The sequence below is a fragment of the Micromonospora sp. NPDC023633 genome (assembly GCF_040640035.1).
GTDB lineage: Bacteria > Actinomycetota > Actinomycetes > Mycobacteriales > Micromonosporaceae > Micromonospora.
Map to the genome: position 1 here is coordinate 6,167 of NZ_JBFABB010000018.1, position 57,073 is coordinate 63,239.

General features: G+C 72.6%; 47 protein-coding genes and 1 pseudogene (1 of these 48 only partly in view). 21 read left to right on the plus strand and 27 right to left on the minus strand.

Annotated features, from left to right (window positions below):
- The first annotated feature begins 360 nt into the window (after positions 1 to 360).
- The 3 genes from AB0G13_RS08210 (at position 361) to AB0G13_RS08220 (ending at position 2,804) form a co-directional block, all read left to right on the plus strand.
- On the plus strand, positions 361 to 2,019 hold the full coding sequence (locus AB0G13_RS08210; RefSeq protein ID WP_357870664.1) for a sodium:solute symporter family protein: 1,659 nt from the start codon (positions 361 to 363) through the stop codon (positions 2,017 to 2,019).
- Between the two features lie 16 nt (positions 2,020 to 2,035).
- Positions 2,036 to 2,344: a hypothetical protein gene (locus tag AB0G13_RS08215; RefSeq protein WP_357870667.1), complete on the plus strand. Its 309-nt coding sequence runs from the start codon at positions 2,036 to 2,038 to the stop codon at positions 2,342 to 2,344.
- Between the two features lie 88 nt (positions 2,345 to 2,432).
- Entirely contained in the window at positions 2,433 to 2,804 is a 372-nt protein-coding gene (locus AB0G13_RS08220) for a hypothetical protein (RefSeq protein ID WP_357870670.1), read from the plus strand.
- A gap of 112 nt (positions 2,805 to 2,916) precedes the next feature.
- Here AB0G13_RS08220 and AB0G13_RS08225 read toward each other — a convergent pair whose 3' ends face one another.
- Entirely contained in the window at positions 2,917 to 4,707 is a 1,791-nt protein-coding gene (locus AB0G13_RS08225) for a glycoside hydrolase family 6 protein (RefSeq protein WP_357870673.1), read from the minus strand.
- Between the two features lie 567 nt (positions 4,708 to 5,274).
- Between AB0G13_RS08225 and AB0G13_RS08230 the strand changes: the two genes are divergently transcribed.
- Together AB0G13_RS08230 and AB0G13_RS08235 are read left to right on the plus strand one after the other, a co-directional pair.
- Complete coding sequence (locus tag AB0G13_RS08230) at positions 5,275 to 6,348, plus strand: hypothetical protein (RefSeq protein ID WP_357870676.1); 1,074 nt, start codon at positions 5,275 to 5,277, stop codon at positions 6,346 to 6,348.
- A gap of 1 nt (position 6,349) precedes the next feature.
- Complete coding sequence (locus tag AB0G13_RS08235) at positions 6,350 to 7,021, plus strand: class F sortase (protein WP_357870679.1); 672 nt, start codon at positions 6,350 to 6,352, stop codon at positions 7,019 to 7,021.
- Between the two features lie 99 nt (positions 7,022 to 7,120).
- Here the strand turns inward: AB0G13_RS08235 and AB0G13_RS08240 are convergent, their stop codons facing one another.
- A complete protein-coding gene (locus AB0G13_RS08240; RefSeq protein WP_357870682.1) occupies positions 7,121 to 12,199 on the minus strand; it encodes an NAD-glutamate dehydrogenase in 5,079 nt (1,692 codons plus the stop codon).
- A gap of 287 nt (positions 12,200 to 12,486) precedes the next feature.
- On the opposite strand from AB0G13_RS08240, the gene AB0G13_RS08245 reads away from it, so the two are divergent.
- The gene (locus AB0G13_RS08245) at positions 12,487 to 14,448 is read left to right on the plus strand and encodes a penicillin-binding transpeptidase domain-containing protein (RefSeq protein ID WP_357870685.1); all 1,962 of its coding nucleotides are present in this window, start codon (positions 12,487 to 12,489) and stop codon (positions 14,446 to 14,448) included.
- A 574-nt stretch (positions 14,449 to 15,022) separates the two neighbouring features.
- On the opposite strand, the pseudogene AB0G13_RS08250 reads toward AB0G13_RS08245, so the two are convergent.
- From AB0G13_RS08250 to AB0G13_RS08275, 6 genes and pseudogenes are all read right to left on the minus strand, one after another.
- Positions 15,023 to 15,931 (minus strand): annotated as a pseudogene (locus tag AB0G13_RS08250) (arginase family protein); the annotation flags it as partial.
- An 87-nt stretch (positions 15,932 to 16,018) separates the two neighbouring features.
- Positions 16,019 to 16,936 carry a tetratricopeptide repeat protein gene (locus AB0G13_RS08255; RefSeq protein ID WP_357870688.1) on the minus strand — a complete coding sequence of 306 codons (918 nt, stop codon included), beginning with the start codon at positions 16,934 to 16,936 and terminating at the stop codon, positions 16,019 to 16,021.
- 212 nt (positions 16,937 to 17,148) lie between these two features.
- Positions 17,149 to 18,837: a methylmalonyl-CoA mutase family protein gene (locus tag AB0G13_RS08260; protein WP_357870691.1), complete on the minus strand. Its 1,689-nt coding sequence runs from the start codon at positions 18,835 to 18,837 to the stop codon at positions 17,149 to 17,151.
- Positions 18,838 to 18,945: 108 nt separating this feature from the next.
- Positions 18,946 to 19,359 (minus strand): Asp23/Gls24 family envelope stress response protein, encoded by a 414-nt coding sequence (locus tag AB0G13_RS08265; RefSeq protein WP_357870694.1) that lies wholly within the window; start codon positions 19,357 to 19,359, stop codon positions 18,946 to 18,948.
- Positions 19,360 to 19,430: 71 nt separating this feature from the next.
- Positions 19,431 to 20,435 (minus strand): methylmalonyl Co-A mutase-associated GTPase MeaB, encoded by a 1,005-nt coding sequence (gene meaB / locus AB0G13_RS08270; RefSeq protein ID WP_357870697.1) that lies wholly within the window; start codon positions 20,433 to 20,435, stop codon positions 19,431 to 19,433.
- A 33-nt stretch (positions 20,436 to 20,468) separates the two neighbouring features.
- Positions 20,469 to 21,668 carry an acetyl-CoA C-acetyltransferase gene (locus tag AB0G13_RS08275; RefSeq protein ID WP_357870700.1) on the minus strand — a complete coding sequence of 400 codons (1,200 nt, stop codon included), beginning with the start codon at positions 21,666 to 21,668 and terminating at the stop codon, positions 20,469 to 20,471.
- A 61-nt stretch (positions 21,669 to 21,729) separates the two neighbouring features.
- Between AB0G13_RS08275 and mce the strand changes: the two genes are divergently transcribed.
- The 5 genes from mce (at position 21,730) to AB0G13_RS08300 (ending at position 29,352) form a co-directional block, all read left to right on the plus strand.
- A complete protein-coding gene (gene mce / locus AB0G13_RS08280; RefSeq protein ID WP_357870703.1) occupies positions 21,730 to 22,203 on the plus strand; it encodes a methylmalonyl-CoA epimerase in 474 nt (157 codons plus the stop codon).
- A 287-nt stretch (positions 22,204 to 22,490) separates the two neighbouring features.
- Positions 22,491 to 23,846 carry a crotonyl-CoA carboxylase/reductase gene (ccrA, locus tag AB0G13_RS08285; protein ID WP_357870706.1) on the plus strand — a complete coding sequence of 452 codons (1,356 nt, stop codon included), beginning with the start codon at positions 22,491 to 22,493 and terminating at the stop codon, positions 23,844 to 23,846.
- A 288-nt stretch (positions 23,847 to 24,134) separates the two neighbouring features.
- On the plus strand, positions 24,135 to 25,397 hold the full coding sequence (locus AB0G13_RS08290; protein ID WP_357870709.1) for a cell division protein DivIVA: 1,263 nt from the start codon (positions 24,135 to 24,137) through the stop codon (positions 25,395 to 25,397).
- A 175-nt stretch (positions 25,398 to 25,572) separates the two neighbouring features.
- A complete protein-coding gene (locus AB0G13_RS08295) occupies positions 25,573 to 27,789 on the plus strand; it encodes a hypothetical protein (protein WP_357870712.1) in 2,217 nt (738 codons plus the stop codon).
- A 261-nt stretch (positions 27,790 to 28,050) separates the two neighbouring features.
- Entirely contained in the window at positions 28,051 to 29,352 is a 1,302-nt protein-coding gene (locus AB0G13_RS08300) for an AI-2E family transporter (protein ID WP_357870715.1), read from the plus strand.
- A 61-nt stretch (positions 29,353 to 29,413) separates the two neighbouring features.
- Here the strand turns inward: AB0G13_RS08300 and AB0G13_RS08305 are convergent, their stop codons facing one another.
- From AB0G13_RS08305 to AB0G13_RS08335, 7 genes are all read right to left on the minus strand, one after another.
- Positions 29,414 to 30,223 carry an alpha/beta hydrolase gene (locus tag AB0G13_RS08305; protein WP_357870718.1) on the minus strand — a complete coding sequence of 270 codons (810 nt, stop codon included), beginning with the start codon at positions 30,221 to 30,223 and terminating at the stop codon, positions 29,414 to 29,416.
- A 66-nt stretch (positions 30,224 to 30,289) separates the two neighbouring features.
- Positions 30,290 to 30,616, minus strand: coding sequence for a hypothetical protein (locus tag AB0G13_RS08310; RefSeq protein WP_357870721.1), 327 nt, complete (start codon positions 30,614 to 30,616; stop codon positions 30,290 to 30,292).
- Positions 30,617 to 30,682: 66 nt separating this feature from the next.
- Complete coding sequence (locus tag AB0G13_RS08315) at positions 30,683 to 31,735, minus strand: hypothetical protein (RefSeq protein WP_357870724.1); 1,053 nt, start codon at positions 31,733 to 31,735, stop codon at positions 30,683 to 30,685.
- Positions 31,732 to 32,226, minus strand: coding sequence for a SigE family RNA polymerase sigma factor (locus tag AB0G13_RS08320; protein ID WP_357870727.1), 495 nt, complete (start codon positions 32,224 to 32,226; stop codon positions 31,732 to 31,734). Before AB0G13_RS08320 ends, AB0G13_RS08315 begins: the two co-directional genes overlap by 4 nt.
- A 40-nt stretch (positions 32,227 to 32,266) precedes the next feature.
- A complete protein-coding gene (locus AB0G13_RS08325; protein WP_357870730.1) occupies positions 32,267 to 34,057 on the minus strand; it encodes a 3-hydroxybutyryl-CoA dehydrogenase in 1,791 nt (596 codons plus the stop codon).
- Between the two features lie 237 nt (positions 34,058 to 34,294).
- A complete protein-coding gene (locus tag AB0G13_RS08330) occupies positions 34,295 to 35,353 on the minus strand; it encodes an alpha/beta hydrolase (RefSeq protein WP_357870733.1) in 1,059 nt (352 codons plus the stop codon).
- Positions 35,354 to 35,452: 99 nt separating this feature from the next.
- Positions 35,453 to 35,905, minus strand: coding sequence for an FHA domain-containing protein (locus AB0G13_RS08335; RefSeq protein WP_357870736.1), 453 nt, complete (start codon positions 35,903 to 35,905; stop codon positions 35,453 to 35,455).
- Positions 35,906 to 36,168: 263 nt separating this feature from the next.
- On the opposite strand from AB0G13_RS08335, the gene AB0G13_RS08340 reads away from it, so the two are divergent.
- Both AB0G13_RS08340 and AB0G13_RS08345 read left to right on the plus strand, forming a co-directional pair.
- Positions 36,169 to 37,665, plus strand: a complete 1,497-nt coding sequence (locus AB0G13_RS08340; protein WP_357870739.1) for an aldehyde dehydrogenase family protein — start codon at positions 36,169 to 36,171, stop codon at positions 37,663 to 37,665.
- A gap of 68 nt (positions 37,666 to 37,733) precedes the next feature.
- Positions 37,734 to 38,411 carry a class I SAM-dependent methyltransferase gene (locus AB0G13_RS08345; RefSeq protein ID WP_357870742.1) on the plus strand — a complete coding sequence of 226 codons (678 nt, stop codon included), beginning with the start codon at positions 37,734 to 37,736 and terminating at the stop codon, positions 38,409 to 38,411.
- 58 nt (positions 38,412 to 38,469) lie between these two features.
- Here AB0G13_RS08345 and nucS read toward each other — a convergent pair whose 3' ends face one another.
- Positions 38,470 to 39,129: an endonuclease NucS gene (gene nucS, locus AB0G13_RS08350; protein WP_121399575.1), complete on the minus strand. Its 660-nt coding sequence runs from the start codon at positions 39,127 to 39,129 to the stop codon at positions 38,470 to 38,472.
- Positions 39,130 to 39,200: 71 nt separating this feature from the next.
- Between nucS and AB0G13_RS08355 the strand changes: the two genes are divergently transcribed.
- Positions 39,201 to 39,818, plus strand: coding sequence for a DUF4126 domain-containing protein (locus AB0G13_RS08355; protein ID WP_357870746.1), 618 nt, complete (start codon positions 39,201 to 39,203; stop codon positions 39,816 to 39,818).
- Positions 39,819 to 39,892: 74 nt separating this feature from the next.
- Here AB0G13_RS08355 and AB0G13_RS08360 read toward each other — a convergent pair whose 3' ends face one another.
- Positions 39,893 to 40,480, minus strand: a complete 588-nt coding sequence (locus AB0G13_RS08360; protein WP_357870749.1) for a hypothetical protein — start codon at positions 40,478 to 40,480, stop codon at positions 39,893 to 39,895.
- A 750-nt stretch (positions 40,481 to 41,230) separates the two neighbouring features.
- Between AB0G13_RS08360 and AB0G13_RS08365 the strand changes: the two genes are divergently transcribed.
- Positions 41,231 to 42,163 carry a polysaccharide deacetylase family protein gene (locus AB0G13_RS08365; protein WP_357870752.1) on the plus strand — a complete coding sequence of 311 codons (933 nt, stop codon included), beginning with the start codon at positions 41,231 to 41,233 and terminating at the stop codon, positions 42,161 to 42,163.
- Positions 42,164 to 42,223: 60 nt separating this feature from the next.
- Positions 42,224 to 42,523 carry a DUF1540 domain-containing protein gene (locus tag AB0G13_RS08370; protein WP_357870754.1) on the plus strand — a complete coding sequence of 100 codons (300 nt, stop codon included), beginning with the start codon at positions 42,224 to 42,226 and terminating at the stop codon, positions 42,521 to 42,523.
- Between the two features lie 87 nt (positions 42,524 to 42,610).
- On the opposite strand, the gene AB0G13_RS08375 is transcribed toward AB0G13_RS08370, so the two are convergent.
- Positions 42,611 to 44,617 carry a protein meaA gene (locus AB0G13_RS08375; RefSeq protein ID WP_357870757.1) on the minus strand — a complete coding sequence of 669 codons (2,007 nt, stop codon included), beginning with the start codon at positions 44,615 to 44,617 and terminating at the stop codon, positions 42,611 to 42,613.
- Positions 44,618 to 44,767: 150 nt separating this feature from the next.
- On the opposite strand from AB0G13_RS08375, the gene AB0G13_RS08380 reads away from it, so the two are divergent.
- Positions 44,768 to 45,616 (plus strand): ABC transporter ATP-binding protein, encoded by an 849-nt coding sequence (locus AB0G13_RS08380; protein ID WP_357870760.1) that lies wholly within the window; start codon positions 44,768 to 44,770, stop codon positions 45,614 to 45,616.
- Positions 45,613 to 46,458 (plus strand): ABC transporter permease, encoded by an 846-nt coding sequence (locus AB0G13_RS08385; protein ID WP_357870762.1) that lies wholly within the window; start codon positions 45,613 to 45,615, stop codon positions 46,456 to 46,458. Before AB0G13_RS08380 ends, AB0G13_RS08385 begins: the two co-directional genes overlap by 4 nt.
- Before the next feature lie 43 nt (positions 46,459 to 46,501).
- Here the strand turns inward: AB0G13_RS08385 and AB0G13_RS08390 are convergent, their stop codons facing one another.
- Positions 46,502 to 47,074, minus strand: a complete 573-nt coding sequence (locus AB0G13_RS08390) for a helix-turn-helix domain-containing protein (RefSeq protein ID WP_357870765.1) — start codon at positions 47,072 to 47,074, stop codon at positions 46,502 to 46,504.
- A gap of 118 nt (positions 47,075 to 47,192) precedes the next feature.
- On the opposite strand from AB0G13_RS08390, the gene AB0G13_RS08395 reads away from it, so the two are divergent.
- The gene (locus AB0G13_RS08395) at positions 47,193 to 47,942 is read left to right on the plus strand and encodes a hypothetical protein (RefSeq protein WP_357870768.1); all 750 of its coding nucleotides are present in this window, start codon (positions 47,193 to 47,195) and stop codon (positions 47,940 to 47,942) included.
- Positions 47,943 to 47,974: 32 nt separating this feature from the next.
- Here AB0G13_RS08395 and AB0G13_RS08400 read toward each other — a convergent pair whose 3' ends face one another.
- The gene (locus AB0G13_RS08400; RefSeq protein WP_357870771.1) at positions 47,975 to 48,823 is read right to left on the minus strand and encodes a 3-hydroxyacyl-CoA dehydrogenase family protein; all 849 of its coding nucleotides are present in this window, start codon (positions 48,821 to 48,823) and stop codon (positions 47,975 to 47,977) included.
- A gap of 142 nt (positions 48,824 to 48,965) precedes the next feature.
- Positions 48,966 to 50,408, minus strand: a complete 1,443-nt coding sequence (murA, locus tag AB0G13_RS08405; RefSeq protein ID WP_357870774.1) for a UDP-N-acetylglucosamine 1-carboxyvinyltransferase — start codon at positions 50,406 to 50,408, stop codon at positions 48,966 to 48,968.
- Between murA and AB0G13_RS08410 the strand changes: the two genes are divergently transcribed.
- Both AB0G13_RS08410 and AB0G13_RS08415 read left to right on the plus strand, forming a co-directional pair.
- On the plus strand, positions 50,407 to 50,979 hold the full coding sequence (locus tag AB0G13_RS08410; protein ID WP_101412544.1) for a cob(I)yrinic acid a,c-diamide adenosyltransferase: 573 nt from the start codon (positions 50,407 to 50,409) through the stop codon (positions 50,977 to 50,979). The two genes, murA and AB0G13_RS08410, sit on opposite strands and share 2 nt — an antisense overlap.
- A 32-nt stretch (positions 50,980 to 51,011) precedes the next feature.
- Positions 51,012 to 51,407, plus strand: coding sequence for a VOC family protein (locus AB0G13_RS08415; RefSeq protein WP_357870777.1), 396 nt, complete (start codon positions 51,012 to 51,014; stop codon positions 51,405 to 51,407).
- A 136-nt stretch (positions 51,408 to 51,543) separates the two neighbouring features.
- Here AB0G13_RS08415 and AB0G13_RS08420 read toward each other — a convergent pair whose 3' ends face one another.
- The 6 genes from AB0G13_RS08420 to atpA form a co-directional block, all read right to left on the minus strand.
- The gene (locus AB0G13_RS08420) at positions 51,544 to 51,999 is read right to left on the minus strand and encodes a DUF2550 domain-containing protein (RefSeq protein WP_357870780.1); all 456 of its coding nucleotides are present in this window, start codon (positions 51,997 to 51,999) and stop codon (positions 51,544 to 51,546) included.
- 12 nt (positions 52,000 to 52,011) lie between these two features.
- Positions 52,012 to 52,296, minus strand: a complete 285-nt coding sequence (locus AB0G13_RS08425; RefSeq protein WP_357870782.1) for a F0F1 ATP synthase subunit epsilon — start codon at positions 52,294 to 52,296, stop codon at positions 52,012 to 52,014.
- An 89-nt stretch (positions 52,297 to 52,385) separates the two neighbouring features.
- Positions 52,386 to 53,528 (minus strand): LCP family protein, encoded by a 1,143-nt coding sequence (locus AB0G13_RS08430; RefSeq protein ID WP_357870785.1) that lies wholly within the window; start codon positions 53,526 to 53,528, stop codon positions 52,386 to 52,388.
- A gap of 212 nt (positions 53,529 to 53,740) precedes the next feature.
- Positions 53,741 to 55,177: a F0F1 ATP synthase subunit beta gene (gene atpD, locus AB0G13_RS08435; RefSeq protein ID WP_088998665.1), complete on the minus strand. Its 1,437-nt coding sequence runs from the start codon at positions 55,175 to 55,177 to the stop codon at positions 53,741 to 53,743.
- Complete coding sequence (locus tag AB0G13_RS08440) at positions 55,177 to 56,106, minus strand: F0F1 ATP synthase subunit gamma (protein WP_357870787.1); 930 nt, start codon at positions 56,104 to 56,106, stop codon at positions 55,177 to 55,179. Before AB0G13_RS08440 ends, atpD begins: the two co-directional genes overlap by 1 nt.
- A 10-nt stretch (positions 56,107 to 56,116) precedes the next feature.
- A protein-coding gene (gene atpA / locus AB0G13_RS08445) for a F0F1 ATP synthase subunit alpha (RefSeq protein WP_357870790.1) crosses the window boundary here: on the minus strand, positions 56,117 to 57,073 show its 3' portion. It continues 699 nt past the right edge of the window; 957 of the gene's 1,656 nt are visible here — the last part of the coding sequence; its start codon lies off the right edge, out of view; the stop codon is at positions 56,117 to 56,119.

Consider the following 57,073-nt stretch of genomic DNA (forward strand, 5'->3'; position numbering starts at 1 on the left):
GGCCGGCCGGGGGTCCCCCCCACCCCCTGCCCGCGCGGTGCCCCCCCCCCAACACCCCGCACTCCCTGCCGGGGGGGCGGGGGGCGTCCGGGGGGGCGCCGCCGCCCCCGGGGGGGCGGCGGGGGGCGCCTGCGCATGTCCGCGCCGCTCCCCCGGCCCACGACTCCCCCGGCCCCGCGCCGCTCCCCCGCCCCGCACGCAGCGGGCGCCTCCGGCACGAAGAGCCCCTTGCGTGCCGGGCAGGCCCGGCGAACGGGATTCGCGGACGGTTTCGTCGCCGCAGGCGTGAAACAGCGCGTTCGGGGTAATTGGGCGCGCGCGCACTCATCCGGCACGGACGGTTGACGAAGGGTTACCGGGATGGACGGCGATGGCCTGCGGCTGAACATGAACGTCCTGGACTACGGCATCCTGGCGCTCTACTTCGTCACGGTGCTCGGCGTCGGCTTCGCCGCCCGGCGGGCCATCAGGACCAGCGTCGACTTCTTCCTCTCCGGCCGCTCGCTGCCCGCCTGGGTGACCGGTCTGGCCTTCGTCTCAGCCAACCTGGGGGCGCTGGAGATCATCGGCATGGCCGCCAACGGCGCCCAGTACGGCGCGATGACGCTGCACTACTACTGGATCGGCGCCGTGCCGGCGATGGTCTTCCTCGGCATCGTGATGATGCCGTTCTACTACGGCTCCAGGGTCCGCAGCGTGCCCGAGTACCTGCGGCTGCGCTTCAACCGCCCCACCCACCTGCTGAACGCGCTCAGCTTCGCGGTCGCCCAGGTGCTCATCGCCGGCGTGAACCTCTACGCCCTGGCACTGATCATGCAGGCGCTGCTCGGCTGGCCGCTCTGGGTGGCCATCGTGATCGGCGCGCTGATCGTGCTGGCGTACATCACCGTGGGCGGGCTCTCCGGGGCGATCTACAACGAGGTGCTCCAGTTCTTCGTGATCATCGCGGGCCTGCTGCCGATCACGATCCTGGGCCTGGTGAAGGTGGGCGGCGTCTCGGGCCTGATGGACGCGGTGCGCGAGTCCAAGCTGGGCGAGGCGGGGTTGCACACCTGGCAGGACACCGGCAGCACCGACAACCCGCTCGGCGCGCACTGGATCGGCATCGTCTTCGGCCTCGGCTTCGTGCTCTCCTTCGGCTACTGGACGACCAACTTCGCCGAGGTGCAGCGCGCGCTGTCGGCCAAGAACATGAGCGCCGCCCGCCGGACGCCGATCATCGCCGCGTACCCGAAGCTGCTCATCCCGGTGGTCACGGTGATTCCCGGCCTGGTCGCCCTCGTCACGGTGCAGGGGCTCGGCGCGGAGAGCGGCGACCTGGTCTACAACAACGCGATCCCGCTGCTGATGCGCGACCTGCTCCCCAACGGCGTGCTCGGGATCGCGGTGACGGGCCTGGTCGCGTCGTTCATGGCCGGCATGGCGGCGAACGTGAGCGGCTTCAACACCGTGTTCACCTACGACATCTGGCAGCAGTACGTGCGTCGGGACCGTCCCGACGACTACTACATCCGCATCGGCCGGTGGGCGACGGTCGGCGGCGTGCTCGTCGGCATCGGCACCGCGTTCATCGCCGCCGGGTTCAGCAACATCATGAACTACATCCAGGCGCTGTTCTCGCTGTTCAACGCGCCGCTGTTCGCCACCTTCATCATCGGCATGTTCTGGCGGCGGATGAGCGCGGCGGCCGGCTTCCTCTCGCTGCTCATGGGCACCCTGGCGGCGCTGGCCACCTACCTGCTCTACAAGGCGGGGGTCGTGCACTTCAACTCCGACCTGGAGGAGAGCTTCTGGGGCGCCGGCATCGCGTTCGTCACGGCCGCCGTCGTCGCCGCCATCGTCACGCCGTTCACCGGGAAGAAGCGGGACGAGGACCTGCGCGGCCTGGTCTACGGCATGGGCGCCGTCGACGTGAAGGGCGACCTGCTGACCGGAGACGCCGTCTGGTGGCGCTCCCCCGTGCTGCTCGGCCTGGTCGCGGTGGTGCTCTCCCTCCTCCTCTACGTGCCGTTCTTCTAGGAAGGGGCGCTCGGCCATGAGCATGGACAACCTCAACCCGCACGGGCACGACCGGTCGGTCGAGGCCACCGAGGAGGCCCGCCGCCGCTCGGCCGCCGCCCGGCTGTTCGACATCCGCCGGGTGATCGGTGGGCTTTTCACCGCGTACGGGGCGATCGTCACCCTGATCGGCGTCTTCGACGGCGAATCCGCCGTCCAGAAGGCGCAGGGGGTCCGGATCAACCTCTGGGCGGGCCTCGGCATGCTCGTCTTCGGCGTGCTGATGCTGCTCTGGCAGTGGCGCAATCCGGTCCAACCGCCGGAGACCTCCGACGAGGAGCGCTGAGCCGCCCCGCCGGCACGCGGCATGGGCACGGCCGGGCCGGGTACGCGAGCAGGATCAGGAGACCACCTGGCGACAGGAGGGCAGCGACATGACGGACCGTGACCGTGACCGACCGCTGGAGGAGAGCCCGGAGGTGGCCGCGGCGGTCGAGGACGACACCGGCATCCCGCAGCTGATGACCGGCGGCGGCGTCGACCGCGACACTCCGTCGTTCACCGGGCCCGGGGACGAGCCGGGTGGCGACGAGCTGATCGGCGACCCGTACGCCGCCGGCACCGGCGCGACCGGCACCGGCACGGGCGCGGCCCCGGACCACATCCGTACCGGAGCCGAGCAGCCCTGGGAGCCGGAGGACCTGGTGGCGGCCCGGGGACAGGACCTGACGCCGGAGAACGTCGAGCGGGCCCGCCGGGACCTGGCCGAGCTGGGCCGCGCGGCGATCGAGAAGACGGTGCCCTGACCGGCGTACGCGAGGGGCCCCCGGCCCGACCCGTCGGACGGTCGGGCCGGGGGCCCGGGGAACCTGCCGCTGGAGCGCCTCACCTACTGCCAGCGGCGGGTGGGCGCCGGTGTCAGGAGAGCGGCGGGTACGCGTTCTGCATGAGCTGCGTGAACTGCGCGGGGAACCAGGCGCCCGAGATCGGGGCGTCCGGCAGTGCGCCGCTCATGCTGTTGCCGTTGCGGGCGTTGCCGGTGTAGGTCGGGTCGCACATCCGGTCGAAGCCCTTGCCCTCGTTGTTCGGGATCTCCTTGCTGGAGCCGTCCGACTCGCCCGGGGGCTTGACCCAGACGTAGGCGTCGATGCCCGGCTCCGGCGCGGCCTTCGGGCGCTCGCCGAGGCCGGCCCCGGCCTGGTTGCACCAGTTGCCGGCGTGGATCCGCCGGTCCACCCGACCACCGTTGACGTACGCGTCCACGCTGGTCAGCGGGCCCGGGCCGGTGGGCCGGGCCGAGCCGCCCCAGCCGTTGCGAGAGGTGTCGATCAGCATGCCGATCTTCGAGTCGAAGCCCTTGGCGACCAGCTCGTTGCGGAACGCCTGGGCGAACGAGAGCTCGTCCACGTAGAAGTTCCAGTCGATCCACTTGGACTGCCGCACGCTGGTGCCGTTCACCGAGTCGGTGATCTTCACGTAGGGCTCGCGCAGCGCCGAGTAGTTGGCGGTGTTGACGATGAAGCCGTGGACGTTGTTCACCGTGCTGCCGGAGGCGACGGCGGCCTCCTTCAGGATCTGCGCCGTCGGGCCGAAGTTGCTGTCCCAGCCGATCCAGCCGTGGTGGGCGGCGTCGATGTAGTTGTAGACGTTGCCGATCGCGCCCAGCTTCGACAGGGCGTACCCGACGCCGTTGACGTAGGCGCCGTTGGCCTTCACCGTGTCGCACATCGCGGTGCCGCCGGGGTTGCCGGAGGTGTTGGTCACCAGGTTCGGCAGCGAGTCGATCTCGATGATGTTGACGATCCGCAGGCTGGCGTACTTCGGGTCGCCCTGGATCGCAGCGATCGGGTCGATGTACTCGGTCTTGTACCTGGGCAGCTCGTCCGCGCGCAGCTCACCGTTCGAGGCCAGCGCGGCGCAGTCCCGGCCGGGCAGGTTGTAGATGACGAACTGGATGTAGTTCGCCCCCTGCTCGAGCGCCTTGTTCAGGTGGTCGCGCACGCCCATCGCGCCGTTGGAGCTGCTGTCCGGGGTGCCGTTGATGGCGGCGATCCGGTCGATCCAGACGGCGGTCGGGTTGTTCGACACCCGGTTGCCGCCGGCCACGGACTCGGCCTTGGCCTTCCACTCCGGGTTCACGTACCCCTTGGCGTTGAGGTACGGGTTGTCCACCCGCTGCCCGGGCGGGTCGGTGGGCGGCGGGGTGGTGGGCGGCGGCGTGGTGGGCGGCGGCGTCGTGGGCGGCGGCGTCGTCGGCGGCGGGGTGGTGGGGTTGGTGCCGCCGCCGTTGCAGGTCACGCCGTTGAGCGTGAACGAGGTGGGCTTCGGGTTGCTGCCGCTCCAGGCGCCGTTGAAGCCGACGCTCACCGTGGCGCCGCTGGCCACCGCGCCGTTCCAGGACTCGCTCTGCGCGGTGACGTTCTGACCGGTCTGCGTCCAGCGGGCCGACCAGCCCTGCTGGAGCCGCTGGTTGCCGTCCGGGAAGGTGAATCCCAGCGTCCAGCCGTTGAGGGCGTCGCCGATGTTCTTGATGTTGACGGTGGCGGTGAACCCGCCCTGCCACTCGCTGGTCGTGTACGACACGTCGCACTGGGTGGCGGCGTGCGCCACGGTGACCGGCAGGGTCACCAGTCCGCCCGCGACCAGAGCGCCCGCGCCGCCGAGCGCGAGGGCCCGGCGGGGGCCGGACAGCCTTCTCCACACATTCATGCCACTGATCTCCTTGGGCGAGACCGGATCCGCGAACGGCCCGGCGATACGGCCCGATGGGCGCCCTGCGCGGACGTCCGCCGGTGCCACGGGTTCTTCGGGGGGTGCCCGACCCGGTCGGGCGTTTGGTGGTGGTCCGACCGGCGACGATGGGCCGGTCGGGAGGCGGGACGTCGTCCGGCGGACCGGTGCCCTCGACTCCTGCCTGCGCGGTGTGGCTCCCCGAACCGCGTGCAGCGATTCTTGCATGGGAGCGCTTCCATGGCAATGCCTCGATGTGGTTGCCGGGACCGGCGGGGCTGCCGGTGCTCCCGGGTCGGCCGGGACCGGACTATCCGGCCGCCGGGGCCGCGAGCCGCACCAGCCGGGCCGGCGGACCTCAGGGCGGCGGCAACCGCCCGGCCGAGCCCGGCGAGCCGCTTACCCGACGCGGCACTCCTAGCGCGCTTATCGTGCCTAAGCACCAAAACGCGAATCTTTCCCTTCATAGCTCGTGAAACGGTCTAACGTCGTCCGTAGCTCGGTTGTCGCCGAGCCCAGGACAACAGGGATGGAGTGACGCAGGTCATGGCAAAGAAGATGCTCGGGAAGGTCGTTGCGGGCGCTGCCCTCGGTGGTGCCTCCCTGCTCGTGTTCACGCCGGGGATCGCGTTCGCGGACGGCCAGCAGGGCCACGAGGGCAAGGTCTACGCCAAGCCGCACGTCGTCAAGGCGGGCGACACGGTCAAGCTGCTCGAGGTCTGCCCCGACCGGCAGGAGCACGCCTTCGTGTGGTCGAAGGTCACCGGCAAGGTCGAGCTCAAGCCGGCCGAGGGCCGGGGCGACTGGCGTGGCGGGGAGGAGGACTCCCGCGACCACGACAGGGGCCGGGACCACGAGGACAAGGGCCGCGACAACGGCAAGGACGGCAACGGCAAGGACCAGAGCCCGCGGCCGCAGCCGCCGGCCAACGGCACCAGCCAGCCGCAGCCGACCAACGGTGGCCAGCCGCCCGCCAACGGCCAGGGTGGCGGCGCCGCCGACGCCGCCGGCGCCGAGGGCGACCGCGACTGGAAGGGCTACGAGCACGGCCAGGACGCCGAGGGCGACCGCGGCGACAAGGGCCACGACAAGGGCAACCGCGAAGGCCGCGGGGACAGCAACGGCTCGGACGAGTACGACCGCGCGGACCGCAAGGACCACGCCGGATACGGCTCGGAGAGCAACGGCTCGGACGAGTACGACCGCAAGGGCCACGACAACGGCCGGGACGGCCACGACAACGGCCGGGACGGCCACGACAACGGGCGGAACGGCCGGGACGGCCACGACAACGGGCGCAACGGCCACGACAACGGCCGGTCGGACGAGGAGTCCGAGCGCAACGGCAAGGACCACTGGGAGCACAAGCGGGACTTCGTCTACTACGGCGAGGCCCAGGTGTCCGAGGACGCCCAGCCGGGCCGCTACGAGCTCAAGGGCTCGTGCGGCGAGGGCGAGCTGGTCGTGCTGCCGCGCGGTGGGGTCGACGGTGGTGACGGTGGCGTCGGCGCCGGCACCGACCGGGGCCTGGCCGCCGGTGGGGCGAGCCTGATCGGCGCGGCCGCCCTGGGCGGTCTCGTGCTGATGCGCCGGCGTCGGACCGATGAGTCCTTCGTCTGACATGACGGCGACACCGGCCGGCGGCCGTCACGGGAAACCGTGGCGCGCCGCCGGCGCGGCCGTCGTCGTCGTGGTCGCCATGGTCGGCGCCGGCCTGATCGGCGCCTCGTTCAGGTCCGCGCCCGCTCCCCGCCCCCCGCAGCCCCTGGCCGCGTCCGCCGGCACCGGGCCGGCGGTCGCCGTGCCGGACCCGGACGTCGCCGCCGGCACGGGTCTCGCCCGCTCCGCCCCCACCACGATCGCCATCCCCCGGATCGGGGTCGACGCCGCGATCATGCCGCTCGGCACCAACCCGGACGGCACCGTCCAGGTGCCCCCGCTGGAGCGGGCGCAGCTGGCCGGCTGGTACGAGCCGGGGCCGAGCCCCGGTGAGATCGGCAACGCGGTCATCGTCGGGCACGTCGACTCGGCGGCGATCGGGCCGGCGGTCTTCTTCTCCCTCGGCGCCCTGCAACCGGGCGACACCATCACCGTCACCCGGCAGGACGGGCAGCAGGCCACCTTCACCGTCGAGTCGGTCAAGGCGTACCCGAAGACGGAGTTCCCGACCGAGCAGGTCTACGGTCCCAGCGACCGGCCCGGCCTGCGCGTGGTCACCTGCGGCGGGACCTTCGACGAGGCCGCCGGCAGCTACCCGGACAACGTGGTCGTCTTCGCCTCCATGCCGGCGTGAGCCGGCAGCCGCGCGACACCGCGCGGAAGCCTCCACCGGACGACACGCCGCGGTCCGGCCGGTCGGTGTCCCGACCGGCCGGACCGCGTGCCGTACGCGTCAGGCGGCGGCGGAGGTCCGCACCAGGGTGCGGATCTGGCGCAGCAGCACCGACAGGGCGGCGAGGTCCGCCCGGGACTCGTCGAACTCCCCCATCGCCCGCTCGGCGCGGTGGATCGAGGTGGCGTTCGACTGCTCCCACTGGAGCACCCGCTCCTGGGGCGACATGGCGCCGGGGGTGGAGTCGAGAACCTCCGCGGTCAGCGCGGCCAGCGCGGCGTACAGGTCGTAGCGCAGCGCCATCCGGGCCAGCGTCTGCCAGCGGTCCTCCCGCGGCAGCAGGGAGATCTTCGACAGCAGGGAATCGACCCGGAACCGGTCGGAGAGCACGAAGTAGACCGAGGCCACCTCCCCGACGTCCCGCCCGCTGCTCGCCGCGGTCTCCACCACGTCGAGCAGGCCGAAGCTGTACATCAGCCGGGTCGCCTGCTCGGCCAGGTCGCGCGGCAGCCCCCGCTCGGTGAGCGAGTCGATGTGCGCCGCGAGGGACTCCCGCTCGCTGCCGTAGAAGCGCTCCTCCAGGTCGGGCAGGAGCCGGGCCACCCCGTCGCGCAGCCGGGCGATCTCCGCCGGCACGTCGATCGGCGAACGGCGGTTGGTCACCAGCCACCGCACCGCCCGGTCGAGCAGGCGCCGGGTGTCCAGGTAGACGCTGGTCTGCAACTCGGGGTCGACCTTGTTGTCCAGGTCCTCCACCGCGTCCCACAGCGCGCGCAGCCCGAACACCTCGCGGACCACCACGTACGCCCGGATCACGTCCGCCGCCGAGGCGGCGGTCTCCTCGACCACCCGGAAGACGAACGAGATGCCACCCCGGTTGACCGCCTCGTTGACCAGCACCGTCGTCACGATGTCCCGGCGCAGCCGGTGCTGGCCCATCCGGTCGGCGAACCGCTCGCGCATCGGCGTCGGGAAGTAGTTGACCAGGACGTCGGTCGTCCACTCCTCGTCCGCGAGCCCCTCGGCCAGGATCTCCGTCTCGAGGACGATCTTGACGTACGCGAGCAGCACCGCGAACTCCGGCGCGGTCAGCCCGGACTCGGTCCGCACCGCCAGCTCGTCGTCCGGCGGCAGCGCCTCCAGGGACCGGTCCAGCGCCCCGGAACGCTCCAGATCGGTGATCATCCGCCGGTGCACCGGCAGCAGCGAGGCGGCCTGCGCCTGCGCGTTGTTGATCGCCCGGGCCTGGTCGTAGTTGTCCCGCAGCACCAGCTCGGCGACCTCGTCGGTCATCGCCGCGAGCAGCTCGTCGCGCTCGGGCAGGGACAGCGCGCCGTCGCCGACCGCCGTGTTCAGCAGGATCTTGATGTTCACCTCGTGGTCGGAGCAGTCCACCCCGGCCGCGTTGTCGATGAAGTCCGTGTAGATCCGCCCGCCGGTCTGGGCGTACTCGATGCGGCCGAGCTGGGTCCAGCCCAGGTTGCCGCCCTCGCCGACCACCCGGCAGCGCACGTTCTTGCCGTCCACCCGGATCGCGTCGTTGGACTTGTCGCCCACCTCCGCGTTGGTCTGGCTGGAGGCCTTCACGTACGTGCCGATGCCGCCGTTCCAGAACAGGTCGACCGGCGCGGTCAGGATCGCCTTCATCAGCTCCTGCGGGGAGAGCTGCGTCACGTCGGCGTCCAGGCCCAGCCGCTCCCGCACCTGCGGCGAGATCGGCACCGACTTGGCGGTACGCGGATGCACCCCGCCGCCGGCCGAGATCAGCTTCGGGTCGTAGTCCTGCCAGGACGAGCGGGGCAGCTCGAACAGCCGCTTCCGCTCGGCGTACGAGGTGGCGGCGTCCGGGTCCGGGTCGAGGAAGATGTGCCGGTGGTCGAACGCGGCCACCAGCCGGATGTGCTCCGACAGCAGCATCCCGTTGCCGAACACGTCGCCGGACATGTCGCCGACGCCGACCACGGTGAAGTCCTGGGCCTGGGTGTCGTGACCCATCTCGCGGAAGTGCCGCTTCACCGACTCCCAGGCGCCCCGGGCGGTGATGCCCATCTTCTTGTGGTCGTAGCCGGCGGAGCCGCCGGAGGCGAACGCGTCGCCGAGCCAGAAGCGGTGCGCCGTGGAGATCTCGTTGGCGATGTCCGAGAACGTCGCCGTGCCCTTGTCCGCCGCGACCACCATGTACGGGTCGTCGCCGTCGTGCCGGACCACGTCCTCCGGCGGCACGATCTCGCCGCTGACGATGTTGTCCGTGACGTCCAGCAGCGCCGAGATGAACTCCTTGTAGCAGACGACCGCCTCGTCGCGGTCCCCCGGCTTCTGCTTGAGCACGAAGCCGCCCTTGGCCCCGACCGGCACGATCACGGCGTTCTTCACCATCTGCGCCTTGACCAGGCCGAGCACCTCGGTGCGGAAGTCCTCGCGGCGGTCGGACCAGCGCAGCCCGCCCCGGGCCACCGGCCCGAACCGCAGGTGCACGCCCTCGAAGCGCGGCGAGTACACGAAGATCTCGAACTTCGGCCGCGGCGCCGGCAGGTCCGGGATCGCCTGCGGGTCCAGCTTGAGCGCCACGTACGCCTTCGGCCGCCCGTCGCTGCGCTTCTGGTAGAAGCTGGTGCGCAGGGTGGCCTGGATCATCGTCAGGTAGGCGCGCAGGATCCGGTCCTGGTCGAGGCTGGCGACGTCGTCCAGCGCGGCCCGGATGTCGCCCACCAGCTCGGCGCTGCGCTGCTGCCGCTGCTCGTGGCCGTCGGCGCCGGGCGCGAACCGCACCTCGAAGAGCTCCACCAGCAGGGCGGCGATCCTCGGGTACGCGATGAAGGTCTGTTCCATGTACTCCTGGGAGAAGACCGTGCCGGCCTGGCGCAGGTACTTCGCGTACGCGCGCAGCACCACCACCTGCCGCCAGGTGAGACCGGCGCGCAGCACCAGCTCGTTGAAGCCGTCCACCTCGGCCTCGCCCCGCCACGCCGCCGCGAAGGCGTTCTCGACGTGCGGGCGCACCTCGGCCAGCTCCTGGTGCCCCTCGGGCAGCCGCAGCCCGAAGTCGTAGAGGTAGACCCGACCGTCGATCCGGTCCACCTCGTGCGGGTGCTCGTCGACCACCCTGACGCCGAGCGAGTGCAGCACCGGCAGCACGGCGGAGAGCATCATCGGCTCGCCGTAGCGGTAGACCTTGAAGCGGACGTCCATCGCCTCGTCGACGTCCGGCCCCCGCCCGCCGGCCCGCGGCGCGAGCTGCTTGCGGAACAGGTGCATCTCCAGCTGGCCGGGCTCCTCCAGCAGCTCCAGCTTCGCCAGGTCCTTCATCGCCTCGTACGGCGTGTGGCCGTCCTTGTAGCCCTCCGGGAAGGCGTCGGCGTAGCGGGTGAACAGGTGCTTGGCCTGCTCGTCGCCGAGCTTGCGCTCCAGCACCAGCCGGTAGTCGTCGTCCCAGAGCCGGGTGGCGTCGGCCAGCTCCTCGGCGAGCAGGTCGGCGTCGATGTCGCCCGGGGTCCTGGTCGGGTCCGTCCGGACGATGAAGTGCACGCGGGCGAGCATCGACTCGGTGACCCGGGTGGTGTAGTCGACCCCGACGCCGTTCAGCTCGCGCAGCAGGATGTCCTGCATCCGCAGCCGGTTCTGCGTGGTGAACCGGTCCCGGGGCAGGTAGATCAGGCAGGAGATGAACCGCCCGTACGCGTCCCGGCGCAGGAACACCCGCAGCTGCCGGCGACCGGCCATCCGCAGCACGCCGATCACCGCGTGGTAGAGGTCCTCGGTCTTGATCTGGAACAGCTCGTCGCGCGGGTACGTCTCCAGGATCTGGAGCAGGTCCTTGCCGGAGTGGCTGCGCTGGCTCAGGCCGGAGCGGTCCAGCACCTCGGCCACCTTGCGGCGGACCACCGGCAGCTCCTGCACGCTGGTCCGGTACGCGGCCGTGGAGAACAGGCCCAGGAAGCGCCGCTCGCCGATGACCTCGCCGGCCTCGTTGAAGATCTTGAAGCCGATGTAGTCGAGGTAGGCGGAGCGGTGCACCGTGGCCCGCGAGTTCGCCTTGGTGATGATCAGCAGGCGCTTCTCGGTGACCTTGTCGTGCGCCTCGGGCGTCATCGACGACAGCGGCCGGGCCTCCGGGGAGTCCTGGCGCAGGATGCCCAGCCCGGTGCCGAGCACCGCCTCCAGGGCCTGGCCGCTGCGGCGCTCCCCGCCGTCGGCCGCCGGCTCGTCGGTGTCGACCAGCCGGTACTCCCGGTAGCCCAGGAACGTGAAGTGGTCGTGGGCGAGCCAGCGGAGCAGCTCCACCGAGTCCGTGATGTCCTTCTCCGGCACCGGCGGCCGGTTGTCCGACGTCCGCGCGGAGGCCAGCTCGTCGGCGAGGGCGAGGGCCCGCTGGCGCATCTTCGGCCAGTCCTCCACCGCCTCCCGCACGTCGGTGAGCACCCGCTGCAGCTCCCGGCGCAGCCGGTCCCGCTCGGCGGCGTCGCGCACCGGGTCGATCTCGATGTGCATCCAGCTCTCGACCAGGTCGCCGGCGATGGCGTCGTCGGGCTCGACGTCGGCGGAGACCTCCACCAGCCGGCCCAGCGGCTCGCGGCGGACCACCACCAGCGGGTGGACCAGCAGGTGCACGTCCAGGTGGTGCGAGTTGAGCAGGGCGGTCACCGAGTCGACCAGGAACGGCATGTCGTCGGTGACGATCTCGATGACGGTGTGGTGCTGATCGGCGTCGGGCTCGTGGATGCGCAGCTTCAACTCGCCCGGTACCCGCTGCTCGGCGAGGTCGCGGTGCGCGCGGGCCGCCTCCAGCATCTCCTCGGCGGTGAAGCCGATCAGCTCCTCGTCCGGCGCGAACCGCCAGAAGCGGCTGACCAGGGTCGCCGCGTCGTGGTCGTCGCCGGCGAGCGCGACCGCCTGGGCGACCAGGCGCTCCACGTTGGGAACCGGCTCGTCGAGTTCGTTGTCCTCCACGTCGTCGGCCAGCGCGTCGGCGGGCAGGCCCAGGTCGTAGAGGGTGTCGATGCTCGAACCGGTCATCCCGGTCACTCCTGTGTCGAGCCGGCCGAAGCCGTCCCCGTCGGTCGCCGAATCGAAGCTGTCGTCCCGGCTGGTGTCAGCCTGCCGGAGGTCGGGTCCCGGTTTGATCGCCGGACGCCGGTCCATCGGTGCCACTCCCCTCGACCCACCGCGTTGTGGGTCACTCTGCCGCCCAGCCTAGGCCCTGCCGGTCCGCCCCTTGCGCGGCGGACCACAGTGCGGACGTCCGGTTCCGGACTTCGTCCTTTCACCCGTTGCGGATACGAGGTTGGCCGGTTCGGGAGTACCCCACCTCCAGTCGTTCATCACCCGGCGCCGGGCTCTCTTTCCGCACGTCCCGGTGCGGGGGGACGGTGCGAACGGCGCCGCCGTACTAGCGTGCAGGGCAGTTCCGAGATCGGAGACCTGCTCCCATGCGTCTGTCCTACCCCCGCCGCCCCCGCCGCAACCGGCTCCGTCCGCCGCTGGCGCTGCTCGCCGCGACCGCCCTCGCGGCCGGCGCCCTCACCGCGTGCTCGGGCGGTGACGGGCCGGAGCGCACCGTCGACGCGTTCCTCGCCGGTTGGCGCTCGGGCGACCTCCAGGCCGTCGGCTTCGTCGACCCGACCGGCGCCAAGGTGGCGGCGGCCGACGTCGCCCGCGAGCTCAAGGAGCTCTCCGGCGAGCTGGCGGCCACGCCGCCCACGCTCACCCGCCGGGGCGAGGCGAAGGTGACCAAGGACGTCGCGACCGCGGTGGTCAAGGTCGACTGGGCCCTGCCGGGCCAGACCCGCTGGGCGTACGAGCGTCCGGTGCGGCTCAGCCGCGGCGGCGACGACTGGCGGTTGATCTGGGAGCCGCAGCTGGTGCAGGAGCAGCTCACCCGGGGCGACCGGCTGGGGCTGCGCCGCGACGCCGCCACCCGGGCCGCGGTGCTCGACGGCGCCGGCCAGCCGATCGTGGCGCCCCGGCCGGTGGTGCGGGTCGGGCTCCAACCGAGCGAGGTCACCGACCTCCCGGCCCTGACCCGGAAGTTGGACGCGGCCTTCCGGGCCATCCGGCCGGCGATCACCCCGCCGGTGGACCTCTCCGGCCTGCGCAAGCGGCTCGCCGACGCGGATCCGGGGGCGTTCGTCGAGGTGGTGACCCTGCGGGAGGAGGCGTACCGGCAGATCAAGTCCCGCGTCTACGACCTGCCGGGCACGAAGTTCCGCAGCGACAGGCTCGACCTGGCACCCACCCGGGAGTTCGCCCGGGCGGTACTCGGCTCCGTCGACGCGGCCCAGGCCGACGACCTCGCCCGGCACCCCGACCGCTACGAGGCGGGCGACCTCGTCGGCCATGGGGGCCTCCAGGGCCGCCACGACGAGCGGCTGCGCGGCGCGCCGGGGCTGACCGTGATCACCGAGCGCCCCGGCCCGGACGGCACGCTGGTGCCCACCGGCACCGAGGTGTTCCGCAGCGAGCCGCGGGCCGGGCAGCCGCTGAGGACCACGCTCGACGTGGCCACCCAGAACGCGGCCGACACCGCCCTGCGCGGTGAGAAGCGCCGGGCGGCGCTGGTGGCGGTACGGATCAGCGACGGCGCGGTACTCGCCGCGGCCAACGGTCCGGGCGCGGCCGGGGAGAACCTGGCCTTCACCGCCCAGGTCCCGCCGGGCTCCACCTTCAAGATGGTCAGCGCGCTCGGCCTGCTCGACCGGGGCGCGGTCACGCCGGACGCGACGGTGGACTGCCCGAAGACGTTCGTCGTGGACGGCCGACCGTTCAAGAACTCCGACAACTTCGTGCTGGGGCCGGTGCCGTTCCGCACCGACTTCGCCAAGTCCTGCAACACCGCGTTCGCCGCGCTGGCGCCGAAGCTCGGCCCCGACGGGCTGGCCGCGACCGGCCGCTCCCTCGGGCTGGAGGGGCAGTGGGACGTCGGCCTCGACGCCTTCACCGGCAAGGTCTCGGCGAACGGCGGCGCGACCGAGCAGGCCGCCGCCGCCATCGGCCAGGGCACCACGGTGGTCAGCCCGCTGGCCATGGCGTCGGCCACGGCGGCAGTCGCCCGGGGTCGCTTCGAGCAGCCGAAGCTGGTGCTCGACCCGGCCCCGGCCCAGCCCGCCGCGCCCGGCCCGGAGCTCAAGCCGGAGTCGGTCGAGGCGGTACGGGCGATGATGCGCGAGGTGGTCACGGCCGGCACCGGCAGCGCGCTGCGCGACGTGCCGGGCGGCCCGGTGCACGGCAAGACGGGCACCGCCGAATACGACGACAACCCGGCGCACACGCACGCCTGGTTCGTCGGCTGGCAGGGCGACGTCGCGTTCGCGGTCTTCGTCGAGAAGGGCGGAGCCAGCACCGCCACCGCCGTCCCGGCCGCCGAGCGCTTCCTCCGCGCCCTCTCCCGCTGACCAGACCACCGGCCTGGGCGAGTCGGCCAGGTCGACGGGCGCTTTCGGAGCGCGGGACGCCCGGCGGCCGTCAGGCGATGCCGGCGGCGGACGGCGCGGTGCCGTCCTCGGGCGCGGGCAGCGGGTCGTCCGGGTCGAGGCCCGCGAGCGGCGCGCGGCGCAGCAGGCCCGGGCCGGCGGAGGCGGGCGGCCCGACGGGTTCCGGCGCGGCCGGGAGGTCGGAAGCGGCAGCCACCGGAGTGCCGAACCCGACCGCCCCGACCGGCCCCACCGACCCGGCGACGCCGAGCGACCCGACCACCCCGAGCGGAGCCGGCGGAACCTCCTCGGCGTCACCCGGGCCACGGTCGTCGCCGCCACGCTCCGGAACGGGGACGAAGGCCGGGTCGGCGGCGGGCGGGGACACGATCGGGACCTCTGGCCGACCGTTGCTCCGCCGTGCCGAGGGGACCGACGAGGGGCCGACCGTGGCGGCAGACGAAGGGCCGACCGAGCGGACGGACGCCGACGGGCCGGCCGAGCGGACGGACGCAGACGGCCCCGGGAGCAGCCGGGGCGGCGTCGCCGTCGGCGCGGAGACCGGGCGCAGCCCGGCCACCACGGTGTTGACGATCTCGGCCGCGTACGCGCCGTCCGGGTCGTAGTCGGGGTCGAAGACGGTCAGCTCGACGCCGAGGCAGTGCGGGGTGTCGACCAGCCCGGCGAGCAGGATCTCCAGCTCGGCGAAGGCGATCCCGCCCGGGTCGGGCGCGTCGACGGCCGGCATCACGGCCGGGTCCAGCACGTCCACGTCGATGTGCACCCAGTAGCCGGCGCAGTCGGCGAGCTGGTCGTGCGCCCACTGCGCCGTACGCGCGGCGCCCTCGGCACGCAGCGCCGGCACCGGCCGGGTGGTGATCCCGGCGGCCTGGAGGTCCAGGCGGTACTCGTCCTGCGCCCGGATGCCGAGCACCACCACGTCGATGTCCCGGAAGTACGGCCGGCGTCCCTCGATGGCGGCCAGGTCGGCCTGCCCCCGCCCGGTGACCAGCGCGAGGTCCTCACCGGCCGCCGCACCCACGTAGGAGGCGTTGCCGGGGTGCCGGAAGTCGGAGTGGCCGTCGACGAAGACCAGCCCGATGCGCCCGCCGACCGCCTCACCGAGCCGGTGCATGGCCAGCGCCGAGCCGAGCAGGATGGAGCAGTCGCCGCCGAGCACCAGCGGGAACTCGCTCCGGTCGATGATGGCGCCGATCCGCTCCGCGAGCGCCACCGAGTAGTCGGCGATCTCCCGCGCGTGGCAGACCCCGTCACCCGGCCGCCAGTCGCCGGGGTCGTAGCGGGGCGCGGTGAGGCAGCCTGCGTCCCGGGCCCGCAGCCGGGCGAGCAGCCCCTGGTCGCGCAGCGCGCCCGGGGCCTTCCCGCAGCCGGGGACCGAGGTGGACGTGGGTGGGCGCAGGCCGAGGTTGCTGGGCGCGTCGAGGACGGCGATCCGGCGCATCATGGGCTCCCGTCCTCGAGGTGTCGGGCGGGCCGGCCGGAACGCCGGCCCGCGCTGGCGTGCTACGTGCTCACAAACAGGGCGTGGTGCTCAGAACAGGGCGCTGGCGAGGGCCCGGCGCGCCGAGGCGACCGCGGGGTCCTCCGGCCCGGCGACCGTGAAGAGGCTGACCAGGTGCTGGCGTACCTTCTCCCGCTCCTCACCGGCGGTGCGGCGGACCAGGCCCACCAGGCGGGCGTACGCCGCCTCGGCCTGACCGCTGAGCACCTCGATGTCGGCGGCCAGGAGCTGGGCCTCGACGTCGTCGGGGTTCGCCTGGGCGGCGGCGATCGCCGCGCCCGGGTCGGCCCCGGCCACCCGGCGGGCGAGCCCGACCTGGGCGAGACCCGCCTCCGCCGCGGCGTCCGCGGGCGACTCGGCGAGGATCTTGCGGTACGCCCGCTCGGCCGCGTCGAGGTCGCCGCTCATCAGGGCGTCGTCGGCCTCGTCGAGGCGCGGGTCCTCCGGCTCGGCGACGCTCACGCCACCGGCCTTGAGCACCGCCTGGATCCACTGCCGCAGCTGCGCCTCGGGCACCACTCCGGAGAAGGCGTCGATCGGCTGTCCGCCGACCACCGCGTAGACCATCGGGATGCCCTGCACCCGGAACATCTGGGCGATCCGCGGGTTGGCGTCCACATCGACCTTGGCGAGCACCCAGGCGCCGCCGCCCTCCGCGGCCAGCCGCTCCAGCACGGGGCTCAGCTGCTTGCACGGCTCGCACCACTCGGCCCAGAAGTCCACGATCACCGGTGTGGTGAGCGAGCGTTCGAGAACCTCGGACTGGAATGTCGCCTCGCTCACGTCGATGACGGCGACGCCGCCGCCGGCGGTGCCGGGCAACTCGGCGGAGGGCGCGGACTGGGCCGGGGTGGCGGGGCGGGCAGGGGCCGGTGCGGGGGTGCGCAGCGCGCTGAGGTCGACCGCGCCGCGGGTGAAGATCGACGAGGTGATCCGTGGGTCGCTCATGGTTACCTAGTCTCGCACGCGACCCGCCGAACTCAGATCAACCGCGACGGCGACAGTTGCGACTGTCACGGCTGCTCCGGCCCTTGCCCACCCCCTCCCCCGCCCTCCCGCCCGGCACTGCGCGATCCTGCGCCCGCGGCCCCCGGTACGTGGCGTTCGCCGGGGGACGAAGGTGCAGGATCGCGGGTGCGGGAGGGAGGTGGGGAACGGGGTCAGAAGCGGGCGGGCTCGCGGTAGACGCCCCACTCGGCGCGCAGGGCGTCGCAGATCTCGCCGAGGGTGGCCTCCGCGCGTACGGCGTCCAGCATGGCCGGGATCATGTTGCCGTCGGTCCGGCCGACGGCGACCATCCGCTCGATCGCGGCCTTGACGGCGGCCTCGTCGCGGCCGGCCTTCCGCTCGGCCAGCACCCGGCGCTGCTCCAGCTCCACCTCGTGCGAGATGCGCAGGATCTCCAGGTCCTTGGCGACCGTGCCGGTGTGGCAGTTGACCCCGACGATCCTCTTGTCGCCCTTCTCCAGCGCCTGCTGGTAGACGAAGGCGGACTCGGCGATGTGGCCGGTGAACCAGCCGTCCTCGATGCCGCGCAGGATGCCGGAGGTCATCGGGCCGATCCGGTGCGGGCCCTCGCCACCGAGCTGCCGGATCCGGGCGAAGATCTCCTCCGCCTCGGCCTCGATCTTGTCGGTGAGCGCCTCGACGTACCAGGACCCGCCCAGCGGGTCCGCCACGTTGGTCACCCCGGTCTCCTCCATCAGCACCTGCTGGGTGCGCAGGGCGATCTCGGCGGACTCGTCGGTGGGCAGCGCCAGGGTCTCGTCCAGGGCGTTGGTGTGCAGCGAGTTGGTGCCGCCGAGCACCGCCGCGAGCGCCTCCACGGCGGTGCGCACCACGTTGTTGACCGGCTGCTGGGCGGTCAGCGACACCCCGGCGGTCTGCGTGTGGAACCGCAGCCAGAGCGCCTTCTCGCTGGTCGCGCCGTAGACGTCGCGCAGCCAGCGGGCCCAGATCCGGCGGGCGGCCCGGAACTTGGCGATCTCCTCGAAGAAGTCGACGTGCGAGTCGAAGAAGAAGCTCAGGCCGGGCGCGAAGACGTTGACGTCCAGCCCCCGGGAGAGCCCCAGCTCGACGTAGCCGAAGCCGTCGGCGAGGGTGTACGCCAGCTCCTGCGCGGCGGTCGAGCCGGCCTCGCGGATGTGGTAGCCGGAGACCGAGAGCGGCTTGTAGCGCGGGATCTCCCGGGCGCAGTACTCCATCAGGTCGCCGATCAGGCGCAGGTGCGGCTCCGGGTCGAAGAGCCACTCCTTCTGCGCGATGTACTCCTTGAAGATGTCCGTCTGCAACGTGCCGTCCAGCTTGGACGGGTCGGCGCCCTGCCGCTCGGCGGCCACCAGGTACATGCAGAACACCGGCACGGCCGGCCCGGAGATCGTCATCGACGTGGTGACCCCGGCCAGGTCGATGCCGTCGAAGAGCGCCTCCATGTCCGCGGCGGTGTCGATGGCGACGCCGCAGTGGCCCACCTCGCCGAGCGCCTGCGGGTCGTCGGAGTCCCGGCCCATCAGCGTGGGCATGTCGAACGCGACGGAGAGGCCCCCGCCGCCGGCGCCCAGGATCATCTTGTAGCGCTCGTTGGTCTGCTGGGCGTTGCCGAAGCCGGCGAACTGCCGGATCGTCCAGGTCCGCCCGCGGTAGCCGGTCGGGTAGAGGCCCCGGGTGTACGGGTACTCGCCCGGCCAGCCGATCCGCTCGAAGCCCGGGTAGGCGACTCCCTCCGGCGGCCCGTAGACCGGGTCGACGGGCATCCCGGAGAGCGTGGTGAAGTCGGCGTCCCGCTTGCGCGCGGCGTCGTAGCGGGCCTGCCAGCGTGCCCGTCCGGCAGCGATCTCGTCGGCGTTCATCCGCAGGGCTCCTCCTCGAGTCCTCGACTGCACTGCGAGTGTAGAGCCCAGACCTGAACGATCGCTAAGTAAGTTCGTACCGGCAGGTAACCTGAGCGGCCGGGCGCCTCAGGCGACGGGGGCGGCGGGACCGCCCAGGGCCACGTCGTCGACCCTGATGTTGACCTCGTCGACCCGCAGCCCGTACGCCTCGACCGCCCCGGCGACCTGCGCCCGGACCTCGGCGGTCACCTGCGGCACCGCGTGACCGGCCTCGATCACGATGACCAGGTTCACCACCGCCGCGCCGTTCGTGACGTGCGCCGAGCAGCCGCGCCGGGCGTCGCCGACCTGGTCGAGCCCGACCTTGTCGAGCACGGCGTTGAAGAACCGGGCCACGTCCCCGCCCAGCTCGACCACCCCGGGCACCGACCGCGCGGCGGCGACCGCGATCTTCTCCACCACCTCGTCGGAGACGAGCGTCGTCCCGCCCGCCGCCGCGCCCGGCGTCACCGACAGCTCCTGCGTCGCCTCGTCGCCCATCGTCCCCCCACTCCGCGCACCGCCCCACGCCGACCGTGCAGCGGTGCGAGCGTACTAGTTCGCAGGAGCCCTCAGGAGCCGAGTTGGGCGAGCAGCTCGTCGGCCGCCGCGTACGGGTCGAGGGCGCCCTCGGCCACCTTCGCGGCGAGCGCCGGCAGCTCCGTACCGTCGCGCAGGGAACCGATCCGGGCGCGGAGCACGCCCAGCGCGATCGCCTCGATCTCGGCGGCGGCCCGCGCCTCCTGGCGGCGGCGCAGCTCGTCGTGCTTGACCAGCCAGCCACGGTGCTTGTCGATGGCGGCGGCGATGTCGTCGATCCCCTCGCCCCGCGCGGCGATCGCGCGCACCACCTGCGGCCGCCACTCGCCCGGCCCGCGCTCGCCCAGGGCGATCATGCCCTGGATGTCGCGCACCGTGGCGTCGGCGCCGTCCCGGTCGGCCTTGTTGACCACGAAGACGTCGGCGATCTCCAGGATGCCGGCCTTGACCGCCTGGATCGCGTCACCCATGCCCGGGGCGAGCAGCACCAGCGTGGTGTCCGCCAGCGAGGCGACCTCCACCTCGGCCTGCCCGACGCCCACCGTCTCCACCAGCACCACGTCGCAGCCGGCGCCCTCCAGCACCCGCACCGCCTGCGGCGTGGCCGCCGACAGCCCGCCGAGGTGGCCCCGGCTGGACATCGACCGGATGTAGACGCCCGGATCGGTGGCGTGGTCCTGCATCCGGACCCGGTCGCCGAGGATGGCCCCACCCGTGAACGGGCTGGACGGGTCGATGGCCAGCACGCCCACCCGGTGACCGCGGGCGCGCAGCGCCCGGACCAGCTCGTTGGTGGTGGTCGACTTGCCCACCCCGGGCGAGCCGGTCAACCCGACCACCTGGGCCTGACCGGCGTACGGCGCGAGCGCCGCCGCGATCCGCGGCAGCGTCCCGTCGCCCGACTCGACCAGGGTGATCAGCCGGGCCACCGCGCGCGGATCGCCCGCGCGGGCCCGCTCGACCAGCATCGGCACGTCCCGGCTGCGGCGCACCGGGGGTGCGCCCGCCGCCGGGACGTCGTCGACGATCTCACTCACTGTGCTGCCTCTACGGGATCGGCCGGACCGCGGTCAGTGACCACTCTCGCCGGGGGCCGGGACGTGGATGATCAGGGCGTCGCCCTGGCCGCCGCCGCCGCAGAGCGCCGCCGCGCCCGTGCCGCCGCCCCGGCGCTTGAGCTCCAGCGCGAGGGTGAGCACCAGCCGGGCGCCGGACATGCCGATCGGGTGGCCCAGCGCGATCGCCCCGCCGTTGACGTTGACCTTGTCCGGGCTGATCCCGAGGTCACGGGTGGACTGGATGCCGACCTGGGCGAACGCCTCGTTGATCTCGATGAGGTCCAGGTCCTCGATGCCCAGCCCGCCCTTCTTGAGCGCGTGCTGGATCGCGTTGGACGGCTGCGAGTGCAGGGAGTTGTCCGGGCCCGCGACGTTGCCGTGCGCGCCGATCTCGGCCAGCCAGGTCAGCCCCAGCTCCTTGGCCTTGGCCTTGCTCATGACGACCACTGCGGCGGCGCCGTCGGAGATCGGCGAGGAGCTGCCGGCCGTGATCGTGCCGTCCTTGGCGAACGCCGGGCGCAGCTTCGCCAGCGACTCGACGGTGGTGTCCGGGCGGATGCCCTCGTCCTCGCTGATCACCAGGGGGTCGCCCTTGCGCTGCGGGATGACCACCGGGGTGATCTCCTCGGCGAAGTGACCGTTCTTCTGCGCGGCGGCGGCCCGCTGGTGGCTGGCCGCGGCGAACGCGTCCTGCTCCTCGCGGGTGATGCCGTGCCGTGCGTTGTGCCGCTCGGTGGACTCCCCCATCGCGCAGCTGTCCCAGGCGTCGGTGAGCCCGTCGAGCGCCATGTGGTCCTTGACCACCACGTCGCCGTACTTGTAGCCGCCGCGCTGGCCGAGCAGCAGGTGCGGGGCGTTGGTCATGGACTCCATGCCGCCGGCGACGACGATGTCGAACTCGCCCGCGCGGATCAGCTGGTCGGCCAGGGCGATCGCGTCCAGGCCGGAGAGGCAGACCTTGTTGACGGTCAGCGCCGGCACGGACATCGGGATGCCGGCCTCGACCGCCGCCTGGCGGGCCGGGATCTGCCCGGCGCCGGCCTGGAGCACCTGTCCCATGATCACGTACTGGACCTGCTCGGGGGCGACGCCGGCCCGCTCGAGCGCCGCCTTGATCGCGACGCCGCCGAGTTTGGTCGCGGGGAGGTCCTTGAGGTTGCCCAGCAGGCGCCCCATCGGGGTCCGCGCGCCGCTGACGATCACCGAAGCCATGCCTGCCTCCGAGGGGGTGCCGACCTGTACGCCTTAACGATTGTTCGGTCAGACTAGCGCCATGGCTGAGAACTCCCCCGTCGAGACCGCTGCCGACTATGTCACAGACATCGGCCTGCGCCGCATCGACCACGTCGGGGTCGCCGTCGCCGACCTGGACGCCGCGATCGACTTCTACCAGCGCACCTTCGGGATGCGCTGCGTGCACATCGAGGTGAACACCGCGCAGGGCGTCCGCGAGGCGATGCTGGCCGTAGGCCCGGACGCCGAGGGCGGTTGCGTGCAACTGCTCGCCCCACTGACCCCGGAGTCGACCATCGCCAAGTTCCTCGACAAGAAGGGCCCCGGCGTGCAGCAGGTGGCGTACACGGTGGCGGACATCGACGTCGCCTGCGCGAAGCTGCGCGAGCGGGGCGTGAAGCTGCTCTACGACACCCCGAAGCGCGGCACCGCCAACTCGCGGGTCAACTTCGTCCACCCGAAGGACGCCGGCGGGGTGCTGGTCGAGCTCGTCGAGCCCGCCGCCGCGCACTGAACCCCACCGCCGGCCCCCGCCACCTGCGCGGGGGCTGGCGGGTACTCCGCCCGCCGAGCGCGCCGCTGCGTGGTTCGACGGCCGCCCGGACACCTCCACGCATCGGCCAATGCAGTTTTTCACAGAGGACTTCCGGCTCAACCTACCGTTCAGTAACGTCCCGCCCCACAGGAGCGCGGCCGGTCCCGGATGTGTCGGATGCCGACATGGCGGGCGGGGCGCACCGACGCCGACGATGGCAGCACCTGGGCCCGCGTGGGCGGGGTGCGGACGAACGGGAGGTCGACGTGCAGGACATCCTCGAAGCGATCATGGCGGCGGAGGGATCCGACCAACCGGAGCGGGAACTCGCCGGGATCGCCGGCCTGCCGGTACCCGAGACGTACCGCGGCGTGGTGGTGCGCGCCGACGAGACCCGGATGTTCGACGGCCTGGCCACCCGGGACAAGGACCCGCGCAAGGCGCTGCACGTGCAGGAGGTGCCGACGCCGCAGCTGGGACCGGGCGAGGCGCTGGTCGCGGTCATGGCCAGCGCGATCAACTACAACACGGTCTGGACCAGCATCTTCGAGCCGCTGTCGACCTTCAAGTTCCTCCAGCGCTACGGACGGCTGTCGGAGCTGACCCGCCGCCACGACCTGCCGTACCACGTCGTGGGCTCGGACGCGGCCGGCGTGGTGCTGCGCACCGGGCCCGGCGTGACCCGGTGGAAGGCCGGCGACGAGGTCGTCGCGCACTGCCTCTCGGTGGAGCTGGAGGACGCGGCCGGGCACGACGACACCATGCTGGATCCGCAGCAGCGGATCTGGGGCTTCGAGACCAACTTCGGCGGCCTGGCCGAGCTGTGCGTGGTCAAGGCCAACCAGCTGATGCCCAAGCCGCGCCACCTGAGCTGGGAGGAGGCGGCCAGCCCCGGGCTGGTCAACTCGACCGCGTACCGGCAGCTGGTGTCGCACCACGGGGCGAACATGAAGCAGGGCGACGTGGTGCTGATCTGGGGCGCCTCCGGCGGCCTGGGCGGCTACGCCACCCAGATGGCGCTCAACGGCGGGGCGATCCCGGTCTGCGTGGTCTCCTCGCCGGACAAGGCGGAGCTGTGCCGGAAGATGGGTGCCGAGCTGGTCATCGACCGGGCCGCCGAGGGATTCCGGTTCTGGAAGGACGAGCAGACCCAGGACCAGGACGAGTGGCGGCGCTTCGGCGAGCGGATCCGGGAGCTGACCGGCGGCGAGGACCCGGACATCGTCTTCGAGCACCCGGGCCGGGAGACCTTCGGCGCGAGCGTCTACGTGGCCAAGCGCGGCGGCACCATCGTCACCTGCGCCTCCACCAGCGGTTTCCAGCACCAGTACGACAACCGCTACCTCTGGATGCACCTCAAGCGCATCGTCGGCAGCCACTTCGCCAACTACCGCGAGGCGTGGGAGGCCAACCGGCTGGTGGCGCTGGGCAGGATCCACCCGACCGTGTCGAGGACCTACGCGCTGGAGCAGACCGGCCAGGCCGCGTACGAGGTGCACCGCAACGCGCACCAGGGCAAGGTCGGCGTCCGCTGCCTCGCCCCGTCGGACGGCCTCGGCGTACGCGACCGCGAGCTGCGCTCCCGGCACGAGGATGCGATCAACCGGTTCCGCGGCCACTGACCCGGCGGATGAGGCGCCGTCGACCATTGCGGTGAACGGCGATTGCCTTTCCGCCGGGGGCGCCGGACGCTCATTCGAGTGATCCGGACCATGACGCGACAAAGGGCCGCGGGGCGCTCCCGCGGCCCTTTTCCGATGTCACGCTCCGTGCGTCCGACCCGCCCGGGACCTGCCAAGATCGGCGATCTGTCCGGCCATCCGCGGACCCGTAGTTGACCATGTAAAGAGGACACGAAAGCTCGGCACCGCTCTTGCGAAGCACCCTGGGGGGTCTGCGAGTATGTCCCAATGCCCCAGCAGTCCTCCCCTCTTGCGTTCTTCGATAACGCGAACTCGCAGCCCGATTTCACCGTCGGCCTGCGCGGCTACAACACCCACCAGGTCGATGACTTCATCGGCCGGATGACGGCCGCGCTGACCCAGTCCGAGCAGGCCCGCGCCGAGGCCGAGCAGCGGATGAACGACGCCCAGCGCCGGCTCCGCCAGGCCGAGCAGCGCATGAGCGCGCTGGAGCAGAAGCTCGCCGACACCAACAAGCAGCTCGAGGAGAACAGCCGGCCCACCCTCTCCGGCCTCGGCACCCGCGTCGAGCAGATCCTCCGGCTGGCCGAGGAGCAGGCCAACGACCACCGCAACGAGGCCAAGCGGGAATCGGAGGGCATCCTCTCCGCCGCCCGCCTCGAGGCGCGCGAGATCACCGACAAGGCGCGCGCCGAGGCGGCGGCCATGAAGGCCAACGCCGAGCGGGAGGCGGGCAGCGTCCGCACCGCCGCCGAGCGCGAGGCCGCCGAGGTCCGCGTCCAGGCCCGGCGTGAGGCCGACACGCTGCGCGCCGACGCCGACCGGGAGACCAAGCAGCTGCGCACGGTCACCGCCCACGAGGTCGCCGAGCTGAAGTCCACCGTCGAGCGTGAGGTCGCCACCCTGCGGGCCACCGCCGAGCGGGAGATCACCCAGCAGCGGGCGAAGGCCGCCCGCGAGGCCGAGGAGAAGCGCGCCGAGGCGACCAAGCTGCTCACCGACGCCCGCGACAAGCGCGACAAGGACCTCCAGGCCCTGGAGCTCCAGCTCGCCGAGCGCCGGGAGAAGGCCGAGCGCGAGGAGTCCGAGCGGCACGCCGCGCAGGTCGCCCAGACCCAGAAGCTGGTCGGCGAGGCCGAGCAGCGGGCCCACGCCGCGCAGGAGCGGGCCAAGGAGATCGAGCAGCGCGCCGAGGCCCGCCGGGTCGAGTCGGAGCGCACCGCCAACGAGACCGTCGACAAGGCCAAGGCGCTGGCGGACAAGACGCTCACCGAGGCGAAGGCCGAGGCCAACCGCCTGCTCACCGAGGCGCGCACCGAGGCCGAGCTGACCACCCAGGCGGCCCGCCGCGAGGTCGAGGACCTCACCCGGCAGAAGGACGCCGTCACCTCGCAGCTCGGCCAGATGCTCTCCGGCCTCGCCGGCATCGTGCCGGGCGTGCCCGCCTCGCCCCCGGCCGCGCAGGCCAAGCCGGAGGCGAAGAAGGCCGACGGCGCAGACGAGCGGATGACCGCGGAGACGTCCCACTGACCCACCCGATCGGGGCATGATCCGCGGCGCGGGGTGACACCGGGTGACCGGTGCGCCCCGCGCCGTATGCGTTTGCCCGCCTCGCGAATTGCCCGGGCGTGTCGGCAGTGAAGTAGGTCCTATCCGGGGCGTCCGTATCGCCCCAGCCGGACTGGTCGCGTGTGAGGATGGGGGCATGTCGCACGGCGAGGAACTGTTCGCTCTCGGCGGGGACGTGACCACGGAGCCCAGCTTCGAGTCCGCTCTGCGGGGGTACGAGAAACGACAGGTCGACCGGTACGTCGCTCGCGCGGAGCACGAGATCGCGGCCCTGGCGGCCGAGCGGGAACAGGCCTACACACAGATCCACAAGCTGGCCGGCCAGGTCGAGGTGCTCCAGCGGGACCTCGCCCAGGCGCGCAAGTCGTCCGGGGCACTCGAGAGCGTCTCCTACCGGCACCTCGGCCCACGGGTGGAGCAGATCCTCACGCTCGCCGAGGAGCAGGCCGACGCGATCCTGGCTTCCGCCAACGAGGAGATCGAGGCGCGTCGCGCCGCGGCCGAACACATCGTCGAGGAGGCCCGCGAGCAGGCCGCCACCGCCCTCAAGGACTTCGAGATCGCGCTGGCCGCCCGCCGGACGGAAGAGGAACGGCACACCGCGGCGCGCATGGCCGAGGCGGACGCCGCCGTCAGGACGGCCAAGGAAGAGGCCGCCCGGCTCCGCAAGGCCGCCCAGGAGGCGCTGGCGAAGGCCCAGCAGGAGGCCACCCAGCTGCGGGACACGGCCAAGGAGATCCACCACCGGGCCCAGCAGGAGGCGACCAAGCTGCGCGAGGCCGCCAAGGAGGTGCACGCCAAGGCCCAGCAGGAGGCCACCCAGCTGCGCGAGGCCGCCAAGGAGGTGCACGCCAAGGCGCAGCAGGAATCCAAGCGCCTGGTCGACCAGGCCACCGAGGCGGGCCGGGCCACCCACGCCAAGGCGCAGCGGGACGCCAAGCAGATCATCGACGACGCCGCCGACGCCGGCCGGGCCGCCCGGGAGAAGGCCCACCAGGAGGCGGAGCGGCTCACCACCCAGGCGGCCGAGACGGCCAAGCGCAACCGCGCCGAGACCGAGGCGTACGTGCAGCGGATGCGCACCGAGACCGAGGCGTACGTGCAGCACGCCCGGGCCCAGACGCAGCAGGAGCTGGGTGCCTGGCGGGCCGGGGTGGAGCAGGAGGTCAACAGCCGGCGCGAGGCCGCGGACCGCGAGGTGACCGAGCGCCGCGCGGCGGCCGAGCAGGAGTTCACCAAGCGCCGCGACGAGCTGGAGAAGCAGTACAAGACCCGCCTCGCCGAGCTGGAGAAGCAGCACACGAGCCGGCACGACGAGCTGGAGTCCGGGTTCGCGGCGCGCCGCGCCACGCTGGAGGCGGAGTACACCGCCCGGAAGAACGAGATCGAGCAGAGTGCCGCCGCCGTCCGCCAGGCCGCCGAGCAGGACGCGCTGACGATGCGCCGGCAGGTTGAGGAGGAGGCCGGGGCGCTGCTCAGCCGGGCCGAGACCGAGGCGGCCGACAAGCGCCGCAAGGCCGACGAGCACGTGGCGACGTCGCGCCGGCAGTTCGAGGAGTACGCGGCCACGACGCAGCAGCACCTGGCCACCACCCAGCAGCACCTCGCCGCCACGCAGCAGGAGGCCGCCGCCGGCCGTCAGCAGCTCGCCCAGGTGATGCTGGAGATCGCCCAGGCCCAGCAGCAGCTGGCCGACCTGCGGCAGGAGACCTGGAAGTCCCGGCAGGAGTCCGACGAGCTCCAGCGACAGGTGGCGGAGCTGCGGTTGGGCCTGCTCACCGCGACCGGCCGGCCGGGAGGGACAGACGGCGCCGCCGCGGTGGCGGGCGGCAAGCCGACGCCGGCCACGGCGAACGGCGGGAAGCCCCGCCCCGACGCGGACGAGGCCCCGGCGGGCACGGGCACGACGGAGAAGTCGGGTGCGGACAAGGTCCCGGCCGGTGCGGGCACGGCGGAGAAGGCCCCGGCCGGTGCGGGCACCCCGGACAAGACCCCGGCGGGTGCGGGCGCGGCGACGGGCTCCGCGGCAGCCGCGGCGCCCTCCGGCGGAAAGCCCGCCGCCGGCAAGGTGGAGCCCGAGGACGCCGGGCAACCGGCCAAGGGCCGGATCGAGCCGGCCGACGCCGGGCAGCCGGCCAACGGCAAGGTCGCCACCGTGACCACCGTCGACGGGGGCACGGCCAGTGCCGGCGTGGACGGGGAGCCGACCGTGGCGGCGGTGCCCGGCGAGGGGGGCCGGGGCGCTACCCCGACGAAGATCACCAGCACCGGCGAGAACGGCAAGCGGCCGGCGAAGCCGACCACCGACGAGCGCAGCGCCAAGCCGAGCAAGGTCGTCGTCGAGAAGGACTGACCGGGAGCAGCCGGTCGGCCAACTGGCCGACCGGCGCCTCCGGACTGCGGGGAGCAGGCGTCTGCCGCCCCGTCACCGCTCGCTGCGCGGTGACGCGGGCCGGACCTGCCGCGCGACGTGCACCAGACGACCGCTCCCCACGTCCGTCCCGGTGGGCAGGTGCGTTTCGCCCGCACGGCCGTGCGGGGCGGACGGGCCGGGGCTGCGGCGTACGCTCCGGTGGAACCATGGCGCCGCGGCGGGAGTCGATCAGGAGGCCCGATGGCACACGACGGACCGGCGGCGTCGAGTGGCGACCGGGAGCCCGGAACCGCCTCCTCCGGAGCGGACGACCCGAACCGGCAGCCGCAGCAGGCCCCCGGGCACGCCGCCCGGCCGGAGCACGCCACCGGGCCCGGGCCGGCCACCGCGCCCGCAAGCGCCACCGGGCAGGCGACGAGGGCGGAGCGGGAGCGGGCCGAGGCTGCTCCCGGGGCGACGGCTGCGGCGGGCGACGAGCCGACGGCGAACGGGTCGAGCCGGTTCGGCACGCCGGGGTTGCCGTTGAAGCACAGCAGCTTCCTGGTCGGCTTCACCGGCGCGGCCGGGGTGCTGCTCGCGTACGCCTTCTATCTGGGCCTGCGCAACGCGGCCGGCATCCTGGTCCTGGTGCTCATCGCGCTCTTCCTCGCCATCGGCCTGCATCCCGCGGTGGTCCGGCTGCGGTCCTGGGGGCTGCCGCACGGGGCCGCCGTGGCGGTGGTCGCGCTGACGGTCGTGCTGCTCCTCTGCGGTGGGGTGTTCGCCCTGGTGCCGCCGATCGTGACGCAGACCGGGCAGTTCATCGACCAGTTGCCGAGCTACCTGGAGGCGTTGCGCCGCAACGAGACGGTCAACGACCTGGTGGAGCGGTACGACCTGATGGAGCGGGTGCAGAGCGCCGCGAACGCCGACACGGTCGGTCAGGCCCTCGGCGGGGTGCTCGGCGGCGCCCAGCTGGTCTTCGGCACGGTCTTCCGGGGGCTGACCGTGCTGGTGCTGACCATCTACTTCCTGGCCTACTTCGACCGGCTCCGCGACCTCGGCTACTCGCTGGTGCCCCGCTCGCGCCGGGAGCGGGTGCGGCTGATCGGGGACGAGATCCTGACCAAGGTGGGCGCGTACATGGTCGGCGCGCTCAGCATCGCGGTGCTGGCCGGGGCGTCCACGTACGTCTTCGCGCTGATCGTCGGGCTGCCGTACCCGTTCGCGCTGGCCGTGGTGGTCGCGGTGACGGACCTGATCCCGCAGATCGGCGCGACCCTGGGCGCGGTGATCGTCAGCCTGGTCGGGTTCGCCACGGACCTGCCGGTCGGCGTCGCCTGCGCGGTGTTCTTCCTGATCTACCAGCAGGTGGAGAACTACCTGATCTATCCCAAGATCATGCGCCGGTCGGTGTCGGTCAACGAGGTCGCCGCCCTGGTGGCCGCCCTGCTCGGGGTCTCCCTGCTGGGGGTCGTGGGCGCGCTGATCGCGATCCCGGCGGTGGCCGCGCTCCAGCTCATCCTGCGGGAGGTGGTCCTGCCCCGGCAGGACTCCCGCTGACCCCGGCCGGCCCGGCCCGCGACGCCGGTCGACGACGGGAGCACGGCCGGCGGAGCGCGGATCAGCCGGCCTGGCCGGCGGACGGGCCCGGCACCGGGCGGTCCGCGAAGGAGGCCACCGTGCGGTCGGCGTACGCGCTGACGTCGCCGGTCTCCATCGGGCCGTCCCAGGTGGTCGGCAGCGGCACGGCGGCGGCCGGGTTGACCCGGCGGACCACCTCGTCCAGCACGGTCTCGGCGTCACCGACCCAGAGGTGCTTCGCGCCGGGCACCCCGATCACCTCGGCCTGCGGCACCGCCGCGAAGCGCTCCCGCGCCTCGTCGGGGCGCACGTGGTCGTCGAACTCGGGCACCACCGCGGTCAGGGGCTTGCCGGACGCGGCCCACTGGTCGAGGTCCGCCGGGGTGGAGTAGCGCAGCGGCGGGGAGAGCAGGATCGCGCCGGTGACCGCCGGGTCGCAGCCGTACTTCAGGATCAGGTCGGTGCCGAACGACCAGCCGAGCAGCCAGATCTCCGGCAGCTCGTGGAACTCGGCGTACTCGATGGCGGCGGCGACGTCGAAGCGCTCGCCGACCGCGTTGTCGAAGGCCCCCTCGCTGGTGCCGCGCAGGCTGCTGGTCCCCCGGGTGTTGAAGCGCAGCACCGCCAGGTCGGCCAGGGCCGGCAGCCGCCACGCCGCCTTGCGGAGCACGTGGCTGTCCATCATCCCGCCGTGCGTCGGCAGCGGGTGCAGGCAGACGAGGGTGCCCACCGGCTCACGGTCCAGCGGCCGGGCCAGCTCGCCGACCAGCCGCAGACCGTCCGCGGTGTGCAGCTCGATGTCCTCGCGGTGCCCGGGCAGGATGGAGGACGCGCGAATCGGTGTGCTCACCCGTCCAGTCTCGCGGGTGCGGCCGGGAACCGCCGGGCGGGGCGGAAACAGCGTGATCCAGATCGCTCAGCCGTACCGGGGAGCACCACGGCCACGCTGGACGGCCGGCCCGCGCCGGTCCCGGGCCCGCCAGCACCCGCTGTGCCAGTGCCGCCGGTCGGTCAGGTCGCCCCGCCCGTCCGCCGGCCACGCCACCAGGTGCGCCACCCCGGGCCGGATCTCCTGGTCGCAGCCCGGACAGCGGTACGTCTTGGTGGAGGCGCCGCCGCTGATCCCGCGTACCTGCCAGTCGCCGTCGCGCCACTGCTGCACCGAGGCGACGCCCTGGCGGACCCGGTCGGAGTCGAGGTGCGCGGCGTCATCGCGGCGGGGTCGGTTGCGACGGGGGCTCACGCTTGCCAAGCGTACGGCCCGACGGCGGGGCCGACCCGGGGCGGGCGACCCGGCCCCGCCCGCCGGTCAGTCCCAGGTCCCCGGGTCGGCGGGGTCGACGGCCACCTGCGCACCACCCAGCACGACGGCCGCGTCCGCCTCGGTGAAGCCGTGACTCGGCCAACCGAACCGGGCCGTCAGGTGCGCCTTCGGGAAGCCGAGCAGCTCCAGTTGGTCCCCCTTCGGGTAGAGGTAGGCCGCCCGGCCGCCGATCGTCCGATTTCCCTCGGCGCGGCTGCCGGCCATCTCGCTGTAGTACTCGAACCGCACCTGCATCCAGCGCTCTCCGGGTCGGTTGACACGCAGCAGGACGTCGAGTGAGTCCGGGAAGCCGATCGCGTTCACCTCACAGCCGGCGAGCCAGGCGTCGGGCGGCAGCACGCCCAGCCGCAGCGGGGACGCGCACCGGTGCACCGCGTCGAGTCGCAGCGCCGACCGCGCTGTACGCAGCACCGAGTCGTCGTCGGCCACGGTGTACACCCGGGCGTAGAGCCCGGGGACCGGCTGCCAGCGCAGGAACCACCCGGGCTGCGCGCCGGGCCCGGGCGAGGGCACCCGCCGCACCTGGCCGTCGAAGGCGTCGGCGCCCGCCGGCGCGTCCGGATAGGTCATCCCCTCGTGGCGCAGCTCCTCCACCGCGGCGGCGGTCCGGGCGAGGTCGAACGCGACCTGTCGGCCACCGCCGAAGTCGAGGCGGGCGCCTTCCGCCCCGGCGACGGACTGCCAGGTGAGCCAGCGGGCCCGCGCCGGGTCGACGGTGAAGTGCAGCAGGTGCGGGTCGCTGCCGACCAGGTCGGGCCGGGCGGCGGCGCCGGGCACCCCGTGCACCGGTGCCGGTGCGGCGACGGTGACCGCCGGCCCGGCGCCCGGCCACCGTGCTCCGGGCGCCGGCCCGAGAGCGCCGACAGCGGCGAACCCGAGCAGGGCCACCACCGCGAGCGCGCCGCCTGCGCCGATCCGGCGGCGACGGCGACGGGCCCGCCCCCGGGCCAGCGCCCGCGCGGTCAGCCGGTCGGTGTCGACCGTTCCCTCGGCACGCTCGCGCAGCGCCCGTACGATCTGCTGGTCGAGGTCGGTCACGGTCGGCTCCCGTTGGTCGTCGGGACGCCGCAGCGCTCCCGGAGGTGGGTGAGCGCCCGCATGGCATGGGTGCGGACGGTGACCGGCGAGCAGCCGAGGACCTGGGCGATGGTCGCGTCGTCGAGGTCCTCGTAGTAGCGCAGCACGAGCACCGCCCGCTGGCGGCCCGGCAGCGCGAGGATGAGCCGCCACATCGCGTCCCGGTCGGCCGTCTCGCCGCCCAGGTCGCCGTGCTGCGGTCGTTCCGCGAAGTCGGCGGTGGCCAGTTCCCGGTTCGCGCGCCGGCGCCACCAGGAGTTGTTGGCGTTGACCAGCATCCGGCGCACGTACACGTCCGGCCGGTCCACCCGCGCGATCCGCCGCCAGTGCACGTACGCGCGGGCCAGGACGTCCTGGGTGAGGTCCTCGGCCCGGTGCTCGTCCCCGGTCAGCAGCCGGGCCAGCCGGATCAGGGCGGGGCCCCGGGTGCTGACGTACTCCTCGAAGGTCACACCATCCAGACGCCGTCACCGGCCCGCGGTGTTGACCCGCTCAGCGACGGGTGTGGTCGCGGAAGCCGCGGCCGCTCTTGCGGCCCAGATAGCCGGCCGTGACCAGGTGCTCCAGCAGCGGCGCGGGCGCGAAGCCCGGCTCGCGCAGCTCCAGGTAGAGCTCCCGCTGGATGGCCAGCGAGACGTCCAGGCCGACCACGTCGAGCAGCTCGAACGGGCCCATCGGGTAGCCGCAGCCCAGCTTCATCGCGTGGTCGATGTCGTCGGCGGTGGAGTAGCTCGCCTCCAGCATCTTCACCGCGTCGTTGAGGTACGGGAAGAGCAGCGCGTTGACGATGAAGCCGGACCGGTCACCGCAGACCACGCCCGTCTTGCCCAGCGCGGCGCAGACCGCGCGGGCGGTGGCGGTGGTCTCCGCCGAGGTGCGGATGGTCTCCACGATCTCGACCAGCGGCATGAGCGGAGCCGGGTTGAAGAAGTGCAGCCCGACCACGTCGGCGGGCCGCTGGGTGGCCATCGCGACGTCGATCACCGGCAGCGAGGAGGTGGTGGTGGCGAACACGACGCCCGGCTTGCAGATCTCGTCGAGGCTGGCGAAGAGGGCCTTCTTGACGCTCAGCTCCTCGACCACGGCCTCGACGACGAGGTCGACGTCGGCGAGGTGGTCCAGGGTGGCCGACCAGTTGATCCGGCCGAGCGCGGCGTCCCGGTCGGCCTCGCTGAGCTTGCCGCGCACCACGCCCTTGTTGAGCGAGGTCTTGACCGCCTCGAAGACCTTGGCGGACTTCTCCGCGCCCCGGGTCACCGAGACGACCTCGTAGCCGGCCTTCGCGAAGACCTCGATGATGCCGGTGGCCATCGTCCCGGAGCCGACGACGCCGACCTTCGCGAGGGCGCGGTCGCCGTCGGCGAGCGCGGCCTCCGTCGCCACCGGCGTCTGCTCGTCGGGTACGACGACCGGGGAGCCCGGCCGCTCGTAGGTGTAGAAGCCCCGGCCGGACTTGCGCCCGAGGAGCCCGGCGGTGACCATCTGCTTGATCAGCGGCACCGGGGCGTGCCGGCGGTCCCGCCCGCCGCGCCGGTACATGGTGTCGAGGATCTCGTACGCGGTGTCCAGGCCGATCAGGTCCATCAGCGCCAGCGGGCCCATCGGCAGGCCGCAGCCGAGCTTCATGGCCGCGTCGATGTCCTCGCGGGTGGCGTAGTGCGACTCGAACATCCCGACGGCGTGGTTGAGGTAGCCGAAGAGCAGCGCGTTGGCGATGAAGCCGGCCCGGTCGCTGATGGTGACGTCGACCTTGCCGAGCCGCTTGCAGAGCGCCTCCACGTCGGCGACCACGTCGGTGGAGGTGACCACCGTCCGGACCACCTCGACCAGCTTCATCACCGGGGCCGGGTTGAAGAAGTGGATACCGATCACCTGGTTGGGCCGGCTGGTGGCGACGGAGATCTCGGTGACGCTCAGCGACGAGGTGTTGGTGGCCAGGATCGCCCCGGGCTTGCAGACCCGGTCCAGCTCGGCGAAGATCCGCTGCTTCAGGTCCAGGTGCTCGGGCACCGCCTCGATGACCAGGTCCACCGAGTGCAGCGCGTCCAGGCCGACGGCGAACCGCACGCGGCTCAGCAGCGCGTCCCGGTCGGCCTCGGCGAGCTTGCCCTTGGCCACGGCCCGGTCCGTCGACCCGGTGAGGATGGCCCGGCCGCGTTCCAGCGCGTCCTCGGAGACCTCCACCGCGACGACGTCGACCCCGTTACGCGCGAATACCTCGACGATGCCGGCACCCATGGTGCCCAGACCCACAACGCCCACGCTGGTGAAATCGCGCGCCACGACCAGCCTCCTCAAAACTCCGCACGGCCGAGTGAACGACCATTAAGGTTATGCGCGCGAGTCTGCCACGTGACGCTGAGTTGTCGAGGCGCCGTGGGAAAATTCACGAGCCCAGCGGGGCTGCGCGACCGTCCGGGCGGGTGCCGGGCGGACGGCTGCGGGGCCGGTCGTTAGGCCCGGTCGGCCGGCCCGGTCCCGCCGGTGGGCCGGCGTCCGACCGCCCGTCACCCGTCGCGATCAGCCGGCCTCGTCGGTCAGCCTCAGCAGCTCGGCGACGAACTCGGCCGGCCGCTCCAGGTGCGGGCTGTGTCCGCAGCCGGGCAGCAGCACCTCGCGGTACGTCCCGCCGGCCGCCGCGTACCGCTCCAGCACCGCCCGGGTCTGCCCCACCATCGGCTGCGCCGGGCAGGCCGCCGCCCCCGGCCAGCCGGGCAGCACGCCCAGCGAGCCCAGGTGGGCCAGGTCCATCATCGCGGTGTCCGAGACGATCACGTCGGCGTCGCCGTGGATCCAGGTGACGGGCCGCTTGCCGGTCACGGCGACCAGTTCGTCGGCGACCCGGAAGTACGCCGGGGAGAGGGCGTTGAGCACGCCACGCCGTCCCGGTGCGGTGCCGGGCCAGTTCGCCGAGGCCACCGCCGTACCGGGGTAGTTGTCGTCGCCGGTCGCGGTGGAGAGGAGGCTGTCCAGCAGCAGTTCCTCGTCGTCGCCGAGCGAGGCCGGGTCCGCCACGTAGGTGGCCCGCAGCACGGCGCGCGGGCTGGTCTGGCTGTCCATGCCCCGGTCGCCCGCGGCCAGCCGCTTGACGAAGTCCCGGTTGGCGGTGCCGCCGCCGGTGCCGGCGAAGTCGGGGGTGGTCGGCGTCCCCGTCAGGTCCCGGGTGCCGCCGTAGCCGTATGGCGAGACCGGCGCGGCGAGCAGCAGCGCGCCCACCCGGTCGGGATGGTCGACGAGCAGTCGCATGGCCACCCCGCCGCCGAGCGAGTGGCCGACCACCACCGGCCGGACGCCGGGCGCGAAGAGGGACGGCTCGTCGAGCAGCGCGGCGACGTCGTCGGCGAAGTCACCCAGCCCCCGGGTCGCGTCGACCGGGGCGGTGTCGGTCAGCCCGTAGCCGCGCAGGTCGGGCGCGACCACGCGGAGGGTGGCCGGCAGCCGCCGCACCAACGGCTCCCAGAAGGCCGCCGACGAGCAGTTGCCGTGGACGAGCAGTACGGGAACGCCGTCCGACGGCCCGGCCACCCGTACCGCCTGGGTGATTCCGTTCGCCGACACCAGCCGCTGTCCGGTCTCCATCCGGCGGATGCTGCCACGGCCGCGCCGGACGCGTCCATGGGCCGGCCCGCCACCTTCCACCACCGGGAGGTGTGCGCCGACATCCGCCGTCGGCCCCGGTCAGGACGGGGCGGACAGCACCGCCGCAACCGCCACCGGCGGCACCGGTGCGGCCGGGGACGCGATCGGCAACGGCAGGGTCGGCCGGCGGTCCCGGCGCGGCCCGCCGAAGCTGAACCCCACCGGGTCGGTCCGCGCCACGCCCGGGTCGAAGACGCGCAGCTCGGTGCGGCCGAGCCGGATCACGTCCCCGTCGGCCAGCCGCTCCACGCCGGTGATCCGCCGGTCGTTCAGCCAGGTGCCGTTGGTCGAGCCGAGATCCGCCAGGGCCGCCCCCTCGCCCGTCAGCCAGACCTCGGCGTGCCGGCGGCTCAGGTGGGCGTCGTGCACGACGATGTCGGCGGTCGGCGCCCGGCCGATGACCTGCCGCTGCGGGCCCACCCGGAAGCTCAGCCCCCGCATCGCCCCACCGGCCACCGTCAACAACGGTCTCAGTTCCGGATGTTCCTCCACGGAAGATCAGCCTCCACCCCGCACGGTCACCCCGCGCGTCAGCCTGCCATCACACGGTAGTCGCCCTCCACCGCCGCGTGGTCACCTCCGCGCCCCCGGCCGGACACCTCGCGTTCGGCGGTTCGGCGCGCATCGGCCGAAGAATCATCACAAGTCCGGGCGACGGGCGTCCACCCCGTCCCGGCGTCGCGCGGCCGGTCCGGCGGACGGGACCGGCCGCCGCAGCCCTACCGGCGAGTAATCCCCGGGTCTAGACTTCCGTCATGACGGCTGTGCATGCCCCGGGTACCCCCGTGATCGAGGACGGTCGGCTGATCTCGACGAGCCCGGCCACCGGGGCGGAGGCCGGACGCCTGCCGGTCGCCACCGCCGAGGACGTCGGACGGGCCGTCGACCGGGCCCGCGCGGCCGGCGAGTGGTGGGCCGGGCTCGGCTTCGACGGGCGCCGGGCGCGGCTGCTGCGCTGGCGCGGCCTCCTCGCCCGGCGGATCGAGGAGATCGCCGAGCTGATGCACGCCGAGGGCGGCAAGCCGGTCGCCGACGCCGTCGTCGAGGTCGCCTCCGCCGTCGAGCACGTCGACTGGGCGGCCCGCAACGCCCACCGGGTGCTGGGCCCCCGCCGGGTCCGCTCGCGGCTCGTCCTGGCCGAGTTCTCCGCCCACCTCGAATACCAGCCGTACGGCGTCGTCGGCGTGATCGGCCCGTGGAACTACCCCGTCTTCACCCCGATCGGCTCCGCCGCGTACGCGCTGGCGGCGGGGAACGCGGTGGTGCTGAAGCCCAGCGAGTACACCCCCGCCGTCGGGCAGTGGCTGGTCGACACGTTCGCCGAGGTGGTGCCGGAGCGGCCGGTGTTCACCGCCGTGCACGGGCTCGGCGACGTCGGGGCGGCGCTCTGCCGCTCCGGAGTGGACAAGGTGGCCTTCACCGGCTCGTCGGCCACCGCCCGGAAGGTGATGGCAGCCTGCGCCGAGTCGCTGACGCCGGTGCTGCTGGAGGCGGGCGGCAAGGACGCGATGATCGTCGACGCCGACGCCGACCTGGACGCCGCCGCCGAGGCGTGCGTCTGGGGCGCGCTGACCAACGCCGGCCAGACCTGCATCGGCATCGAGCGCGTCTACGCGGTCGAGCCGGTCTTCGACGCCTTCGTCGGCAAGGTGGTCGAACGGGCCGGCCGGTTGACCGTCGGCCCGGACGACGCGGACATCGGGCCGATCACCATGCCGAGCCAGATCGACGTGATCCGCCGGCACATCGACGACGCGCTGTCCCGGGGCGGCCGGGCGGTGCTCGGTGGCGCCGACGCGGTGCAGCCGCCGTACGTGCGGCCGACCGTGCTGGTGGACGTCCCGGAGGACTCCGCCGCCGTACGCGAGGAGACGTTCGGTCCGACCCTGACCATCAACCGGGTCCGCGACGCCGACGAGGCCGTCGCCCGCGCCAACGCCCTGTCGTACGGCCTGGGGGGCTCGGTCTTCGGCCGGCGGCACGCGGTGGCGATCGCCCGGCGGCTGCGCTCGGGCATGGCGTCGGTGAACTCGGCGCTGACCTTCGCCGGGATGTCCACGCTGCCGTTCGGCGGCGTCGGCGACTCCGGCTTCGGGCGCATCCACGGCGAGGACGGGCTGCGCGAGTTCAGCCGCGCCAAGGCCATCACCCGGCGACGGGCCCGGTCGCTGCTGCCCTCGACGACCTTCGATCGGACCCCGGCCGACGTCGCCCGGCTCGTGAAGGCCATCAAGGTCATGTACGGCCGGTGACTGTCGGATAACCGATCATGAACATCCTCGCGTGTGTCCAACGTGATGGGAGCGGTACATTGCGTTAAATGCGCCCCCATCGATTGCGCTTCCACCTCGTCGACAGTGACCGGTCGTGGAGTGCCCGGCAGCGGCGTCGCCGCGCCGACTGGCTGGCCCAGACCTTCCCTGACCTGGAGAAGATGCACGTCATCGACCTGGGCGGCCGGCTCGGCACCTGGACCCGCGCCGACGTGCGGCCGGCGCACGTGCACGTGGTCAACCTGGAGCGGCCGCCCGCGGACGTCCCGGAGTGGGCGGAGGTCGACCGGGCCGACGCCTGCGACCTGCCGGCCCGGATCACCTCGCGCCGCTACGACCTGGTCTTCTCCAACTCCGTGCTGGAGCACGTCGGCGGGCACGAGCGGCGGCTGCGCTTCGCCGACGCCGTGCGCGGTCTCGGCGACCGGCACTGGGTGCAGACGCCCTACCGCTACTTCCCCATCGAGCCGCACTGGATCGCGCCGGGGATGCAGTTCCTCCCCGTGCGGCTGCGCACCGCGCTCGCCCGCCGCTGGCCGCTCGGACACAAGCCGACCAGCACCCACGAGGCCGCCATCCACCAGGTGCTCTGGACGGAGCTGCTCGACCGCTCCCAGATGCGGCACTACTTCCCCGGCTCGCGGATCCTCGTCGAGCGGTTGGCCGGCCTGCCCAAGTCGCTGATCGCCGTCCGCGCGGACGGGCCCCCGTCCCCGCCCCGATGACGCCCCGGCGGCGGCTTCGGAGTCGCCCCCGCCCGACAGCCCCCGGGCGGGCGGACCGTCAGAACAGGGTGAGCTCGTCGCGCTCGATGCCGCGCAGCTTGTCGTAGTTCACGACCACGCAGCGGATGCCCCGGTCCGTGGCGAGCACCCGGGCCTGCGGCTTGATCTCCTGCGCGGCGAAGACCCCGGCGACCGGGGCGAGCAGCGGGTCGCGGTTGAGCAGTTCCAGGTACCGGGTCAGCTGCTCCACGCCGTCGATCTCGCCCCGGCGCTTCACCTCGACGGCGACGGTGCCGGACGCGGCGTCGCGGCAGAGCAGGTCGACCGGGCCGATGGCCGTCATGTACTCCCGGCGGATCAGCGTGAACCCCTCACCGAGGGTCTCCGGGTTGGCCGCCAGCAGCTCCTGGAGGTGCGCCTCCACGCCGTCCTTGCGCAGGCCCGGATCGACCCCCAGCTCGTACGAGGTGTCCTGGAAGATCTCCTCCAGGGTGATCCGCAGCTCCTCGCCCGCCTTGTTGACGACCCGCCAGACGCCGGGGGCCTCCTCCAACCGGCAGGGCGGGCTCATCCAGTTCAACGGCTTGTACGCCCGGTCGTCGGCGTGGATCGACACCGACCCGTCCGCCTTCACCATGAGCAACCGGGTGGCCGGCGGCAGGTGGGCCGAGAGCCGTCCGACGTAGTCCACCGAGCACTTCGCAATGACCAACCGCACCCGACGAGGGTAGCCGAGACCCCGGCCCGCGCCACCGAGCGGCACTGGCGTGCCGGTGCGATGCTGAGACGGTGCTCGAAGTTCTCACCGGTACAGGTCTCGCCGCCTCGGCGGGGCTGAACGCATACATCCCCCTGCTCACCATGGGCCTCCTGGCCCGCTACACCACCCTGATCGACCTGCCCGGCGGATGGCAGTGGCTGAGCAACGGCTGGGTGATCGCGATCCTGGCGGTGCTGCTGGTCATCGAGGTGGTCGCCGACAAGGTCCCGGTGGTCGACCACGTCAACGACGTCGTGCAGACCGTGGTCCGCCCGACCGCCGGCGGCCTGGCGTTCGGGGCGGGCTCGTCGTCGGAGACGGTGACGGTGAGCGACCCGGGCAGCTTCTTCTCGTCCAGCCAGTGGGTCCCGGTGGTGACCGGGGTGCTGATCGCCCTCGGCGTGCACCTGCTGAAGTCCGCCGCCCGACCGGTCATCAACGCGACCACGGCCGGCGTCGGCGCGCCGGTGGCCAGCACCGCCGAGGACGCCACCAGCGTCGTCATGTCGGTGGTGGCGATCATCCTGCCGGTGCTGGTGCTGGCGTTCCTGCTCGGGCTGGTCGTCTTCTTCTTCTGGTTCCGGCGCCGCCGCTCCGACCGCCGCCGGGAGCGTGAGGCGGCGCGGGCCGCCGGCTTCCGCGTCTGACTGACCGCACCGGACATGCGTCTGGCCGGCACCCCGGGTGGGGTGCCGGCCAGCGGCGTCATTTCCCTGCTGGGTCAGCTGTTCCAGTGTTCGGCGACGAGGTCGGCGGCCTGCTGCTCCCACTGGGCGTAGTGGTCGGGGTATGCCGACACCTGCACGGTCTGGGCGGCCTCGGTCAGCGGCATGTCCTGCCACCCGTCGACCTGCTTGAGGGCCTTGAGGAACGCCGTGGTCGAGTACTCGGGGTCGGTGATCTGCTCGACGGTGCCCCAACCCGAGGTCGGACGCTGCTGGAACAGGCCCTGCGAGTCGTGGTCGTTGCGCTCACCCAGGTGACCCAGGTTCTCCAACTTCGACTCCTGCAACGCGGTCGCGATCGACACCACGGCGGCCCGCTCGTCCATGCCGGCCTTCTTCGTCGCCGCGATGATCGCCTTGACGTTGCCGACCTGCTCGTCGGACAGCTCGATACGCGACTGCGCACCCTGCACACCATGCGGCACCAGCGTGCCCATGTCCGGCTTGTCGGCCTGCACCGCCACCGCCACCGGCATCGACTCCACCGACGGGGTCGCGTGGGCGGTCGCGGGACCGGCGAACACACCACCGGCAAACGCCAGACCAGCAACACCAAGAACGCTCTTACGCAGAATCGTGTTCATCACAGAGGCTCCATTCGGGGGGGGTCGGCACCCACAGCGAAGGGGGATTCGGCTGTGCGGGTGCAAGCACCGTCCGGCGCTCAACAAGCTCAGGGGAGTTCTCCGGCGTCTCGCCGAAGGAAAGACAGCTCGGCCGTGTCGGCCGGGGGGATCAGATTGGCCGTGTCGGCCGGGAGGATCCGGGCTGCTCGCGGGGCGGGGGATGCCCTCACGTCGGCCGGACCATGTGTAACGACCGCCGGCCCGCCATCATTCCGGGCCCCACCATCCGTGCGGCGGCGCGGTCCTGCTCGGTCGTACGCAGGGTGTAACGACCCCGCCCCGGCCACGATTCCGCCCCCACGATGCCCCCGGCCACACCCCCGAACCGGACACCCGCCCCCGATCGGGGATCCCATGACGCCCGCCGCCCGGCGATGCCGCACCCGACACCCATGACGCAACCGGACACCAGACGGCTCGCCGGCTGGACGGTCGGGATCTTGGTACGAAAGGGCCCGTGACGGGGCGGTTTCGTACCAGGAGCCACCGGTGCCGCCGAGCGGCACTCATGATCGGTTGACGCTCCGCCGGGCTCCTCGCTGCCCTGCGCCCGGGCCGACGTCAACGGATCATGGGACGCGCTCGTGAACCCTCGCCCACCATGACCGCACACCCACGCAACCGAGCCGACGCCAACCGACCACCACGACGACCGTGCAACCCACCAGCGGGCACACCGAAACCGCCAGGCGCTGACATCATCTCCCGGTGCACGTGAAGATCCCCCGCATTCCGCTCGTCGCGACCCTCACCGCCGTGGTCGCCGCCGCGGCCCTCCTCGCCGCCCCGACCCCGCCGCGCACGCCGGCCAACGCCGGCATCGTCCGCATCGCGGAAGCGGGCCGGGCCCCGCAGACCCCGACAGCACCGGAGGACTCGGCGCCGGCGTCGACCGCCCCGGAGGCGACGGAGGCGACGGCCCCCGCCGCGCCCCCGGCGACGGTCCCCGGCGCGACCCCGCCCGGGACCAGGCCACCCGTGGTCGACCACGGTCCGCGTACGGGGAACAAGGTGGCGCTCACCTTCGACGCCGACATGACGGACGCGATGCGGTACCAACTGCGCAGCGGCGCGGTGCGGTCGTACGCGAACCTGAAGATCATCGACCTACTGGAACGGGAGCGGGTCCCGGCCACCTTCTTCCTCACCGGCAAGTGGGTGGAGCAGTATCCGGACGTGACCCGCCGACTCGCCGGGAACCCGCGCTTCGAGCTGGCCAACCACACGTACGGGCACCTGGCCTTCACCCCGGACTGCTACGGCCTGCCCCGCATCGCGGAACAGCAGATGACCTCCGACGTGGCCCGGACGTTCGACGTGGTGGCCCCGTACGGGGGGCGGCAGACCCGGTACTTCCGCTTTCCGGGGTTGTGCCACGACCGCAAGGCCCTGGCCGCGCTGGCCCCGCTGGGGGTGACCGTGGTGGACGGCGACGTGGTCAGCGGCGACCCGTTCGCGAAGTCCTGGCGGCCGGTGGTCCGCGCCTCGCTGGCGGGGGTGCGTCCCGGCTCGGTGATCGTCCTGCACGTGACGGAGGCGAACGCGCCGATGACGGACGAGGCGCTGCCGCACATCCTCGCCGGGCTGGCCGAGCGCGGCCTTGAGCCGGCCCCGCTCTCGGAGGTGCTTGGGCTGGACTGAACCCGCCTCGGGGATAGTCACAAAAGCCTAAAATTGGGCAAGACTCTAGAGGAGGTCCCCATGACCGCAGCAGTGGAGATGCCCCGCGTCGAGGAGTGTGTGGTCGCGGCCTGCTCGTACAACGACACCGGCGACTGCCACGCCTTCGCCATCACCATCGGCAGCCCGGACCACGCGCACTGCCACACCTTCGTCGAGATGCCGGCGATCCGTGGCGGGGTGGACGGCATGACCGCGCAGGTCGGCGCCTGCCAGCGCGCGGACTGCCGGCACAACGAGCAGCTGGAGTGCCACGCGCCGGGGATCAGGGTCGGCCCGGACAACGACATGGCCGACTGCATGACCTACGACGAGCGCTGACGGCGCCCGGGGCGCGCCGACGCCGGAGCGCCCCGACCGAGGTCGGAACCGAGAGGAAGGGCCCCTCGTCGACGAGGGTCCGTCCTCTCATCGCAGGCCGTTGGCCTCCCGGACCACGGTGACCAGCTCGTCGATGATCCCGGTCAGGGCGAAGTCCTTCGGCGTGAAGACCCGGGCCACCCCGGCGGCGCGCAGCTGCTCGGCGTCGCCTGCGGGGATGATCCCGCCGACCACCACCGGCAGGTCCGCCCGGCCGGCGGCGCGCAGGCCGGCCAGCACCGCCGGCACCGCGGCCAGGTGGGAGCCGGAGAGCACCGAGAGGCCGACCAGGTCCACGTCCTCCTCCACGGCGGCGGCGACGATCTGCCCGGCGGTCAGCCGGATGCCCTGGTAGACCACCTCGAAGCCGGCGTCACGGGCGCGTACCGCGATCTGCTCCGCGCCGTTGGAGTGCCCGTCGAGGCCGGGCTTGCCGACGAGCAGCCGCAGCCGGCCGCTGCCCAGCTCGCGGGCGGTGACGGCGACCCGCTTCCGGACTGCGGCCAGGGTGGCGTCGCCCCCGGCCCCGGCGGCGCCGGCCAGGCCGGTGGGCGCGCGGTACTCGCCGAAGACCTGGCGCAGCGCGCCGGCCCACTCGCCGGTGGTCACCCCGGCCCGCACGCACTCCAGCGTCGCCGGCATCAGGTTCGTCGTGGTCGCGGCGTCCGCGCGCAGCCGGGCCAGCGCCGCGTCGACCGCCGCGTCGTCCCGACCGGCCCGCCAGCGCCGTACGGAGGCCGTGGCCGCCGCCTCGACGGCCGGGTCGACCTGCTCGACGGACTCGGCGCCGGCGGCCGTCAGTGGCGACGGCTCGGTCTCGGTGAACCGGTTGACGCCGACCACCACGTCGGCGCCGGACTCCATCCGGCGGCGCCGCTCGGCCAGCGAGGCGACCAGCGCACTCTTGAGGTAGCCGGTCTCCACGGCGGCGACCACGCCGCCCATCTCCAGCACCTTCCCCAGCTCGACCCGGGCCCCGGTGACGATCTCGTCGACCAGCGCGGTCATCACGTGCGAGCCGGAGAAGAGGTCCGGGTACTCCAGCAGGTCCGACTCGTACGCGAGCACCTGCTGCATCCGCAGCGACCACTGCTGGTCCCACGGCCGGGGCAGGCCGAGCGCCTCGTTCCAGGCGGGCAGCTGGACGGCGCGGGCCCGGGCGTCCCGGGACAGGGTCACGCCGAGCATCTCCAGCACGATGCGCTGGATGTTGTTCTCCGGCTGCGCCTCCGTCAGGCCCAGCGAGTTGACCTGCACGCCGTAGCGGAACCGCCGCTGCTTCGGGTCCTCCACCCCGTAGCGCTCGCGGGTGATCTCGTCCCAGAGCGCGCCGAAGGCCCGCATCTTGGCGATCTCCTCGACGAAGCGCACCCCGGCGTTGACGAAGAAGGAGATCCGCTGCACGACGTCGCCCATCCGCTCGGCGGGCACCTGCCCCGAGTCACGGACCGCGTCGAGCACCGCGACGGCGGTGGAGAGCGCGAAGCCGACCTCCTGCACCGGGGTCGCGCCGGCCTCCTGGAGGTGGTACGAGCAGATGTTCACCGGGTTCCAGCGCGGCATCTCGCGCAGCGCGTACGCGACGACGTCGGCGGTCAGCCGCAGCGACGCCGCCGGCGGGAAGATGTGGGTGCCCCGGGAGAGGTACTCCTTGATGATGTCGTTCTGCGTGGTGCCGGCGCAGCGGGACAGCTGCGCGCCCTGCTCCTCGCCGACCGTGCCGTAGAGGGCGAGCAGCCACATCGCCGGCGCGTTGATGGTCATGGACGTGTTCATGTCGCCCAGCGGGATGCCGTCGAAGAGGGCCCGCATGTCGCCGAGGTGCGCCACCGGGACACCCACCCGGCCCACCTCGCCGGCGGCGAGTTCGTGGTCGGGGTCGTAGCCGGTCTGCGTCGGCAGATCGAAGGCGACCGAGAGCCCGGTCTGCCCCTTCGCCAGGTTGCGGCGGAAGAGCGCGTTCGTCGCGGCGGCCGAGCTGTGCCCGGCGTACGTGCGCATCACCCAGGGGCGGTCGCGCTCGGGCAGCCGGCCGGGGAGAGCCTTCTCGTCCATGGCGGGAGTCTAAGTTACCGTTCAGTCACCAGAGCTGTGGAAAACCACACAGATCCATGGAGCGGAAACCCGGGTGCGAAGCACCCGACATGGGCGCGACCACCACACCCCGGCCGGCCCACCGCGGCGGCCAGGTCGCACACTTGACGCATGCATGACGAGCTGGCGATCTCCGTCCGGGGGCTGCGCAAGGCGTACGGCGACAACGTCGCCGTGGCGGGCGTGGACCTCGACGTCCACCGCGGCGAGGTCTTCGCCCTCCTCGGCCCCAACGGCGCCGGCAAGACCACCACCGTGGAGATCCTGGAGGGCTACCGGCGGCGCGACGCCGGCGACGTCGACGTCCTCGGCAGCGACCCGGCAAGGCCGGCCGCCGACTGGCGGTCGCGGGTGGGCATCGTGCTCCAGGGCACCGGCGAGTTCGACGAGCTGACGGTCGCCGAGGTGGTGCGCCACTTCTCCGGTTTCTACGCCGACGCGGACGACCCCGACAAGGTCATCGAGCGGGTCGGGCTGGCCGGCAAGGCGAAGGCCCGCACGCACACCCTCTCCGGCGGGCAGAAGCGCCGGCTCGACGTGGCGCTCGGCATCATCGGCCGCCCCGAGCTGCTCTTCCTGGACGAGCCGACCACCGGCTTCGACCCGGAGGCGCGCCGGGAGTTCTGGGAGCTGATCCGGGACCTGGCCGCCGCCGGCACCACCATCGTGCTCACCACCCACTACCTCGACGAGGCCGAGTCCCTCGCCGACCGGGTCGGCGTGATCGCGGGCGGCCGGGTCATCGAGGTGGCCCCGCCCGACCGGCTGGGCAACCGGCGGGAGGCCCTCGCGACAATCTCCTGGCGTACGCCGGAGGGGTCGCTGGAGACGGCGCAGAGCGCAACGCCGACGGCGCTGGTGGCCGAGCTGGCCGCGCGCTTCGGCGGCGAGGTCCCGGGCCTGACGGTGACCCGGCCGACCCTGGAGGACATCTACCTGACGATGATCGGACACCGATGACCACCACGACGAGGCCGGCCGCGCCGGCCACCACGGCTCCGGCCCGGCGGCCCGGTCCGGTCGCCCTCGGCCTGCGCCAGAGCCGGCTGGAGATCACCCAGTTCCTGCGCAGCCGGGAGTCCGTCGTCTTCACGATGGGCTTCCCGGTGATCATGATCCTGATCTTCGCGGCGATCTTCAGCGACGAGATCGCGCCCGGCGTCAAGTACACCCAGTACTTCATCACCGGCATGATCGCCACCGGCCTGATGACGGTCAGCTTCCAGAACCTCGGCATCTGGATCCCGATCGAGCGGGACCGCGGCGTGCTCAAGCGCTACCGGGGCACGCCGATGCCGAAGTGGGTCTGGTTCGCCGGCAAGGTGATCATGGTGGTGGTTATCGGCATCGCCGAGACCGCGCTGCTGCTCGCCGTCTCGGTCGCGCTGTTCGACCTGGAGCTGCCCGGCACCGCCGCCAGGTGGCTGACCTTCGGCTGGGTGTCGGTGCTCGGCGTCACCGCCTGCACGCTCTGCGGCATCGCCATCTCGTCGCTGGCCCGCACCGCCCGCAGCGGCTCGGCGGTGGTCACCCCGGTCGCGCTGGTGCTCCAGTTCATCTCCGGGGTGTTCTTCGTCTTCACCGAGCTGCCCGCGTGGATGCAGCAGGTGGCGGCGCTCTTCCCGCTGAAGTGGATGTGCCAGGGCCTGCGCTCGGTCTTCCTGCCGGAGAGCTTCGGCGCCCGTGAGCCGGGCGGCTCGTTCGAGCTGGACCGGGTCGCCCTGGTGCTCCTCGCGTGGTGCGTGATCGGCCTGGTGCTCTGCCTGACCACGTTCCGCTGGACGACCAAGCGCGACGGCTGACCCGGACGGGCGGTCCGCACCGCCGGCGGCCGGGCGACCTCGCTCACCGGCCGGCGGCGAGCGCGTCGCCGAGCGGCGTACGCCAGTAGAGCACCTCGCGCCCGGACCGCCGCTTGCCGACGGCGCCCGCGTCCAGCAGCACCCGCAGGTGGTCGCTCACCGTCCCGAGGGACAGCCCGGTCACCGCCACGAGCTGCGAGGTGCTCAGCGGCGTGTCCAGCCTGGCCAGGATGTTGGCCCGGTTCGCGCCGATCAGCCGGGCGAGCCCGTCGGGTGCCGGTGAGGTGGGATCGACCAGGATCCCGCGCACCGGATACACGATCCCGAACCGGGTCGGCTTGTCCCAGACCACCCAGCCGCGACGGCAGTGCGCCGGGAGGAAGACCAGCCGCTCGGCCTCGTCCAGCGACAGCGGCGGCTCCGGGTAGTCGTTGACCTGGAGACGGCCGTCGCCCAGCCAGCGCACGTTGCGGTTGAGGTCGGCGAACACCCCGGCCACCACCGGCCGACCAACCAGCATCCGCCGGAACGCCTCGACGTGCCGGCCTCGCCAGGCCCGCTGCCACGGGGTACGCGGGTCGTGCAGCGCGCGCAGCGCGGCGATCGTGTCGACCATCGGCGAGACCGTGAATCGGCTCCGCGCGAGGAGGTCCGACGGCACCTGCCAGACGCCCACGTTTCGCCTCCAGACGTAACTCTACGAGATCCACCCGGCGCCCCGAACGATGTGCCCCGTGAGAACGTACGCAGATCTGTTCGCGGTCCGGGAGTTCCGCAACCTGTTCCTGGCCAACTGCGCGGGCATCGCGGCGCACACGACCTCGGCGCTGGCGCTGGGCGCGCTGACCTACGCGTCGAGCGGCTCGGCGCTGCTCACCGCGCTGAGCATGTTCGGCGCACCGCTCGCCGGTGTGCTCGGCAGCCTGACGTTGCTGTCGGCCGCAGACAGCGTGCCGCCCCGCCGGGCGCTGACCCTCGCCGCCGTGCTGGTCGCCGCCGGAGCGGCGCTGCAGGCCGTGCCCGGCCTGCCGCTCTGGGCCCGGTTCGCGGTCATCTTCGCCGGCGCGTACGTCGGCTCGATCACCGCCGGCGCCCGGTGGGCACTGCTCACCGACATCCTGCCGGCCGACGCCTACGTGCTGGGCCGGTCCACCATGAACACGAGCGTCGGGGCGATGCAGATCGCCGGGTTCGGGCTGGTCGTCGCGATCGTCGCCTCGGCGGGTTTCGCCGCCGGGCTGCCGCTGCAGGAGCGGCTGATCGTCCACTCGCCCGCCGAGATCCGGGGCCAGGTGCTCGGCCTGCACCACAACGGGATGCTGACCACGCAGGCGCTGTGTGCCGTGCTCGCCGGCACGGTCGCGGACCTGGTCCCGGCGAGCTGGGCCGTCGCGCTGCTCGCCGCGGCGTCGTTGGCGGCCACGCTCGTGCTCACCGCCGGGCTGAGGCGGACCGCCCCCGCGCCGGCGGAGGCGGTCCGTTGAGCGGCCGGGACGTCGCGCCCCCGGCCGCCCCGTCAGTACGTGTAGAAGCCCTTGCCGCTCTTGCGGCCCAGGTCGCCCGCGGTGACCATGCGCTGGAGCAGCTCCGGCGGGAAGAACTTCTCGTCCGCCGTGTCGGTGTAGATGTTCTTCGAGGCGTGCAGCAGCACGTCCACGCCGGTCAGGTCCGTGGTGGCCAGCGGGCCCATGGCGTGACCGAAGCCGAGCCGGCAGGCGGTGTCCAGGTCCTCGGCCGACACCACGCCCGACTCGACGAGCTTGACCGCCTCGACGACCAGGGCCGCGATCAGCCGGGTGGTGACGAAGCCCGCGATGTCCCGGTTGACCACCACGACGGTCTTGCCGATCTCCTCGGCGAACGACTTCGCCGTGGCCAGGGTCTCGTCGCTGGTCTTGTAGCCGCGCACCAGCTCGCAGAGCTTCATCATCGGCACCGGCGAGAAGAAGTGGGTGCCGACGACCGCCTCCGGCCGCTCCGTCACCGCGGCGATCTGCGTCACCGGGATGGCCGAGGTGTTGGTCGCGAGCACCGCGTCGGCCTTGCAGATCTTGTCCAGCGCGCGGAAGACCTCGTGCTTGATCTCCAGCCGCTCGAAGACCGCCTCGACCACGATGTCCGCGTCGGCCGCCGCCTCCAGGTCGGTGGTCGGGGTGATCCGACCCAGCGTGGCCTCGACCTCGGACGCCTCGATCTTGCCCTTCTCGGCGAACCTGGTCAGCGACTTCCGGATGCCGTCCATGCCCCGCCCGGTGGCCGCGTCGTCCAGGTCCCGCAGCGTCACCTGCCAGCCCGCCTGCGCCGCCACCTGGGCGATGCCCGAGCCCATCAGCCCGGCCCCGACGACCGCGAGTCGACCCGCCATCTGCTTCTCCCTCGCCTGAATGAGTGTCTGTCAGCACCCTAGTCGGCGAGCCTGAACGGATGCTAAGGCGTCTGGCCGAAGGCGACGGCCCTGGCGGGGTCCCTGAGCCTCGGGGGCGAGGTGCCGGTCGGGCGCGACGGGCTCAGATGGTCAGGTCCGGTTCCTCCGGCGCGGTGCCCCGCTCCACCTCGACCCCGAGCGCGCGCAGGTCGGCCGCGAAGTCCGGGTAGCCCCGGTCCACGTGGTGCACGTGGGAGACCTCGGTGACCCCCTCGGCGCAGAGCCCGGCGATGATCAGTCCGGCCCCGGCCCGGATGTCGGTGGCGCGCACGGGCGCGCCGGAGAGCCGGTCCCGGCCCCGGACCACCGCGTGGTGGCCGTCGGTCTTGATGTCCGCGCCCAGCCGCATCATCTCGTTGGCGAACATGAACCGGCCGTCGAAGATGTTCTCGGTGATCAGGGAGGCGCCGTCGCTGACCGCGGCGAGCCCGATCGCCATCGGCAGCAGGTCGGTGGCGAAGCCCGGGTACGGCAGCGTGACGACGTCCACCGCCTTCGGCCGGTCGTCCATCCGGATCCGGAACGCGTCGCCCCGGGTCTCCACCAGGCCCCCGGCGGAGACCAGCTTGTCGAGCGCGACCTCCAGGAACGTCGGCTCCACCCCGGTGACGGTGACGTCCCCCCGGGTCATCGCCGCGCCGAACGCCCAGGTGCCGGCCACGATCCGGTCCCCCACCGTGGCGTGCCGCACCGGCCGCAGCCCGGGCACCCCCTCGATGTGCAGGGTGGAGGTGCCGGCGCCGGAGATCCGGGCACCCATCTGGTTCAGCATGGTGCAGATGTCGACGATCTCCGGTTCCCGGGCGGCGTTGTCGATGATGCTCGGCCCCCGCGCCAGCACCGCCGCCATGACCAGATTCTCCGTCGCCCCGACGCTGGGGAAGTCGAGCACGATCTCCGCGCCGTGCAGGCCGTGCGGGGCCGACGCGATCACGAAGCCGTGTTCGCCGGAGATCTCGGCACCCATCCGGGTCAGCCCGGAGACGTGCATGTCCAGGCCCCGCGAGCCGATGGCGTCCCCGCCCGGGTGGGCCACCCGCACGTACCCCCGGCGGGCCAGCAGCGGGCCCAGCACGCAGATCGAGGCGCGCAGCCGGCGTACGAGGTCGTAGTCCGCCTCGGCGCCGGGCCGCTCGGGCACGTCGATGACGACCGACCGGGACCGGGCCACCCCGCCGTACGTGACCATCGGGTCGACCGGGTCGTCGGCGTCGAAGTGGACGCCGCAGCCGAGCCGGCGGAGCACCTCGCCCATGATCGCGATGTCGGTGATCCGCGGCACGTTCGTGATCACGCTGCGGCCCGGGGCGAGCAGCGCGGCGGCCATCAGCTTCAACGCCGAGTTCTTCGCGCCGACGACGTGCACCGTGCCGGCCAGGCGCGCGTCACCGCGCACCCGGATGACGTCGAGGTCGTGGACCGCCGGGTCACCGGCGTCGCCGGGACCCACCCCCGCCGCGCGGACGGCGGTGCCGCCCGGACGCTCCGGGATCGTCAGGTCCGGTATCCGTAGGCTGTGCGTCATGGCCGTCCACCTCACGCGCATCTACACCAAGGCCGGCGACGCCGGCATGACCAGGCTGAGCAACAACGAGCAGGTGCCGAAGACCGATCCGCGCATCTCCGCGTACGCGGACGTCGACGAGTGCAACGCCGCGATCGGCGTGGCGCTCGCCCTGGGGCAGCTCGACGACGAGCTGCGGGCCGTCCTGGCGTCGATCCAGAACGACATGTTCGACGTGGGCGCCGACCTGGCCACCCCGGTCGAACCCGATCCGAAGTACCCGCCGCTGCGGGTCACCGAGGCGTACGTCGAGCGTCTGGAGGGCTGGTGCGACGAGTACAACGCACGCCTGAGCAAGCTCGACTCCTTCATCCTCCCCGGCGGCACCGCGGGTGCGGCGCTGCTGCACGTGGCGCGGACGGTCGCCCGACGCGCCGAGCGGGCGGCGTGGGCCCTGGTCGCGCACGACCCCGATCGGACCAGCTCGCTCCCGGCAAAGTATCTCAACCGGCTCTCTGATCTGCTCTTTATCCTGTCAAGAACGGCAAATCCGGACGGAGATGTGCTATGGGTGCCCGGCGGTAACCGTTGACCACGCGGCCCTCGTGCCCGCCGGATACCCCGGTGGGCACGCTGCACCACGTCGAGGTCTGGGTGCCCGATCTGAGCGCCGCCACACGTGCCTGGGGCTGGCTGCTCGGCGAGCTGGGCTGGACGCCGTTCCAGGAGTGGCCTGCCGGCCGCTCCTGGCGGCTCGGCCCGACGTACCTGGTGTTGGAGCAGTCGCCGGCGCTGCGCGGTCGGCGGCACGACCGGTTGGCTCCCGGCCTCAACCACCTGGCCTTCCACGCAGGCCCGCCGACGGCCGTGGACCGACTGGTCGAAGCCGCGCCGGCACACGGCTGGTCACTGCTCTTCCCCGACCGCCATCCGCACGCCGGCGGCCCCGACACGTACGCCGCCTACCTCACCGACCACCAGGGGTACGAAGTTGAACTGGTCGCCTCCCCGAACCGGTAACGGTGCAAGCTCGAACCCCGCCCGTCCGACGAACCGCAACACGGAGAGGGTTTCCGCCGGGCCCGCTCGCGGAGGGATCAAGCCTGACCGCCCGGAGCGAGTGGGCCCCGGCGGAAACCCCGACGGCGAGGCATGGTCAGGCGGCGGGCCAGTCCTGGGAGGCCATACGCGGCGAGACCGCCCCCGGAGGGGCGGCCTCGAGCCAGGAGAGGAATCCGGTGACGGTGGACCGGGCCATGGCGATCTCCACCGGGGCGTGGTCACTCGTACAGCGGAGGATGACCCAGTCGGCGGGCATCGAGAGGCGCTCCTGCCCCTCGGGGAGCCGCCGTCGCTCGACGGCCAGCGCCTTGCGGGAGAGCACCCGGGTGGGTCGGATGGCGAAGCTGAACAGCCGGTACCAGCGGAGTTCGTCGCCGACGAAGCGGCCGAAGCCGGGAGACCAGCCGCGGCCGTCGAGCATCGTGGAGGTCCGGACGCCGAGCCGGATGATGCCCCCGCTACGGGTGACGACGGCCCGCCGGGCGAAGAGGATCAGGAGTGCGCCGAGGATGACGGCGACGCCGATTCCGATCCCTTCGACGATCTCCATCGGCGTTTCGGCTCAGCGGCTCTGCGCGGCGGAGATCGGGGTGGCGCTCTCGGCCAGGACGGTGACGCCCTCGCCGGTCACCGACAGGAAGCCACCGGCCACCTCGTAGGAGACCTGCTCGCCGCCGGGAAGCTTGATGCGCACCTGGCCGGGCTCGGCAAGCTGGCCGAGCAGGGGCGCGTGCCCCGCCAGCACACCCAGCTCGCCCTCAGTCGTGCGGGCGACGACCATCTCGGCCTCGCCGGACCAGACCTTCTCCTCGACGGCTACGAGCTCGACGTGAAGCTGCTTTGCCACGCTGTCTCCTTGCTGCGGCGGCGGATTGTCGAAAGTCTAGTCGTGCCGCCGACCTGCCCCCAACGCGGGTGGCGAGACCTGCGCCACGGCTACTTCGTCTTGTTCTGGAAGTCGGGGTGCTCCACCAGGAACGCGTCCAGCTGCCCCTTCTGCAGGGCGGCGAAGAAGTCGTCCACGGCAGGCTGGAACCGCTCGCCCCGGTACGCCCCGTTCTCGGTGACCGAGCCGCCCGGCAGCTTGATCATCTGGATCGTCTCCGGCCGGATGTTCTTGAGCGCCAGGCCGAAGTCGATCACGCTGTTGCCCCGGCCGCTGAAGATCAGCGACTGCCCGGCCGCCCGCAGCACCCGGTCCAGCTTGACCGGGTTGGTCACCACGTCGGCGCTGAGCGCCTGGCCGGCCATCGCCTTGACGAACTGCTGCTGGTGCCGCTGCCGTCCGTAGTCGCCGTCGGGCACGCCGTTCTCCGGGTAGCGCTGGCGAACGTAGTCGAGCGCCTGCCAGCCGTTGAGGTGCTGGTTGCCCTTCTTGTAGACCGCCTGCGGGCCGACGTAGCCCTCGCCGTTCGGGTTGCCCTTGCGGTGCTTGCCGTCCGGCTCGCGGTGCTCGGAGCGCACCTCGCGCTCGATGTACATGTCGACGCCGCCCATCGCGTCGACGATCTTCTTGAAGCCGTTGAAGTTGATGATCGCGCCGGCGTCGAAGCGCGTGATGCCGGTGACGTTCTGCACCGTCGTGGCCAGCAGCTCGAAGCCGCGGGCCGCGTCCGGGTTGCCGCCGGGCACCCGGCTGCCGTACGACATCGCCGCGTTGAGCTTGTCGGTGCCGCCATTGAACTCCGCCCGGCTGAACTCGGGGATCTCCACGATGAGGTCGCGCGGCATCGAGAAGAGGTAGGCCCGGTCCATCTCCGCCGGCACGTGCAGCACCATGACGGAGTCGGCCAGCGGCGGCATCTCGGGGTTGCGCGGGTCGATGCCCACCAGCAGGATGTTGAGCGGGCCCTTGATGTCGCTCCTACGCTCCTTCGCCCCGGCGGCCTGGTCGCCGAAGAGGTCGGCCTTGCCGACGGCGCCCTCGTAGCGGGCCATCAGCGCCTCGGCGCCGACCAGCACCGCGCCGCTGAGCAGCATCAGGACGGCACCGAACACGGTGCAGACCCGGGCCCAGCGCGGCACCCCCGACCACCTGGACGGCTTCCCGCCGCCCTTGTCGGCCTTACCCACGATCATCTCCGTTCGTCACGCCCACGATCAGGAGACGGGCGCATGCAGCCGATTCGTTGCAGATCGACGCCCACGCGGTGCGTGGGCGGATCGACGGTACCTCGCGTGGGACATGATCGCCGAGCGGGCGGAACCGGGCAGTGGCGATCCCACGGCCTGAAGACGGACGAAAGGCCGCCCCGGCGTTGCCGGGACGGCCTTCGTTCAGGACCGACAGGTCAGCCCTTCATCAGCTCCGCTGCCTTGCGCTCCAGGTCCTCCAGGCCACCGCACATGAAGAAGGCCTGCTCGGGGAAGTGGTCGTACTCGCCCTCGCTGATCTTCTTGAAGGCCTCGATGGTCTCCTGGATCGGGACCGTCGAGCCCGGCACGCCGGTGAACTGCTCCGCCGCGTAGGTGTTCTGCGACAGGAAGCGCTCGATCCGCCGTGCGCGCTGCACGGTGATCTTGTCTTCCTCGGAGAGCTCCTCGATACCGAGGATGGCGATGATGTCCTGCAGGTCCTTGTACTTCTGCAGGATCCGCTTCACCTCGGTCGCCACCGCGAAGTGCTCGGCGCCGACGAACTCCGGTGCGAGGATCCGGGACGAGGACGCCAGCGGGTCCACGGCCGGGTAGATGCCCTTGTCGGAGATCGACCGCTCCAGGTTGGTGGTCGCGTCGAGGTGGGCGAACGTGGTGGCCGGGGCGGGGTCGGTGTAGTCGTCCGCCGGCACGTAGATCGCCTGCATCGAGGTGATGGCCTGGCCCCGGACGGAGGTGATCCGCTCCTGGAGCTCGCCCATCTCGTCGGCCAGGGTCGGCTGGTAGCCCACCGCGCTCGGCATCCGGCCGAGCAGGGTGGAGACCTCCGAACCGGCCTGGGTGAAGCGGAAGATGTTGTCGATGAAGAGCAGCACCTCCTGCTTCTTGACGTCGCGGAAGTACTCCGCCATGGTCAGCGCGGAGAGGGCGACCCGCAGCCGGGTGCCCGGCGGCTCGTCCATCTGGCCGTAGACCAGCGCGGTCTTGTCGATGACGCCGGACTCGGTCATCTCGGCGATGAGGTCGTTGCCCTCGCGGGTGCGCTCACCCACGCCGGCGAAGACCGAGGTACCACCGAAGTTCCGGGCGACACGGGTGATCATCTCCTGGATGAGCACCGTCTTGCCCACGCCGGCGCCGCCGAACAGGCCGATCTTGCCGCCCTTGACGTACGGGGCGAGCAGGTCGATGACCTTGATGCCGGTCTCCAGCATCTCGGTCTTCGGCTCCAGGTCCGCGAAGGCCGGGGCCTTGCGGTGGATGCCCCAGTGGTCGTCGGGCTGGAGCGTCTCGCCCTCGGTCAGGTTGAGGCACTCGCCGATCGCGTTGAACACGTGGCCCTTGACCGTGTCGCCCACCGGAACGGTGATGGGCGAGCCGGTGTCGCGCACCTCGGTGCCGCGGACCAGGCCGTCGGTCGGCTGCATCGAGATGGCGCGGACCATGTTGTCACCCAGGTGCTGGGCGACCTCCAGGGTCAGCGTCTTCTCGCCGCCGGAGAGCGTCACGTCCACGTGCAGGGCGTTGAACAGGGCCGGCATGGCGTCGCGCGGGAACTCGGCGTCGACGACCGGGCCGATGACCCGGACCACGCGACCCGTGGCCGTCTTGGTCTCTACTGGGGCAGTCATCACACTTCACTTCCCGACGCGGCGAGCGCGTTCGCGCCGCCGACGATCTCGCTGATCTCCTGGGTGATCCCGGCCTGGCGGGCCGAGTTCATCTCACGCGTGTACTTCTCGATCATCTCTTCGGCGTTGTCGGTGGCGCTCTTCATCGCCCGCCGACGGGCCGCCGACTCGCTGGCCGCCGACTCCAGCAACGCCGCGTAGATCCGCGTGTTGATGTACTTCGGCAGCAGCGCGTCGAGCAGCGCCTCCGCGTCCGGCTCGAACTCGTAGGACGGCAGCGCGCCCTCGGCGCGCGGCCGGTCCTCGACCTGCATCGGGCCGATGACCTTGGTGACCGGGGTCTGGGTCATCAGGGAGTGGAACTCGGTGAAGACGATGTGCAACTCGTCGATCCCGAGCACCCCGTCCGCCCCGGCGCCGCCGTCGACGTCGTCCGCACCGGCGGTGAACGCCTTGATCAGCGTCTCGCCCACGGTGCGGGCGTCGGCGAAGGTCGGCTGCTCCGAGAACCCGGTCCAGTTGGCCTCGATCGGCCGGTCACGGAACCGGAAGAACCCGACGCCCTTGCGTCCGATGACGTAGAGCACAGGCTCCTTGCCGTCGGCCCGGAGCCGGGCGATCAGCGACTCGGCCATCTTGATGGCGTTGGAGCTGTAGCCGCCGGCGAGGCCACGGTCGGAGGTGACCAGCAGGACGCCCGCCCGCCGCACCCGCGGACGCGGGGTGAGCAGCGGGTGGTCGATCCGCGCGTTGGACGCCAGCGCCGTGAGCACACCGGTGACCGCCTGGGCGTACGGCAGGGACGCCTCCACCCGGGCCTGGGCCTTGGCGATCCGGCTCGTCGCCACGAGCTCCATCGCCTTGGTGATCTTCTTCATCCCCTTCGCCGAGCGGATCCGTTGACGAAGAACGCGTACCTGGGCCGCCATGGATCAGCCCTTACTGGTTCTCGGCCGGGCGGTCGCCCGCGCCGTCCCGGTAGCGGGTCACCGTCTCGCGGTTCTCGTCACCCTCCAGCGGCGAGGCCGGGGCCTCGTTGATCCGCCGCTCGTCCTCCTTGCCGAGGAAGACCTGCTTGAAGTCGGCGATGGCGGCGTCGAGCGAGCCGATGATGTCGTCGTTCCACTGGTGGTCGGCGATGCTGGCCAGCACACCCTCGTGCTTGTGGCGCAGGTACTGGAGGAACTCCGACTCGAAGCGGCGGATCTCCCCGACCGGGATGTCGTCCAGCTTGCCCTCGGTGCCGGCCCAGACCGAGACGACCTGCTCCTGCACGGGGAACGGCGAGTAGTTCGACTGCTTGAGCAGCTCGACCAGGCGGGCGCCGCGGTCCAGCTGGGCGCGGGAGGTCTTGTCCAGGTCGGAGGCGAAGGCGGCGAACGCCTCCAGCTCGCGGAACTGGGCCAGGTTGAGCCGCAGCGAACCGGCGACCTTCTTCATCGGCTTCACCTGCGCGGCGCCACCGACCCGGGAGACCGAGGTGCCGACGTTGATGGCCGGCCGGACGCCCTGGTTGAACAGGTCGGTCTCGAGGAAGATCTGGCCGTCGGTGATGGAGATGACGTTGGTCGGGATGAAGGCCGAGATGTCGTTGGCCTTCGTCTCGATGATCGGCAGGCCGGTCATCGATCCGCCGCCCAGCTCGTCGGAGAGCTTCGCGCAGCGCTCCAGCAGGCGGGAGTGCAGGTAGAAGACGTCACCCGGGTACGCCTCACGGCCCGGCGGGCGACGCAGCAGCAGGGACACGGCGCGGTACGCCTCGGCCTGCTTGCTCAGGTCGTCGAAGACGATCAGGACGTGCTTGCCGCCGTACATCCAGTGCTGCCCGATGGACGAGCCGGTGTAGGGGGCGAGGTACTTGAAGCCGGCCGGGTCGGAGGCCGGGGAGGCGACGAT

Bases quoted from the DNA above. Each gene is read 5' to 3' on its own strand.
- AB0G13_RS08430 (WP_357870785.1), bottom strand. From the start codon at position 53,528: ATGATCGTGGGTAAGGCCGACAAGGGCGGCGGGAAGCCGTCCAGGTGG.
- AB0G13_RS08345 (WP_357870742.1), top strand. From the start codon at position 37,734: ATGCGCCCCCATCGATTGCGCTTCCACCTCGTCGACAGTGACCGGTCG.
- AB0G13_RS08440 (WP_357870787.1), bottom strand. From the start codon at position 56,106: ATGGCGGCCCAGGTACGCGTTCTTCGTCAACGGATCCGCTCGGCGAAG.
- AB0G13_RS08225 (WP_357870673.1), bottom strand. From the start codon at position 4,707: ATGAATGTGTGGAGAAGGCTGTCCGGCCCCCGCCGGGCCCTCGCGCTC.
- atpD (WP_088998665.1), bottom strand. From the start codon at position 55,177: ATGACTGCCCCAGTAGAGACCAAGACGGCCACGGGTCGCGTGGTCCGG.
- AB0G13_RS08275 (WP_357870700.1), bottom strand. From the start codon at position 21,668: ATGGCTTCGGTGATCGTCAGCGGCGCGCGGACCCCGATGGGGCGCCTG.
- AB0G13_RS08210 (WP_357870664.1), top strand. From the start codon at position 361: ATGGACGGCGATGGCCTGCGGCTGAACATGAACGTCCTGGACTACGGC.
- AB0G13_RS08360 (WP_357870749.1), bottom strand. From the start codon at position 40,480: ATGAACACGATTCTGCGTAAGAGCGTTCTTGGTGTTGCTGGTCTGGCG.
- AB0G13_RS08420 (WP_357870780.1), bottom strand. From the start codon at position 51,999: ATGGAGATCGTCGAAGGGATCGGAATCGGCGTCGCCGTCATCCTCGGC.
- AB0G13_RS08255 (WP_357870688.1), bottom strand. From the start codon at position 16,936: ATGAGCGACCCACGGATCACCTCGTCGATCTTCACCCGCGGCGCGGTC.
- AB0G13_RS08410 (WP_101412544.1), top strand. From the start codon at position 50,407: ATGGCCGTCCACCTCACGCGCATCTACACCAAGGCCGGCGACGCCGGC.
- AB0G13_RS08385 (WP_357870762.1), top strand. From the start codon at position 45,613: ATGACCACCACGACGAGGCCGGCCGCGCCGGCCACCACGGCTCCGGCC.
- AB0G13_RS08330 (WP_357870733.1), bottom strand. From the start codon at position 35,353: ATGGAGACCGGACAGCGGCTGGTGTCGGCGAACGGAATCACCCAGGCG.
- AB0G13_RS08240 (WP_357870682.1), bottom strand. From the start codon at position 12,199: ATGGACCGGCGTCCGGCGATCAAACCGGGACCCGACCTCCGGCAGGCT.
- AB0G13_RS08220 (WP_357870670.1), top strand. From the start codon at position 2,433: ATGACGGACCGTGACCGTGACCGACCGCTGGAGGAGAGCCCGGAGGTG.
- AB0G13_RS08265 (WP_357870694.1), bottom strand. From the start codon at position 19,359: ATGGGCGACGAGGCGACGCAGGAGCTGTCGGTGACGCCGGGCGCGGCG.
- AB0G13_RS08215 (WP_357870667.1), top strand. From the start codon at position 2,036: ATGAGCATGGACAACCTCAACCCGCACGGGCACGACCGGTCGGTCGAG.
- AB0G13_RS08370 (WP_357870754.1), top strand. From the start codon at position 42,224: ATGACCGCAGCAGTGGAGATGCCCCGCGTCGAGGAGTGTGTGGTCGCG.
- AB0G13_RS08230 (WP_357870676.1), top strand. From the start codon at position 5,275: ATGGCAAAGAAGATGCTCGGGAAGGTCGTTGCGGGCGCTGCCCTCGGT.
- AB0G13_RS08300 (WP_357870715.1), top strand. From the start codon at position 28,051: ATGGCACACGACGGACCGGCGGCGTCGAGTGGCGACCGGGAGCCCGGA.
- AB0G13_RS08380 (WP_357870760.1), top strand. From the start codon at position 44,768: ATGCATGACGAGCTGGCGATCTCCGTCCGGGGGCTGCGCAAGGCGTAC.
- AB0G13_RS08290 (WP_357870709.1), top strand. From the start codon at position 24,135: ATGCCCCAGCAGTCCTCCCCTCTTGCGTTCTTCGATAACGCGAACTCG.
- AB0G13_RS08245 (WP_357870685.1), top strand. From the start codon at position 12,487: ATGCGTCTGTCCTACCCCCGCCGCCCCCGCCGCAACCGGCTCCGTCCG.
- AB0G13_RS08340 (WP_357870739.1), top strand. From the start codon at position 36,169: ATGACGGCTGTGCATGCCCCGGGTACCCCCGTGATCGAGGACGGTCGG.
- AB0G13_RS08235 (WP_357870679.1), top strand. From the start codon at position 6,350: ATGACGGCGACACCGGCCGGCGGCCGTCACGGGAAACCGTGGCGCGCC.
- AB0G13_RS08390 (WP_357870765.1), bottom strand. From the start codon at position 47,074: ATGGTCGACACGATCGCCGCGCTGCGCGCGCTGCACGACCCGCGTACC.
- AB0G13_RS08400 (WP_357870771.1), bottom strand. From the start codon at position 48,823: ATGGCGGGTCGACTCGCGGTCGTCGGGGCCGGGCTGATGGGCTCGGGC.
- murA (WP_357870774.1), bottom strand. From the start codon at position 50,408: ATGACGCACAGCCTACGGATACCGGACCTGACGATCCCGGAGCGTCCG.
- AB0G13_RS08375 (WP_357870757.1), bottom strand. From the start codon at position 44,617: ATGGACGAGAAGGCTCTCCCCGGCCGGCTGCCCGAGCGCGACCGCCCC.
- AB0G13_RS08295 (WP_357870712.1), top strand. From the start codon at position 25,573: ATGTCGCACGGCGAGGAACTGTTCGCTCTCGGCGGGGACGTGACCACG.
- mce (WP_357870703.1), top strand. From the start codon at position 21,730: ATGGCTGAGAACTCCCCCGTCGAGACCGCTGCCGACTATGTCACAGAC.
- AB0G13_RS08260 (WP_357870691.1), bottom strand. From the start codon at position 18,837: ATGAACGCCGACGAGATCGCTGCCGGACGGGCACGCTGGCAGGCCCGC.